This window comes from Xanthomonas sp. WHRI 1810A (assembly GCF_040202885.1).
Taxonomy (GTDB): Bacteria; Pseudomonadota; Gammaproteobacteria; order Pseudomonadales; family Pseudomonadaceae; genus Aquipseudomonas.
This window is the reverse complement of sequence record NZ_JBEGED010000001.1, coordinates 27,727-85,397: the sequence shown is the minus strand read 5'-3', so window position 1 is coordinate 85,397 and position 57,671 is coordinate 27,727. Positions and strand designations below refer to the sequence as shown.

At 61.1% G+C, this 57,671-nt stretch carries 38 protein-coding genes and 2 tRNA genes (1 of these 40 running past the window's edge); 21 read left to right on the top strand and 19 right to left on the bottom strand.

From position 1 onward, the window contains the following. On the top strand, positions 1-30 hold the end of the coding sequence (locus ABQX22_RS00315; RefSeq protein ID WP_349795356.1) for a DMT family transporter. It extends 825 nt beyond the left edge of the window; the window shows 30 of its 855 coding nt (coding positions 826-855); the start codon falls outside the window, past its left edge; it ends in the stop codon at positions 28-30. Between the two features lie 286 nt (positions 31-316). Here the strand turns inward: ABQX22_RS00315 and ABQX22_RS00310 are convergent, their stop codons facing one another. After that, positions 317-3,796, bottom strand: coding sequence for a hybrid sensor histidine kinase/response regulator (locus ABQX22_RS00310; RefSeq protein ID WP_349795354.1), 3,480 nt, complete (start codon positions 3,794-3,796; stop codon positions 317-319). 334 nt (positions 3,797-4,130) lie between these two features. Here ABQX22_RS00310 and ABQX22_RS00305 point away from each other — a divergent pair, with 334 nt between their 5' ends. The 3 genes from ABQX22_RS00305 (at position 4,131) to ABQX22_RS00295 (ending at position 6,974) form a co-directional block, all read left to right on the top strand. Beyond that, positions 4,131-6,002: an MFS transporter gene (locus ABQX22_RS00305; RefSeq protein ID WP_349795352.1), complete on the top strand. Its 1,872-nt coding sequence runs from the start codon at positions 4,131-4,133 to the stop codon at positions 6,000-6,002. Between the two features lie 152 nt (positions 6,003-6,154). Further along, positions 6,155-6,544 carry a polymorphic toxin type 44 domain-containing protein gene (locus ABQX22_RS00300; protein WP_349795350.1) on the top strand — a complete coding sequence of 130 codons (390 nt, stop codon included), beginning with the start codon at positions 6,155-6,157 and terminating at the stop codon, positions 6,542-6,544. Further along, on the top strand, positions 6,522-6,974 hold the full coding sequence (locus ABQX22_RS00295; protein ID WP_349795348.1) for a hypothetical protein: 453 nt from the start codon (positions 6,522-6,524) through the stop codon (positions 6,972-6,974). The genes ABQX22_RS00300 and ABQX22_RS00295 overlap by 23 nt, the downstream gene beginning before the upstream one ends. A 103-nt stretch (positions 6,975-7,077) precedes the next feature. Here the strand turns inward: ABQX22_RS00295 and ABQX22_RS00290 are convergent, their stop codons facing one another. Next, positions 7,078-8,040, bottom strand: coding sequence for a bile acid:sodium symporter family protein (locus tag ABQX22_RS00290; RefSeq protein WP_349795346.1), 963 nt, complete (start codon positions 8,038-8,040; stop codon positions 7,078-7,080). Between the two features lie 148 nt (positions 8,041-8,188). Then, positions 8,189-9,109 carry a recombination-associated protein RdgC gene (gene rdgC / locus ABQX22_RS00285; RefSeq protein WP_349795344.1) on the bottom strand — a complete coding sequence of 307 codons (921 nt, stop codon included), beginning with the start codon at positions 9,107-9,109 and terminating at the stop codon, positions 8,189-8,191. 160 nt (positions 9,110-9,269) lie between these two features. Here rdgC and ABQX22_RS00280 point away from each other — a divergent pair. Continuing rightward, positions 9,270-9,345: transfer RNA gene (locus ABQX22_RS00280), tRNA-Val, on the top strand. A gap of 19 nt (positions 9,346-9,364) precedes the next feature. Further along, a tRNA-Asp gene (locus tag ABQX22_RS00275) sits at positions 9,365-9,441 on the top strand. A gap of 329 nt (positions 9,442-9,770) precedes the next feature. Here ABQX22_RS00275 and nirD read toward each other — a convergent pair. Both nirD and nirB read right to left on the bottom strand, forming a co-directional pair. Next, a complete protein-coding gene (gene nirD, locus ABQX22_RS00270) occupies positions 9,771-10,148 on the bottom strand; it encodes a nitrite reductase small subunit NirD (protein WP_349795342.1) in 378 nt (125 codons plus the stop codon). Next, complete coding sequence (gene nirB / locus ABQX22_RS00265; RefSeq protein ID WP_349795341.1) at positions 10,145-12,706, bottom strand: nitrite reductase large subunit NirB; 2,562 nt, start codon at positions 12,704-12,706, stop codon at positions 10,145-10,147. The genes nirD and nirB overlap by 4 nt, the downstream gene beginning before the upstream one ends. Before the next feature lie 753 nt (positions 12,707-13,459). Here nirB and ABQX22_RS00260 point away from each other — a divergent pair. Then, entirely contained in the window at positions 13,460-17,263 is a 3,804-nt protein-coding gene (locus tag ABQX22_RS00260) for a bifunctional nitrate reductase/sulfite reductase flavoprotein subunit alpha (RefSeq protein WP_349795339.1), read from the top strand. A gap of 26 nt (positions 17,264-17,289) precedes the next feature. Here ABQX22_RS00260 and ABQX22_RS00255 read toward each other — a convergent pair whose 3' ends face one another. Next, the gene (locus ABQX22_RS00255; protein ID WP_349795337.1) at positions 17,290-18,216 is read right to left on the bottom strand and encodes a 2-hydroxyacid dehydrogenase; all 927 of its coding nucleotides are present in this window, start codon (positions 18,214-18,216) and stop codon (positions 17,290-17,292) included. Between the two features lie 575 nt (positions 18,217-18,791). Here ABQX22_RS00255 and ABQX22_RS00250 point away from each other — a divergent pair. Together ABQX22_RS00250 and ABQX22_RS00245 are read left to right on the top strand one after the other, a co-directional pair. Next, positions 18,792-19,829 (top strand): ABC transporter substrate-binding protein, encoded by a 1,038-nt coding sequence (locus ABQX22_RS00250; RefSeq protein ID WP_349795335.1) that lies wholly within the window; start codon positions 18,792-18,794, stop codon positions 19,827-19,829. Positions 19,830-19,844: 15 nt separating this feature from the next. Further along, complete coding sequence (locus ABQX22_RS00245; RefSeq protein ID WP_349795334.1) at positions 19,845-21,536, top strand: GMC family oxidoreductase; 1,692 nt, start codon at positions 19,845-19,847, stop codon at positions 21,534-21,536. Here the strand turns inward: ABQX22_RS00245 and ABQX22_RS00240 are convergent, their stop codons facing one another. Next, positions 21,537-22,964: an aldehyde dehydrogenase family protein gene (locus tag ABQX22_RS00240; protein ID WP_349795332.1), complete on the bottom strand. Its 1,428-nt coding sequence runs from the start codon at positions 22,962-22,964 to the stop codon at positions 21,537-21,539. It lies immediately after the preceding gene. Between the two features lie 155 nt (positions 22,965-23,119). On the opposite strand from ABQX22_RS00240, the gene ABQX22_RS00235 reads away from it, so the two are divergent. The 4 genes from ABQX22_RS00235 to ABQX22_RS00220 all read left to right on the top strand — a co-directional run bounded on the left by ABQX22_RS00235 (position 23,120) and on the right by ABQX22_RS00220 (position 26,983). After that, positions 23,120-24,067, top strand: a complete 948-nt coding sequence (locus ABQX22_RS00235; RefSeq protein WP_349795330.1) for a LysR family transcriptional regulator — start codon at positions 23,120-23,122, stop codon at positions 24,065-24,067. A 142-nt stretch (positions 24,068-24,209) separates the two neighbouring features. Next, positions 24,210-24,914 carry an HAD-IA family hydrolase gene (locus ABQX22_RS00230; protein WP_349795328.1) on the top strand — a complete coding sequence of 235 codons (705 nt, stop codon included), beginning with the start codon at positions 24,210-24,212 and terminating at the stop codon, positions 24,912-24,914. 60 nt (positions 24,915-24,974) lie between these two features. Beyond that, entirely contained in the window at positions 24,975-26,258 is a 1,284-nt protein-coding gene (locus tag ABQX22_RS00225) for an NAD(P)/FAD-dependent oxidoreductase (RefSeq protein ID WP_349795326.1), read from the top strand. A gap of 14 nt (positions 26,259-26,272) precedes the next feature. Further along, positions 26,273-26,983, top strand: a complete 711-nt coding sequence (locus ABQX22_RS00220) for a cupin domain-containing protein (RefSeq protein WP_349795324.1) — start codon at positions 26,273-26,275, stop codon at positions 26,981-26,983. A gap of 111 nt (positions 26,984-27,094) precedes the next feature. Here the strand turns inward: ABQX22_RS00220 and ABQX22_RS00215 are convergent, their stop codons facing one another. From ABQX22_RS00215 to ABQX22_RS00180, 8 genes are all read right to left on the bottom strand, one after another. Beyond that, positions 27,095-27,586, bottom strand: a complete 492-nt coding sequence (locus tag ABQX22_RS00215) for an Lrp/AsnC family transcriptional regulator (RefSeq protein ID WP_020289696.1) — start codon at positions 27,584-27,586, stop codon at positions 27,095-27,097. A 39-nt stretch (positions 27,587-27,625) separates the two neighbouring features. Next, a complete protein-coding gene (locus tag ABQX22_RS00210; protein ID WP_349795322.1) occupies positions 27,626-28,312 on the bottom strand; it encodes a hypothetical protein in 687 nt (228 codons plus the stop codon). Between the two features lie 111 nt (positions 28,313-28,423). Continuing rightward, the gene (gabT, locus tag ABQX22_RS00205) at positions 28,424-29,713 is read right to left on the bottom strand and encodes a 4-aminobutyrate--2-oxoglutarate transaminase (RefSeq protein WP_349795320.1); all 1,290 of its coding nucleotides are present in this window, start codon (positions 29,711-29,713) and stop codon (positions 28,424-28,426) included. 266 nt (positions 29,714-29,979) lie between these two features. Further along, a complete protein-coding gene (locus ABQX22_RS00200; RefSeq protein WP_349795318.1) occupies positions 29,980-31,065 on the bottom strand; it encodes an ABC transporter ATP-binding protein in 1,086 nt (361 codons plus the stop codon). Between the two features lie 166 nt (positions 31,066-31,231). Next, positions 31,232-32,692 (bottom strand): NAD-dependent succinate-semialdehyde dehydrogenase, encoded by a 1,461-nt coding sequence (locus tag ABQX22_RS00195; protein WP_349795316.1) that lies wholly within the window; start codon positions 32,690-32,692, stop codon positions 31,232-31,234. A 222-nt stretch (positions 32,693-32,914) separates the two neighbouring features. Next, a complete protein-coding gene (locus ABQX22_RS00190; protein WP_349795314.1) occupies positions 32,915-33,712 on the bottom strand; it encodes an ABC transporter permease in 798 nt (265 codons plus the stop codon). After that, a complete protein-coding gene (locus tag ABQX22_RS00185; protein WP_349795312.1) occupies positions 33,713-34,642 on the bottom strand; it encodes an ABC transporter permease in 930 nt (309 codons plus the stop codon). Between the two features lie 338 nt (positions 34,643-34,980). Continuing rightward, on the bottom strand, positions 34,981-36,027 hold the full coding sequence (locus ABQX22_RS00180) for an ABC transporter substrate-binding protein (RefSeq protein WP_349795310.1): 1,047 nt from the start codon (positions 36,025-36,027) through the stop codon (positions 34,981-34,983). Between the two features lie 388 nt (positions 36,028-36,415). Here ABQX22_RS00180 and ABQX22_RS00175 point away from each other — a divergent pair, with 388 nt between their 5' ends. The 4 genes from ABQX22_RS00175 to ABQX22_RS00160 all read left to right on the top strand — a co-directional run bounded on the left by ABQX22_RS00175 (position 36,416) and on the right by ABQX22_RS00160 (position 38,850). Then, a complete protein-coding gene (locus ABQX22_RS00175; protein WP_349795308.1) occupies positions 36,416-37,201 on the top strand; it encodes an FKBP-type peptidyl-prolyl cis-trans isomerase in 786 nt (261 codons plus the stop codon). Between the two features lie 397 nt (positions 37,202-37,598). Next, positions 37,599-38,051, top strand: a complete 453-nt coding sequence (locus ABQX22_RS00170) for a YkvA family protein (RefSeq protein WP_349795307.1) — start codon at positions 37,599-37,601, stop codon at positions 38,049-38,051. A gap of 92 nt (positions 38,052-38,143) precedes the next feature. Then, positions 38,144-38,488, top strand: coding sequence for a helix-turn-helix domain-containing protein (locus tag ABQX22_RS00165; RefSeq protein ID WP_349795305.1), 345 nt, complete (start codon positions 38,144-38,146; stop codon positions 38,486-38,488). After that, on the top strand, positions 38,485-38,850 hold the full coding sequence (locus ABQX22_RS00160) for a hypothetical protein (protein ID WP_349795303.1): 366 nt from the start codon (positions 38,485-38,487) through the stop codon (positions 38,848-38,850). The genes ABQX22_RS00165 and ABQX22_RS00160 overlap by 4 nt, the downstream gene beginning before the upstream one ends. Before the next feature lie 96 nt (positions 38,851-38,946). Here ABQX22_RS00160 and ABQX22_RS00155 read toward each other — a convergent pair whose 3' ends face one another. Continuing rightward, a complete protein-coding gene (locus tag ABQX22_RS00155) occupies positions 38,947-40,713 on the bottom strand; it encodes a bifunctional diguanylate cyclase/phosphodiesterase (RefSeq protein WP_349795301.1) in 1,767 nt (588 codons plus the stop codon). 144 nt (positions 40,714-40,857) lie between these two features. After that, the gene (locus tag ABQX22_RS00150) at positions 40,858-42,936 is read right to left on the bottom strand and encodes a carboxy terminal-processing peptidase (protein ID WP_349795299.1); all 2,079 of its coding nucleotides are present in this window, start codon (positions 42,934-42,936) and stop codon (positions 40,858-40,860) included. 180 nt (positions 42,937-43,116) lie between these two features. Between ABQX22_RS00150 and ABQX22_RS00145 the strand changes: the two genes are divergently transcribed. The 4 genes from ABQX22_RS00145 (at position 43,117) to ABQX22_RS00130 (ending at position 50,940) form a co-directional block, all read left to right on the top strand. Continuing rightward, a complete protein-coding gene (locus tag ABQX22_RS00145; RefSeq protein WP_349795297.1) occupies positions 43,117-44,079 on the top strand; it encodes an NAD(P)H-quinone oxidoreductase in 963 nt (320 codons plus the stop codon). A gap of 178 nt (positions 44,080-44,257) precedes the next feature. Continuing rightward, positions 44,258-45,589 carry a hypothetical protein gene (locus tag ABQX22_RS00140; RefSeq protein WP_349795295.1) on the top strand — a complete coding sequence of 444 codons (1,332 nt, stop codon included), beginning with the start codon at positions 44,258-44,260 and terminating at the stop codon, positions 45,587-45,589. Positions 45,590-45,651: 62 nt separating this feature from the next. Then, on the top strand, positions 45,652-47,673 hold the full coding sequence (locus ABQX22_RS00135; protein WP_349795293.1) for a hypothetical protein: 2,022 nt from the start codon (positions 45,652-45,654) through the stop codon (positions 47,671-47,673). Positions 47,674-47,934: 261 nt separating this feature from the next. Further along, the gene (locus ABQX22_RS00130) at positions 47,935-50,940 is read left to right on the top strand and encodes an autotransporter outer membrane beta-barrel domain-containing protein (RefSeq protein ID WP_349795291.1); all 3,006 of its coding nucleotides are present in this window, start codon (positions 47,935-47,937) and stop codon (positions 50,938-50,940) included. Between the two features lie 53 nt (positions 50,941-50,993). Here ABQX22_RS00130 and ABQX22_RS00125 read toward each other — a convergent pair whose 3' ends face one another. Both ABQX22_RS00125 and ABQX22_RS00120 read right to left on the bottom strand, forming a co-directional pair. Then, positions 50,994-56,639, bottom strand: coding sequence for a hypothetical protein (locus tag ABQX22_RS00125; protein WP_349795289.1), 5,646 nt, complete (start codon positions 56,637-56,639; stop codon positions 50,994-50,996). Positions 56,640-56,897: 258 nt separating this feature from the next. Further along, positions 56,898-57,671: hypothetical protein (locus ABQX22_RS00120; RefSeq protein WP_349795287.1), on the bottom strand; the 774-nt coding region annotated here is incomplete at its 5' end.

The following is a 57,671-nucleotide window of genomic DNA, read 5'->3' as shown; positions in this document are numbered from 1 at the left end:
CTGGTGTTTGTGTTTCGTAAGGTGAAGTGATTCATTGCCTTATGCGGTATCTGTGGGAGGGAGCTTGCTCGCGAAAAGTCGGTACAGACGATAATGCTTCGTCAGGTTAACGACCGAATCGCGAGCAAGCTCCCTCCCACATCCACATCCACATCCACATCCACATCCACATCCACATGATTGTTCCCACGCTCTGCGTGGGAATGCCTCTCCCGACGCTCCGCGTCGCCTTGGCGCTGACGCAGAGCGTCAAGGTGCAAGTTCCCACGCAGAGCGTGGGAACCATCATTCCACATCCCGGCGACATCGGCGCCACTCAAACAAACACCACATGCCGACTCAACAACGCCCGCAACGCGGCGGGTTTGACCGGTTTGGCGAGGTAATCCAGGCCCGCTGCGTGCACCTGCGCCACCAGTTCGGGACGCACGTCGGCGCTGATCAACACCCCCGGCACCGGTTCGCCCAGACGGGTGCGCAGCCAGGCCATCAACTGGGTGCCGGTTTCGCCGTCGTCCAGGTGATAGTCCACCAGCGCCAGTTGCGGGCGAATGCCTTGATCCAGCAGTGCCTGGCATTCCTGACGATTGCGCGCGGTCCAGACCTGACAGCCCCAGCGGCTCAACAGGCTGTTCATGCCGATCAGGATGCTGTCTTCGTTATCGACACACAGCACCTGCGTGCCACTGAGCGCCGAGCGCGTCGGGTCTTTGGCTGGCGCGATTGTCGGCAGGGGCAAGGGTTGGCGCGCCAACGGCACGGTCACGCTGAACACGCTGCCGCGACCGGGCCACGAACGCACCGCCAACGTATGCCCCAGCACCCGGCACAGGCCGTCGGCAATCGCCAGCCCCAGGCCCAGGCCTTTTTCGGCACGGGTCTGGTGGCTGTCCAGGCGTTTGAATTCCTCGAAAATCACCTGGCGTTTGTCTTCCGGAATCCCCGGGCCACGGTCCCAGACTTCCAGGCTCAGTTGCCCGTTCCTGCGCCGTACGCCCAGCAACACCGGCCCTTTGGCGTAACGAAAGGCATTGGTCAGGAAATTCTGCAGCACCCGGCGCAACAGCTTCACGTCACTGTCGATGCGCAAGCGGCTGCTGCGCACGCGAAACCGCAGGCCCTGTTCCTGAGCCAGCGCCGTGAACTCGGCGCCCAGCGTATCGAACAGCGAATCCAGGGCAAACGGCTGACAGTTGGGCGTGAACATTCCGTTCTCCAGCCGCGAAATATCCAGCAGATCGCTGATCAGGTCTTCGGCCGAACGCAGCGAGCTGTCCAGGTGTTGAATCAGCTGTTGCGCTTCGTTGGGGATGTTAGCCCCGGCGTGGGACAGCGCCGCCGAGAACAGCCGTGCGGCATTCAACGGCTGCATCAAGTCGTGGCTGACGGCCGCCAGAAAACGGGTTTTCGACTGGTTGGCCGCTTCGGCATTGCCCTTGGCTTCGGTCAGCGCCACGTTCAGCTGCGACAGCTCGTGGGTGCGTTCGGCCACGCGCTGTTCCAGCCGTTCATTGACGCCCTTGAGCGCATGCTCGGCTTCGCGGAACGCGGTGATGTCCGAGAAACTCATGACAAATCCACCGCCCGGCATCGGATTGCCGATCAACTCGATCACCTGGCCGTTGGGGAACAGGCGTTCGGAGGTGTGCGCCCGGCCCTGGCGCATCCAGTGCAGGCGCCGGGCCACGTGGACCTCCGCTTCGCCTTCGCCCAGCAGCCCGCGTTCGGCGTTGTAGCGGATGATATCGGCAATCGGCCGGCCGACGCTGATCAGGCCTTCGGGGTAGTTGAACAGTTCCAGATAACGATGATTCCACGCCACCAGTCGCAGCGACTGGTCCACCACGCTGATGCCCTGGGTGATGTTCTCGATGGCCCCTTGCAGCAGGGCACGGTTGAACTGCAACACTTCGGAGGCTTCGTCGGCGATGCGCACCACGTCTTCGAGCTGCATGTCGCGGCCTTCGATGGCCGCCTTGACCACGGCGCGGGTCGAGGAGGTGCCCAGCACGCCCGCCAGCAAGCGCTCGGTGTGAGCGATCCATTCACCGTTGGCGTTCTGGTTCGGGTTGAAGCCCTTGCCCTGGCGATAGGCAAAGCGGTTGAAGCTCTGCTGCGCACGTTCTTCACCGACAAAGCGCGCCGACAGCTTGAGCAAATCATCGATCTGCACCGCCAACAACGAGCGGTTGCTGGGCCGCGCTTGCAATTCCTGACCGATAAAGCGGCCCGCTTGCCAGTGCTCTGACACCCGCGTGCGCGACAGCACCGAGACCCAGGCGAACAGAATGAAGTTGCCCGCCGTGGACAGCACCACGCCCTGAGTCAGGGAGCTGATCGGCAGGTTCAGCGGATTGCCGTGCAGCCATGCCAGCAGCGGAAAACTGCTCAACGCCCAGCCCATGCTGTGGGCGGCAATCGGCAGCACCAGCGTGTAGAACCACAGAAATATCCCGGCGGCCAACCCGGCGAAGACACCGCGCCGGTTGGCCTGTTTCCAGTACAGCGCGCCGATCAGCGCCGGGGTCAGCTGGGTGATGGCGGCGAAGGCGATCTGGCCGATGGTGGCCAGGCTGGCAGTGGAACCCAGCAACCGGTAGCTGACGTAGGCCAACAGCAGAATGACCACGATGCTGACCCTGCGCACCGACAGCATCCAGTGGCGGAACACCTCGAACGGACGCTCGGCGGTTTTGCGCCGCAACAGCCACGGCAGCAGCATGTCGTTGGAGACCATGGTCGACAGCGCGACGCTCGCCACAATCACCATGCCGGTGGCCGCCGAAGCACCGCCGATGAACGCCAGCATCGCCAGCGCCGGGTGTGAATGCGCCAACGGCACGCTGATCACGAACGAGTCGGGCAGCACCGAGCTGGGCAGCATCATCTGCCCGGCCAGCGCAATCGGTACCACGAACAACGCAGCGAGAATCAAGTAGGCCGGGAACACCCAGCGCGCCAGACGCAGGTCCTGGGGATCGATGTTCTCCACCACCGTCACGTGAAACTGCCGGGGCAGGCAGATGATCGCCATCATCGCGACGCCGGTCTGCACCACCATCGAGGGCCAGTTGACGGTTTCCTTCCAGTATTCCTCCAGGCGCGGCGCGAGTCTTGCCTGGCTGAACAGGTCGTCGAAGCCGTCGTACAGGCCGTAGGTCACGAACGCGCCGACGGCCATGAAGGCGAACAGTTTGACGATGGCTTCGAAGGCAATCGCCAGCACCATGCCCCGGTGGTGCTCGGTGGCGTCCAGGTGGCGGGTGCCGAAGACGATGGTGAACAGCGCCAGCACCAGCGAGACGATCAGGGCCGTGTCCTGCGCCCGGGTGCCGGCGGCGTCGGCACCGGCGCCGATCAGAATGTTCACGCCCAGCACGATGCCTTTGAGCTGCAACGCGATGTAGGGCAGCACGCCCACCAGACAGATGAGGGCGACCACCACCGCCAGGGATTGCGATTTGCCGTAGCGGGCGGCGATGAAGTCGGCGATGGAGGTGATGTTTTCCTGCTTGCTGATCAGCACCATCTTCTGCAGCACCCACGGCGCCAGCACCATCATCAGCACCGGCCCGAGGTAAATCGGCAGGAAGGACCACAGCTGTTCGGCCGCCTGGCCGACGGCGCCGAAGAAGGTCCAGCTGGTGCAATAGACCGCCAGCGACAGGCTGTAGACCCAGGCCCGCAGCCTTGGCGGCAACGCGGCGCTGCGACGGTCGCCGTAGAAGGCGATGGCGAACATGATGGCCATATAGGCCAGAGCGACGGCAGCGATGAGCCCGCTGGACAGCGACATGGGAACTCCAAATCAATCAGGCCGAACCGGATCGTGTCTCGCGCCGGCCAGACAGTCTCGCACGCCGGATCGGCTTCGTCTGTTTCGACCAAGGTCGCAGCGGCGGGGGTGCACAGGTAAATGAGGCTTGTTGGAGCGAGGCTTGCCCGCGAAGCTTTTGTGCCAGTCCGGACGTTGAGCTATGCACCCGGCCCCTTCGCGGGCAAGCCTCGCTCCAACAGGCTGTTTTTTGCCATCTCTCGACAACCTGCCACACAACGTCTTCAATGTGCTCGCATTCGAAGGTGATCTTCGCACCCCGCCAGTACCCGGCGCCATTCAGGGACCCAGGACGATGAGTCAGTCGCAGTTCAGTTTGTTGGGTAAGCGGCGCTTTTTGCCGTTTTTCATCACCCAGTCCCTCGGGGCGTTCAACGACAACGTCTTCAAGCAGTCCCTGATCCTCGCCATCCTCTACAAGCTCACCGTCGACGGCGACCGCTCGATCTACGTCAACCTGTGCGCGATGCTGTTTATCCTGCCGTTCTTCCTGTTCTCGGCCCTGGCCGGGCAGTTCGGCGAGAAGTACCCCAAGGACAAACTGATCCGCATGATCAAGCTACTGGAAATCGCGATCATGGTCGTCGGCGCAGTGGGCTTTCTGTTCGATCACCTGTCGCTGATGCTGGTATCGCTGTTTGCCATGGGCACGCACTCGGCGCTGTTCGGGCCGGTGAAGTACTCGATCTTGCCTCAGCACCTGCACGAAAACGAGCTGGTGGGCGGCAACGGTCTGGTGGAAATGGGCACCTTTCTCGCCATCCTGGCCGGCACCATCGGCGCCGGGATCATGATGTCCGCCACCCATTACGCACCCATCGTGGCTACGGCGATGGTGTTGATCGCCTGCCTGGGGTACCTCGCCAGTCGCAGCATTCCGCCGGCCGCAGCGGCGACGCCGGGCCTTAAGATCAACTGGAACATCTTGAGCCAGTCCTGGGCCACGCTGAAACTGGGGCTCGGGCAGACCAAGGCCGTGTCGCGCTCCATCGTCGGCAACTCGTGGTTCTGGTTTGTCGGTGCGATTTACCTGACGCAGATTCCCGCCTACGCCAAGGACTGGATGTACGGCGACGAGACCGTGGTCACCCTGATTCTCACGGTGTTCTCCATCGGTATCGCCGCCGGCTCAATGCTGTGCGAGCGCATGTCGGGGCACAAGGTCGAGATCGGCCTCGTGCCGTTCGGCTCGATGGGTCTGACCGTGTTCGGTCTGCTGCTCTGGTGGCATTCGGGCGGTTTCCCACAGAACGTGCAGGCCAATGACTGGCTGGCCGTGCTCTCAATCGGACAAGCGTGGTGGGTGCTGTTCGACATCCTCGGCATCGGCGTCTTTGGCGGGTTCTACATCGTGCCGCTTTACGCGCTGATCCAGTCCAGAACGGCGGAGAAAGAGCGCTCCCGGGTCATCGCCTCCAACAACATCCTCAACGCCTTGTTCATGGTGGTGTCGGCCATTGTCTCGATCATCTTCCTGAGCGTGGCGAAGCTCTCGATACCCCAGCTGTTCCTGGTGGTCTCGCTGATGAACATCGCGGTCAACGCCTACATCTTCAAGATTGTCCCGGAATTCACCATGCGCTTCATGATCTGGCTGCTCAGCCACTCCATGTACCGCGTGGAGCACCGCGACCTGCAGCAGATTCCCGACGAAGGCGCTGCCTTGCTGGTCTGCAACCACGTGTCGTTCGTCGATGCGCTGCTGATCGCAGGTTCGGTGCGCCGCCCGATTCGCTTCGTCATGTACTACAAGATCTATAACCTGCCGGTGCTCAACTTCATCTTCCGCACCGCAGGCGCCATCCCCATCGCCGGCAGGAGCGAGGACCTGGCGACTTACGACAACGCATTCAAACGCATCGCCGAGTACCTGAAAGACGGTGAGCTGGTGTGCCTTTTCCCCGAAGGAAAACTCACCACCAGCGGCGAGATCGACGAGTTCAAGGGCGGCATGAAACGCATCCTCGAAGACACCAACGTGCCGGTGATCCCGCTGGCGCTGCAAGGTCTGTGGGGCAGCTTCTTCAGCCGCGACCCGGACAAAGGCGTGTTCCGCAGGTTGTGGTCGCGGGTGACCCTGGTGGCGGGTGTCCCGATCTCCGGCGAAGACTCGGCCCCGGCGTTGGTGCGGGAGCGGGTGATGGCGTTGCGTGGGGCGATTCGGTGAATGTCCATCCTTCACCGTACTGAAACTCTGAAAGGCATAGCCATCGGGCGTTGTAAGGCGCTTCTGAATTTTTTATCGGGCCGGGTTCCGGCTTAATTTCCGTTCCGATTGCCCATAGATTCATCCGACTCCCATTGAGTTGGATGTTTGACATGCAGATTCCAAAAGCTCCGGAAGGCGTTTCTCTTGAGTTGAATATGTCCACTGCACGCCATTACAAAGCGCGCTACAAATATGGCCGGGGTGCACTTCTCTGGTTTTGGTTCTACGAGCAGGTCAGGAATGGCGGGCCATGGGATTACAAGAAGGGACGGCCGGAGTTTGAGGACTTCGGAAACTTTCATTACGGGGCGGTAGGGACAGCGGCGGGGTTTTCGAGCTTTGTTCTTCATCGTGCAGCGGGGGCGGCTCAATTCAGGGCAGGGACAACCAAGAATGGTGTGACTTGGCCGGACTGGTTTACTCCTCCCTATGGTGATGACACTAACGATCAGATTCAGATAGCGGAGGGCATCAAATATGCGATTTGCCACCCGCGTTAAACCCAAAACCGTAATTCGTTGTTTAATCCTGCTGTGTGCTATCCAAGGAACCCTGTTATTCCTCAATCAAGAGCGTACGCCAGTGCTTTCGGAAATCATCGGGCGCTACCCGCTGGGGGAGAAAGGAATGGTTTATGTAGTTCTGACGGATGCCGGGGGAGCGACCGTTCCCTACTACTACAACTACTTTGTCCATCGCCGCATAGACGATGACGAGCAGGCCCTGGAAACGCTTCGGCAGGATGGCAAGGCTTTTTTGGTCACTCGTGATTGGGACGCGAAGATCGCGGTCAACGGCTATCAGGTGAAGGTTTCAGTTCGACGTCAGGTTAATCGGTTTCACACGCCCGCAGACTTGACGGTGGATGGTGAGTACACGCCTGTCGATATCTGGCTTGATGCGCAAGTCGACTACAGCAAATACCGCTAACGGCAAACAGTAGGAGCGCGCTTGCCCGCGATGGGGATTTGTCAGATTCATCTTTAATGACTGACAGGATGTCATTCGCCGGCAAGCGCGCTCCTACAAGCGATCAGCCTATGACTGGCTTGTCTTCGGTGACCACGACGTCCGGGGTCATTTTCCGGAAGTACGTCGACAGCAATGCTCCGGAGATGTTGTGCCACACGCTGAACAGCGCGCTGGGCACCGCCGCCAGTGGCGAGAAGTGGGCGCTGGCCAGGGCGGCGCCGAGGCCGGAGTTCTGCATGCCGACTTCCAGCGACAGCGATTTACGCTGTGCCAATGGCAGCTTGAAGACCTTGCCGGTGAAGTAACCCAGTAAAAAGCCGAATGTGTTGTGCAGGATGACCACGGCCATGATCAGCAGCCCGGATTCCGCGATTTTCGCCTGGCTGGCGGACACTACCGCGCACACGATCAGCACGATGCTGACCACCGACACCAGCGGCAACACTTCGACCGCGAAGCCGACGCGCTTGCCCAGCAGCCGTTGCGCCAGCACGCCCAGCACGATCGGCAGCATCACCAATTGCAGGATTGACCAGAACATTTCCATGAAGGACACCGGCAACCACGCCGACGCCAGCAACCAGATCAGGGCGGGGGTCAACAGTGGGGCGAGGAGAGTTGTGACGGCGGCGATGGCCACCGACAGCGCCAGGTCGCCTTTGGCCAGCCAGGTCATGACATTGGACGACGTGCCGCTTGGGCAGCAACCGACCAGAATCACACCGACGGCAATTTCTGGCGGCAGGTGAAACACCTGGCACAGCAGCCAGGCCACGCCAGGCATGATCACGAAATGTGCGACCACGCCAAGGGCCACGCGCCAGGGATGGCGCACGACCTCGGAAAAATCGTCGAGCCTGAGGGTCAGCCCCATGCCGAACATGACCAGACCCAGCAGCGGGACGATCAGGGGCTTCAACCCGATGAACCAGGTGGGAAACAGGAACGACAACACGGCAAACAGCAGCACCCAGTAAGCAAACGTGTTACCGACAAAACGACTCAATGCAGCCAGCGCACGCATGGCGGGGGTCCTTTCTTTCTTGTTGGTTGAATAAATGCACAGCTCTGTAGGAGCGCGCTTGCCCGCGATGGCGGTGTGTCAGTCATTGCATTCGTATCTGGCGGAATGCAATCGCGGGCAAGCGCGCTCCTACAAATGGCGGCGTAGGTTAGATCCCCTGCGGAATCTCTTCACCGCCCAACGCGTCCAGCAATTGCGGCAGGAATTCGCCGAAGGTCAGCATCATCAGGGTGAAGCTGGCGTCCTGCTGGCCCAGCGCATCGTCGCCGCCGTTTTGCTCGGCTTCATCTTGCAGCAGGTCTTCGAACTTCAGGCGTTTGACCGTCAGTTTGTCGTCCAGCACGAAGGACAGCTTGTCCTGCCAGGCCAGGGACAGCTGAGTGACGACTTTGCCGGTGCTCAGGTGCAGCTGGATTTCGTCGCTGGTCAGGTCCTGGCGCTTGCACTTCACGATGCCGCCGTCTTCGTGGGTGTCGCGCAGCTCGCATTCGTCGAGCACGAAGAAGTGTTCAGCGGTCTGGCCGGTCTTGACCCATTCGGTCATGACAGCCGTCGGCGCCGTCTTCACCGTGACGGGACGCACGGGCAGCGAACCGATCACTTCACGCAGGGTGGACAGCAAGTCTTCGGCGCGTTTCGGGCTGGCCGAGTTGACCAGAATCACGCCTTGTTTCGGGGCAATGGCCGCGAACGCCACCGAGCGACGAATGAACGCGCGGGGCAGGAAGGCCTGGATGATTTCATCCTTGAGCTGGTCGCGCTCTTTCTTGTAGACCTTGCGCATCTGTTCGGCTTCGATCTCTTCGATCTTTTCCTTGAGCGCGTCGTTGACGACGCTGCCGGGCAGGATGCGTTCTTCTTTACGCGCCGCGATCAGCAGGAAGTCGCCGCTGACATGAACCAGTGGCGCATCTTCACCTTTGCCGAACGGGGCAACGAAACCGTAGGTGGTCAACTCCTGGCTGGCGCAAGGACGGGCAGGTTTTGTCGCCAGCGCGGTTTCCAGCGCCTCGGCGTCAAAGGGCAGGTCTTGGGTCAGGCGATACACAAGCAGGTTTTTGAACCACATGGGGTGAATCTCTCCTTTATACAAAGGGGGGCATTATTCGCTGCTAAAACCCTGCGGCCAACCCTGCTCTAAGCCTTTGGTACGATTATAAAAATTATTTAAAAAATCGCTTGCCAGAGGTAGGGTCGCTCCGTAGAATGCGCGCCACACCGAGAGTGAAGGGTGATTAGCTCAGCTGGGAGAGCAGCTGCCTTACAAGCAGCGGGTCGGCGGTTCGATCCCGTCATCACCCACCAATCCTTCTCAGTGTTACGCGCAGCGGTAGTTCAGTCGGTTAGAATACCGGCCTGTCACGCCGGGGGTCGCGGGTTCGAGTCCCGTCCGCTGCGCCATATTTAGCTTCAAGGCCCTTGAACTCCTTGAAGCAACGAAGAAAGCGACCTTAGGGTCGCTTTTTTTATGCCTGTGATTTGTTGATCGGGATTGATGCGCGTGAAAAGTGGGAGCGGACCGGGCGGCGTTCCGTATGTTCGCGAAGAGGCCGGTTCAGTTACTGCATCTGCATCGATCCTCTACCTCATTTGCCCACCTCAAGCGCGACGCGAGTGGCAAGGTGGTGATTGAGGTACTGAGGTATCCGTAGGAGCCAACTTGTTGGCAAAGCGCTTGACCTGGTTTGCCTGATAAAACGCTTCGCGAACAAGTTCGCTCCTACAGATTTTCAAGCGAAATCAATCTCCACCACATCGCCTTCCAACCGCACCGCCCACGTACGCAAGTGCATTGCCGGATTTTCAAGGCAAGTGCCGTCTTTCAAACGGTAATGCTGCTTATAAAGCGGCGAGGCAATCACCAGATCCCCCGCCAGGCTGCCGATGATGCCGCGCCCGATCACGTTGATCCCGGTCACGGGGTCGCGATTGTCGACGGCGAACAGTTGCGTCGCGCCATTGGCGTCAATCACTTGAAACAGCGCCACCTGCGTGGTGCCCACCAACGCCACCACCCCGGAGTTGGGCACCAGGTCTTCGCGCCCGCACACCGGCTGCCAGCTTTGCACGGGGACGTTGTCGATCATCAGCGGCTCGGCCAGGTTCATGGAGCGATCTCCTCGACGGCAATCAGGTTGAGTTCATTGGCCCGTGCCGGCCGGCGCTGGCTGCGTTCCTTGACGAAATGGATGTCCGGGTCGCCGCCCTTGTCGTTGACGAAGGTGCGGAAGCGCTTGAGCTTGTCCGGGTCCTTCAGGGCGTTGGCCCATTCGCACTCGTAGCGGTCGACCACCAGTTGCATCTGTGCTTCGAGCTCGGCGGCCAGCCCCAGGCTGTCGTCGATGACCACCGCCTTGAGGAAATCCAGCCCGCCTTCCAGCCCTTCGCGCCAGACCGAGGTGCGCTGCAGTTTGTCGGCGGTGCGGATGTAGAACATCAGCACCCGGTCGATGTAGCGGATCAGCGTTTCATCGTCCAGGTCAGTGGCGAACAGCTCGGCGTGGCGCGGACGCATGCCGCCGTTGCCCGCTACGTACAGGTTCCAGCCGTTTTCGGTGGCGATCACGCCGATGTCCTTGCTCTGGGCTTCGGCGCATTCGCGGGTGCAGCCGGACACGGCGAATTTGAGTTTGTGCGGCGAGCGCAGGCCTTTGTAGCGGTCCTCGATGTTCAGGGCCATTTGCACGCTGTCCTGCACGCCGTAGCGGCACCATGTGCTGCCGACGCAGGATTTCACCGTGCGGGTGGATTTGCCGTACGCGTGACCAGTCTCGAAGCCGGCCGCGATCAGCTCGCTCCAGATGTCCGGCAACTCGTGCAATTGCGCGCCGAACAGGTCGATGCGCTGGCCGCCGGTGATCTTGGTGTAAAGGTCGTATTTCTTGGCCACGGCGCCGATGGCAATCAGGCGGTCGGGGGTGATTTCGCCGGCCGGGATACGCGGCACCACCGAATAGGTGCCGTTCTTCTGCATGTTGGCCATGAACGTGTCGTTGGTGTCCTGCAGCGGTACCAGCGAGGGGTCAAGGATCGGCCGGTTCCAGCACGACGCGAGGATCGAGCCGATCGCCGGTTTGCAGATATCGCAGCCCACATGCCCTTTGCCGTGGCGCGACAGCATGGCGTCGAAGGTTTCGATGCCTTCCACGCGGACCATGGCGTACAGCTCTTGGCGGGTGAAAGCGAAGTGCTCGCACAGGCTTTTGTCCACGGCGACGCCACGGGCGATCAGTTCGTGCTCGAAGACCTGTTTGAGCAGCCCGGCGCAACCGCCGCAACCGGTGCCGGCCTTGGTGTGGGCCTTTACGCCGGCGAGGTCGGTGCAACCGCCGTCGATCGCCGAGCAGATCGAGCCCTTGCTGACGTTATGGCAGGAACAGAGGGTCGCGGTGGCGGGGAGCGCGTCGGCGCCCAGGGTTGGAACGCCTTCACTTTGCGGCATGATCAGGCTCGACGGATCGGCCGGCAGCTTGATGCCGTTCTGCGCGTATTGCAGGAGCGTGTCGTAATAGCTGTTGTCGCCCACCAGCACGGCGCCGACCACGTGTTTGCCATCGGCCGATACCACCAGTCGGCGGTAGCTGCCGGCGGCTTCGTCGATGAAGCGATAACTGCGAGTGCCGGCCAGCGCCCCATGGGCATCGCCGATGGAGCCAACGTCCACCCCCAGCAACTTGAGCTTGGTCGACATGTCGGCGCCGATGAAGGGAGCGGCGTCCAAACCGCACAGCTGCGCGGCGACGTTGCGCGCCATCTGATAGCCCGGCGCAACCAGGCCGAACACGCTGCCGTTCCAGGACGCGCATTCGCCGATGGCAAAAATGTCGGCGTCGCTGGTGCGGCAGTGCTCGTCAATCGCAATACCGCCACGCGGGCCCAGTTCCAGTGCGCACTGGCGGGCGAGGGCGTCCTGCGGGCGGATCCCGGCGGAGAACACCACTAGATCGGTTTCAAGAAATTCATCACCGGCGAAATTCATCCGGTAGCGGTAGTCTTCGCCGGGCGTGATCGACTGCGTGGCGCGGGACAGGTGCACGCCCACGCCCAGGGCTTCGATGCGGGACTTGAGTGCCGCGCCGCCGAAATCGTCCAGTTGCACCGGCATCAAGCGCGGGGCGAATTCCACCACGTGGGCTTCCAGCCCCAGGGATTTGAGCGCGTTGGCCGCCTCCAGCCCCAGCAGACCGCCGCCCACCACCACGCCGCGTCGGGCGTTGTTGGCCGCCAGCCGGATGGTGTCGAGGTCGTCGAGGGTGCGGTAGACCAGCCGGGAATCACCGGCCGCGCCTTCAATCGGCGGCACGAACGGATAAGAGCCGGTGGCCAGCACCAGCTTGTCGAAGCGGTAGCGGCCGTTGACCGTGATGACTTCCCGACGGTCGCGGTCGATTTCCAGCACCGGCACGCCCAGATGCAGGGCCAGCCCGGTTTGCTGGTAATGGCCGGCTTCGCACATGGCCAGGGACTCGGCGTCGCGGCCGCCGAAGTATTCGGACAGGTGCACGCGGTCGTAGGCGCGCTGGCGCTCTTGGCCGAACACGTGAATGCGGTAGCGCTCCAGCGCGCCATCCGCGATCAATTGCGCGACGCATTGGTGGCCGACCATGCCGTTGCCGATGACGATCAGGGTGGGCGCGTCTTCCAGAGGGGCGACTGTCGTGTTCATAGCAAGTCCCGGGCAAAGCCAATTCAGGTTCTCGGAAAGCAAAAAAAAGGCGCCCGGAACCTTTCGGTTCCAGGCGCCTTTGCCTGTTCTTTATGGGGTGCCGCCTGACTCGCTTATGTGCAGAGAGGGCGGTGCAACCTGCTGAGCCCGATGCCCGTCCGGGCTGACAATCGCCGTTGATCGTCAGGGCTGCCAACCGCGCATTCAGGCTGGACTTGGAAGGGGACGAAGCAAGGGGTGTGCCACTGGGGTTTGGCAAGGGCCGTCCAGGGGATTTGCCAGGTTGCCAAACGCCGTAAATGCGGGGGCTGGACCCGATCGCGCGCGCAACTCGGCTGAACGGAACGCTGTTTGACCTGCAAGCAAACGGCCCAAAAAAAGTGCGTGAACAGCCATTGGCGCTTCATTGTGAGGCCTCACCGGCTTGCGCAAGCCCTCAAACTTCCGGGCGGACGGATGCTTCTGCCGCAGGCGTAGGAGCGTGGCTTGTCCCGCGATGGGCGAAGCATTCGCCCCAAATCCGCTATGAAGGTCTTGCTGTCACACCTCATTAACAAGATTGCTGCCGGTTCCCGGCAGATCGCGGGACAAGCCACGCTCCTACAGGCTTGCAGCTGAACCTCTGGCCCATCCCTTGCAGTGCCTCCCTGTATAGGCGATCACCACAGATCGCCCTGTTCACGACAAAGGCGCCGTGTGCTCCCCGTTTCTGACGGAGGAGAACCGGCGTCTTTTTTGGTTTCGGGAAGGGATATGGCGAGTCGAAGCGTTTCCAGCGTGTGTCCTTATTGCGGTGTGGGCTGCGGCATCCTCCTGCAGGTCGAGGACAACCGGGTCGTCAAAGTGACCGGCGATAAAACCCACCCGACCAACCGAGGGCGGCTGTGTACCAAGGGCACCACCTGCGCCCAGCCGCTGACCGAATCCGGACGCATGGATTGCGCCTACGTGCGCGAGGTCCGTAGCCAAACGCCGGTGCGCGCCGACATTCAGCACGCCATCCGCGAAACCGCTCGGCGCCTGCGCGGGATCATCGACACCCACGGCCCGGACGCCGTGGCGTTTTACGTCTCAGGGCAAATGTCGCTGGAGGCGCAGTACCTGGCCAGCAAACTGGCCAAGGGTTTTGTGCGCACCGCTCACATCGAGTCCAACTCACGGCTGTGCATGGCCAGCGCTGGCAGCGGCTACAAATTGTCACTGGGCGCCGACGGGCCGCCGGGCTCGTACGACGATTTCGACCAGGCCGACGTGTTCTTCGTCATCGGCGCGAACATGGCCGACTGTCACCCGATTCTCTTCCTGCGCATGATGGATCGGGTCAAGGCCGGCGCGCAGTTGATCGTCGTCGACCCACGGCGCACGGCCACGGCGGACAAGGCCGATCTGTTCATGCACATCAAGCCCGGCACCGACCTGGCACTGCTCAATGGCCTGCTTTATCTGCTGATGGAAAACGGCCACACCGATCCCGCGTTTATCGCCTCGTTCACCGAGGGCTGGGACGCGCTGCCGGCGTTTCTTGCTGATTACACGCCGGACAAGGTTGCGCAGATCACCGGCATTCCCGAGCAGGACATCCGCCAGGCCGCGCACATGATCGGCACGGCCAAAGACTGGATGAGCTGCTGGACCATGGGCCTGAACCAGAGCACCCACGGGACCTGGAATACCAACGCGCTGTGCAATCTGCACCTGGCCACCGGCGCTATTTGCCGCCCCGGCAGCGGACCGTTCTCACTCACCGGCCAGCCCAATGCAATGGGCGGCAGGGAAATGGGCTACATGGGTCCCGGACTTCCCGGACAGCGATCAGCGCTGGTGGCGAAGGACCGGCAATTCATCGAAGCCCTGTGGGGCCTGCCGGCGAACACCCTGCGCACCGAATCCGGCCGCGGCACGGTGGCGATGTTCGAAGGCCTGCGCGACGGCGAGATCAAGGCCTGCTGGATCATCTGCACCAACCCGGTGGCCTCGGTGCCCAACCGCCAGACCGTGATCGACGGCCTGCGCGCAGCTGAACTGGTCATCACTCAGGACGCGTTCCTCGACACCGAGACCAACCATTACGCCGACATTCTGTTGCCCGGCGCGCTGTGGGCTGAAGGCGAGGGCGTGATGATCAACTCCGAACGCAACCTGACGCTCACGCAACAGGCGGCGGACGCGCCGGGGGACAGCCTGCCGGACTGGCAACTCATCGCCCTTGTGGCCTGCGAAATGGGTTACGCCGAGGCCTTCACCTATGGCTCGGCCGCCGAGGTGTTCGACGAGATCAAGGGCGCGTGGAATCCCGCGACCGGCTACGACATCCGCGGCGCCAGCCATGGGCGTCTGCGCGACGGCCCGTTGCAGTGGCCCATCACGTCCGAAAGCGCCAACGCGCGCAACCCGGTCCGCTACTTGAATGACGGCGTCAGCCAGGTCTTGCGCGTTGAGCCCGATGGCCGACGTCCAGCGATTATCTTCCCCACCGCGAGTGGCAAGGCGGCGTTCCTGGCACGGCCGCATGTGCCGCCGGCGGAGATGCCCAGCGAAGACTTTCCCTTCGTGCTCAACACCGGTCGGCTACAGCACCAATGGCACACGCTGACCAAGACAGGGAAGGTGCCGACGCTGAACACGCTCAATCCGAGCCCGTTCATTGAGCTGAATCCGGAAGATGCTGCGCTGTTCGGGATCAAGGACCGCGACGCCGTGGAGGTGCGTTCGGTGCGTGGTCGGGCGGTGTTGCCCGCGCTGGTCACCGATCGGGTACGGCCGGGCAACTGCTTTGCGCCGTTTCACTGGAACGACGTGTTCGGTGAGCACCTGGCAATCAACGCCGTGACCAGCGACGCCGTGGACCCGATCTCGTTTCAGCCTGGGTTCAAATACTGCGCCGTGGCGTTGCGACGGGTCGAACTGATCGCCCATCGTTTCTTTGAAACGGCGAAAGCGGTGGAACTGCCGGTGCCAGCGTTTGGCAAGACCGCGCTGACCTTGCTCTGGGCCTCGCAGACCGGCAACGCCGAAGCCCTGGCCCAACGCTTCGGCCGCCGGTTGCGCAGCGCCGGCATTGCCATCGATGTGCGTGCGATGGACAGCTTTCCGGCGGCGCAACTGGCCGAAGTGAACAACCTGATCCTGATCAGCAGCACCTTCGGCGACGGTGAGTCACCGGATAACGGTCAGGCTTTCTGGCAGTCACTGAGCGAGCGTGAAGCCCGCCTCGATAGGCTGAACTACGCAGTGCTGGCGCTGGGCGACCCGAGCTATGAGCGTTTCTGTCAGCACGGCAAGCATCTGGAGCAGCGTCTGGAATCCCTCGGCGCCGCGTCGTTATTACCCCGCGTCGATTGCGATCCCGAATTCGACGCGCCCGCCGATGCCTGGTTCAAGGCGCTGCAACAAGCGCTGGGGCTGGATATTCCGGACTCGATTGCGGACGAAAGTGCGCCGTCGGTGGCGTTGCACACGCGTTCGAGCCCTTTGCTGTCGGGTCTGTCACTCAACCGACGCCTGAACGCCCATGGCGCGCAGAAGGACACACGCCAGTTCGCGCTGAGCCTGGGGGACTCCGGGTTTCGCTACGAAGCGGGCGATGCGCTGGGGGTGTGGCCCCGCAATTGCCCCGAGCTGGTGGACGAGGTGCTCCACCACACAGGCCTCGACCCTGATCAAACCGTGATCCTGGAAAAACACGGTGATGTGCCGCTGCGCGAAGCCCTCGCTCGGCACGTCGAGATCGCGAGACCGCACGTCGACACGCTGCAGTTCATCGCCGAACGCAGCGCGAGTCCGGAGCTGAAGCGGTTGCTGGACGACACTTATAAAGCAGCGCTGAAAGACTGGCTGTGGGGACGGCAACTGGCGGACGTGCTCCAGGCCTTCCCGGTGCAGTGCAGCGCGGAGGATCTGATCGGCGCGCTCAAACCGATGCAACCGCGCTCGTACTCCATCGCTTCGAGTGCCAAGGCGCACCCGGACGAGGTGCATTTGACGGTGTCGACCGTGCGCTACGGCAAGCGCAAGGGCGTGTCGTCGACCTTTCTTGCTGATCGCGCCGAACAGGACCAGGTGCCGATTTTCCTCCAGCCGTCGAAGCATTTTCGCGTGCCCGACGACGGTGAGGTGCCCATGATCATGATCGGCCCTGGCACCGGGGTGGCGCCGTTTCGCGGGTTCCTGCAGGAGCGGCAGGTGCGGGGTGACCGGGGCCGGAACTGGCTGTTCTTCGGCGAGCAGCATCAGGCCACCGATTTCTACTACCGCGACGAGCTGCAGGGCATGCATAGCGATGGCCTGCTGACCCGGTTAAGCCTGGCGTTCTCGCGGGATCAGGGCGAGAAGATCTACGTCCAGCACCGTATCGAACAGCAGGGGGCCGAGTTGTGGCGCTGGTTGCAGGAGGGCGCGCGGCTGTACGTTTGCGGCGACGCCACGCACATGGCCAAGGATGTCGACGTCGCCCTGCGGCACGCCATCGCATTGCACGGCGGGATGAGTGAGGAGCGCGCGGCGGAGCAATTGCGTCAGCTGGCCGAGCAGAAGCGCTATGTGCGGGATGTGTATTGAGCGGCGTCTAGCCAGGCCTGCATCGCTCAGTAGCCTTTATTCCGCGCAATGGCCCCGTGCATCGCTTCGCCGCGTTGGTGACGTCGGATGTTGCTCAGGAGCACGTCAAAGGCGGTGTCCGGAGAGGTCATGGCGCCGATGTGCGGGGTCAGCCAGATACGTGGATGCTGCCAATACGGGTGGTCGGCGGCGGGCGGCTCATCGTTGAGCACGTCCAGAATGGCATGCCCGATCTGCCCAGAGGCCAGGGCTTCCAGCAAGTCCGCTTCCACCAGATGACCGCCGCGTCCGAGGTTGATCAGGCGGGCCCCCTGGGGCAAGGCGGCGAAGGTCCGGGCATTGAGAATGCCACGGGTGTCGTCAGTGAGTGGCAGCAGACAGATCAGCAGGTCGCATTGACTCAGGAATGGCAGCAACTGCGCCTGGCCGGCAAAACACTGCACGCCGTCGATATGCTTTTGCGAGCGTGCCCAGCCGCTCAGGCTGAACCCGAACGGGCGCAAGGCTTGCAGCGCCGCAACGCCAAGGTTACCCAGCCCCAGTACGCCGACCCGCCGTTGCCCGGCAGACAGCAGAGGGCGGGTTTGCCACTGGTTCTGCCGTTGCTGCTCCAGGTAGACCGGTATTTCTCGATGCAGGCTCAGCACCGCGAAGCACACGTACTCGACGATACCCTGGGCGATGCCCGGATCGAGCATGCGCACCACGTCAATGGCGTGCGGGAGCGTGCTCAGGTTGAACTGATCGACCCCTGCCGAGGTGGCGAACACCACTTCAAGGTTGGGAAACCGCAGGTGCAGATCCTCGGGCGGCTGCCAGCTCGCGAAGTAACGGATCTGCTCGGGATCGCCGACGTCCGGCCACAGGCGCACCTCGATCTCAGGCGCATGGGTTTCGAATAGCGACTTCCAGGCCAAGCCGCGCTTGTCCTCGACTTTGAACAGCAGGGTCATGATCGCTCTCGTCGGCCGGGATGGGAGTTCCACGATGCCTGATTGCAGCAACACAATCTCCTGAATGCACGGCCATAAACGGAAGATTGCGCTCGATTCGGCGGGATGAACAAGCGACCACACTGGTTTTTACCTGCCAATCGATGTTGTCCGCAGCGCCGGTGTCGGTATTCATTCAGTACATGGATCAGGCGCTGGCCAGGCGGGTGCCGTCTGCCGCGCCAGTGAGAGCCTCACGAACCCAGGCGAGATTGCAAGGCACTGTGCAGGTCAATGAATTCGCAGGTTGTAGGCGCGCACATGCCCTGCGATAGCGTTTGATCGGTTCATTGTTGGTGGATGATACAACCCCATCATGGGCAGACGCGCTTCGACAGAATGGCGAATAATTCATAACCTCAAGTCATGTTGGACCTGACTAATCGTTGTTTGTCGAGTCAGGGGGCGGTCTTGTAACGTCCAGCGGACCCGCTCGGTAAAACAAAAAATCAGACCTGAGCATGCGCTGGTTTGCAGGGTGTTCAGACGAGGGTTTTTGAAGCTGCCGAACTACTCTACGTCCAGGATGATTTGCCATGAAGACCCGTTTCCTTGGTTCAGCGTTATCCCTGTTGTGTGTGTCGGTGTCCTGCGCGATGCCGGTGATGGCAGAAGAAATCACCTTCGTTTCCCAAGGCGGCGTTTATCAGGAAGCCCAGACCAAGGCGATCCTCGATCCTGCGGCCAAGCGCCTGAACATCACCATCAGGCAGGACAGCGTTCCCGACGCCCTGCCCATGGTCAAAGCCCAAGGGGCTGCCGGAAAACCGGTGTGGGACGTCATCGATACCCCGCCCTCCAACTGCATCCGTGGCGGCAACGAAGGCCTGATCGAAAAACTCGACCTGAGCAAAATGCCCAATGTCCAGGCCATGCCCGAGGCCTATCGCACGCCGTATTCGGTGGCTTATGAGTTCTATTCCTCGGTGCTCGCGTACAACAAGAAATCCCTGAAGAAAGTGCCGCAGAGCTGGGCCGAATTCTGGGATGTGAAGAATTTCCCCGGCACCCGCTCGCTGCGCAACGACCCGATGGGTACGCTGGAAGCAGCGCTGTTGTCGGACGGTGTGCCGCGCGACAAGCTTTACCCGTTGGACGTCGATCGCGCCTACAAGCGTTTGCAACAGATCAAACCGGACATTGCCGTCTGGTGGAGTTCGGGTGGGCAATCGGCACAGTTGCTCAATGACGGCGAGGTCGACATGTTGATGATCTGGAATGGCCGCGCCAGTGCTGTGCGCAAGGACAACAAAGACATCGACTTCACTTACAACGACGGCCTGCTGCAGAACACCCAGCTGTGCATTCTGAAAAACGCCCCGAACTACGCCACGGCGGTGAAATTCGTCAACGAGGCGGTGTCGCCGGATCTGCAAGCCAATCTGCCGTTGTACATCGATTACGGTCCAGGTAACCCGGCCGCGTTCGACACCGGCAAGCTGACCGCTGAACGTGCCAGGGAATTGCCAAGCTCGCCGGAAAACGCGGCCAAACAAGCGCTGCTTTCCGAACAATGGTGGTCCTCGCCGGCCGGTATCGCCGCCAAGGACAGATGGCTTCAGTTTGTGCAGTGATTCAGGGTTGCGAGCATGATCGATTACCTCATTCTCGGCGGCGGTTCGGCAGGCTGTGTGCTCGCCGCGCGACTGTCGGAGGACCCCGAAAGACAGGTATGCCTGATCGAAGCCGGTCGGGATATCTGCGCCCGCAGCATGCCGGCCGAGATTCGCAGCCGGTATCCGGGCCGTGCTTATCTGGACGCCGGCAATCTGTGGCGCCGATTGACGGCGCTGATGGGCAAGCATTCCAGCGAACGGCGTTATGAGCAGGCACGGCTTCTCGGTGGCGGTTCGGCGATCAATGCCTTGATGACCAACCGCGGCGCACCGGACGACTACGACGAATGGCAACGCCTGGGTGCCGACGGCTGGAACTGGAACAACTGCCTGCCGTACTTTCGCAAGCTGGAAACCGATACCGATTTCAGCGGCCCGCTGCATGGCGACCAAGGGCCGGTGAGCGTTCGGCGCACAGCGGACAGGTTTCTTTCGCCGTTCGTCAAGGCGGTCATGACGGTGCTCGGCGAGCGAGGTTTGCCGCGCCGGCCTGACCAGAACGGCCAGTGGGAGCCGGGCGTTTTCGTCGGCGCCATCGGTGTGAGCGAGCAGGGGGAGCGGATTCCCACCTCGGTGTGCTACCTGACCGAGGCCGTGCGTCAGCGCAGCAATTTTGCCTTGCACACCGATTGTCTGGTGGACAAGGTGCTGGTCGAATCCGGGCGTGCGGTGGGCGCGCGGGTTGTGCATCAGGACGGTACGACAAGGGACCTATTCGCCCGGGAAGTCATCCTTTGCTCGGGTGCGATTCACAGTCCGGCGGTGCTGTTGCGCAGCGGCATCGGGCCCGCCCGGGATCTCGCCGCTCTGGGCATTGCGCTGGTCGCGGACCGTCCTGGCGTGGGGCGCAACCTCATGGAGCATCCTTCCATCGCGGTGTCTGCGCTGCTCACCTCAAAGGGGCGGACGCCGTTCCCCGAAGAGCATCATGAACAAGCCATCGTGCGCTTTTCATCAGGCCTGCCTGGCACCGTGCCCTGCGACATGCATGGCGCGATTCTTTCGCGGTCCGGCTGGCATTCCATCGGCTACCGACTGGGCACGATGTTTTTCTGGGTCAATAAATCCTACTCGCGGGGGCACCTGCGCCTGGCGTCGGTTGATCCGCAGCAGGAGCCGGATGTGCATTTTGACATGCTCTCCGATGTGCGGGATCTTCAGCGTCTCAAGCAGGCGCTGGTGTTCGGCGCCGATACGTTGTCGGCACCTGAAATGGCGGGCGAGCGCAGCGTGGTGTTTGCTTCCAGTTACTCGCCACGGGTGGCGAAAGTGGCGATGCCTGGGACGATCAACGGTGTGTTGCGCGGCATATTGAGCCTGTTGCTGGACATCGCCGGGCCGCTGAAAGCGACGTTGATTCACGGGCTGGTGACTCAGGGCGTGACGTTGAAAAAGCTGCTGGCGGACGACGCAGCGCTGACTGATTTCGTGCGCCGGAATGTCGGTGGGACCTGGCACCCGTCCGGCACTTGCCGCATGGGCCGAGACGATGACCCCGAGGCGGTGACCTCAAGCGACGGGCGAGTGATCGGCGTGGAAAATCTGCGGGTCTGCGATGCGTCGCTGATGCCCTCCATTCCGTGCGCCAACACCAATGTGCCGACCATCATGATTGCCGAGCGCATGGCGGATCTGATCAAGCAGGCGCGGATGGAAAACCGCTGATCAGCACTCGTAACCGACAATCCCCTTGGTTTCCAGAAACGCGTCCAGACCCCACTCCGCGTACTCGCGACCGTTGCCGGATTGCTTGTAGCCGCCAAAAGGCGCGCCTGCATCCCAGGCCGGGTAGTTGATGTACACGCTGCCGGCACGCAACTGGAACGCTACGGCCCGCGCGCGTTCCAGACTTGCCGATTGCACGTAGCCGGCCAGGCCGAAGACGCTGTCATTGGCCATGCTCACGGCCTCCTGGTCATCGCCATAAGCCTGGATGACCAGCACCGGGCCAAAGATCTCTTCACGGGAGATGGTCATGTCCGGGGTCACGCCTGCAAATACCGTGGGCCGCACGTAATAACCCGTGTCCAGGCCCTCCGGTCTGCCCAGTCCGCCGCACACCAGTTGCGCGCCTTCCTCGATGCCGATGGCGATCAAACGCTGGATCGCCAGGTACTGACGCTCGCTGATCACGGGCCCCATGGTGGTTTGCGGGTCAGTGGGTGAGCCGACGCGATGGGCAAGAGCGGCACGGCCGGCGATTTCAGCGGCCTGATCGTGCAGGCCGGCCGGTACCAGCATGCGTGTCGGCGCGTTGCAGGATTGTCCGCTGTTGCCGAAACAGCCGTTTACGCCGGCGGTGACGGCCGATTCCAGGTCCACGTCGTCCAGCAGAATGTTCGCCGATTTGCCGCCCAGTTCCTGATGCACCCGCTTGACCGTGGGTGCAGCCAGTCGCGCCACTTCAATGCCCGCGCGGGTCGAGCCGGTGAACGAGACCATGTCCACATCGGGGTGGGCAGCCAGTGCCGCGCCAACAGTAGGTCCCTCACCGTTGATGAGGTTGAAGACGCCGGGTGGAACGCCGGCTTCGTGCATCACTTCGGCGAACAACAAGGCGTTGATGGGTGCAATTTCACTGGGCTTGAGCACCAGGGTGCAGCCCGCGGCCAGGGCCGGCGCGACCTTGCAGACGATCTGGTTGATGGGCCAGTTCCACGGGGTGATCAGTGCGACTACACCGACCGGTTCCAGATTGACCAGGGTTTTGCCCCTGGCTTTCTGGAACTCGAAGGTGTCCAGCGTGGCGAGCAACTGCTCCAGATGGAATTTGCCGATCCCGGCCTGCCAGTCCCGCGAAAGGGCCCGGGGGGCGCCCACTTCATTGAGTATGGCCTCGGCAATCTCGTCGTAGCGTTTCAGAAATACCTCGAGCACCCGCGCCAGTAGCGCCTTGCGCGCCTGCGGCGAGGTGCGCGCGAATGCCGGGAACGCGCGCCTGGCGGCCATGACGGCGGCGTCGACATCTGCCTGATTGCCCAGTGCTATGTCGGCAAAGGCTTGCTCGGTCGCAGGGTTGATGACAGGCAGGCGTTCTGTCCCGAAGGGCTCGACCCACTGGCCATCGATATAAAACTTCAGGGCATTGTTCATAAGGGATGTTCTCTGAGGGCACGCGGATGTGGCGGAGTGCGTAGGTGGAGCGTTCATTCCAGCGTGGAAAATTGCACGCGGTCGCTCGCAAGAATAGGCGCGCTATTTTGTATCCGGCAATTTACTAATAGTTGTGTCAGGCATAAGCTCAAGTCATGTCCAATCTGCGCAGAAAACTCCCCAGCTCCAGTTCCCTGTTCGTCTTCGAAGCCGCTGCGCGTTGTGGCAGCTTCACCCGGGCAGCGGATGAACTGTGCGTCAGTCAACCGGCCGTCAGCCGCATGCTCTCGCGTCTTGAAGAGCACCTTGGCGTGCAGCTCTTCGAGCGGGTACGCGGTGGTGCCCGGCTGACCGAAAGCGGCAGCATTCTGTACCGCCGGGTGCAGGAGGGTTTCAGCACCATCGAGTCTGCAATCAGTGAAATCGAGTCCCGGGCGACAGGTATTGAAACGGTGACGCTGTCGGTTTCAACGGCCTTCACCACCCATTGGCTGATGCCGCGCATGAGCCGTTTCAGTGAACGTTTTCCCACCGTCGATATGCGTTACCAACTGATGTCCGGGCGGATCGGCGGGCCCTTGGTTGACGTCGATCTGGGCATGCGTTATGTCGAGTCAGCCAGCCTTAAGCCCACGGATACACTGGTTCTTCCCGAAATAACCCTGCCCGTGTGCACCCCACGCTACCTGGAGCAGACCCTTCGCGATCCAGCCAGAAAGCACCCGCCGACGCTGATCAGCATGGACAACCAGGATCGCGGTTGGGCAGATGACGTACTCGGGTCAGGGCGGGCGGAAAACACCTTGGTGTTCACCGATTATGCCGTGGTCGTGCAGGCCGCGTTGCTCGGTCAGGGCATGGCGCTGGGCTGGTTGAACGTGGTCTCCAACTGCTTGAAAAAAGGCGAACTGGTGCCCGCGACCGAGCGCGTGAAAATGACATTGCGCCGCTGCTGCCTGGTGTCGCCGGGCAGTCGTCCGATGCGTCCGGTGGTGGAAAACGTACGCGACTGGATCATCGAGGAGATGCTGGCGGACATCGCTGAAGTCGATGCGCTGTACCCGCATTTGGGCCTGGCGGCCCGCATTGAATCGGCCCGTTGAGCACGGTGTGTCGTGACGAGTAAAAAAACAGTAGGTTATGCCCCGACGCGCTGCTAAAACAGAATATTGCACGAGGACACGGGAAGATAATGGGGTCAGACCCAGATTGCTTCACCCTCATGACTATCTTGCGGAGCGCCCTATGTCATTCAAGCAGTTCAAAGCCCTGACGTTCGACGTCGTCGGGACCCTGATCGATTTCGAAGCGGGCATTCTCGCCCATGTGCGTGAAGTGGCGGGTGACGCGGGTAAAGCCTGCAGCGATGACGACATCCTCAAAGCCTACCGTGAGGCACGGGCGCAGACCGATTCGGGCTGGTGGCCGGACGATCTGGAGCGTTGCTATCACGTCATCGCCGCCAAACTGGGTCTGCCTGACAGCGACGAAAACGCCAAGGGCCTGGCGCAGGCAGTGAAGAACTTCCCGGCATTTCCTGATTCCATCGAGGCGCTCAAGCGCCTGCACAAGCACTTCAAGCTGGTGGCCACCACCAACTCGCAGATCTGGGCGTTGAACCACATGGCCAAGACCCTGGACGAGCCGTTCGACGTGCGTGTCACGGTGGACGATGTGCGCTTCGAGAAGCCTGATCCACAGTTTTTTGCCTACGCCCGTGGCGTATTGGCGACGCAAGGCATCCTCTTCGAGGACATCCTTCACGTTGCCCAGAGCCAGTATCACGACATCGGCGTGGCCATGCGCCTTGGCTACCAGACCTGCTGGATCGAACGTCGTCACGCGCAAAAGGGCACCGGCGGCACGTTGGAATCCGAGCGCACCGAGCCGCATTATCACTTCACTTCGCTGGCGCAGCTGGCCGACGCAGTCGAAAAAGAGCTGGGTTGATGACCTTGGCGCCCGGTACTTGCCGCGAGCGCCGTTCTTCTTTTTAGCCGGAAGCTGTCCATGACTGTTCAGAGCTTGTGGGCGGCGACCGCCCAACCTTCACCGGCGCTGCAACCTCTTCAAGGAGAGCGGCAGTGTGATGTGGTGATCATTGGCGCCGGTTACACGGGGCTGACGGCGGCACATCACATTGCGCTGAGCGGTCGTGAGCCGCTGATTGTCGAGGCCAACACGCTCGCCTGGGGCGCCAGCGGCCGTAACGGCGGTGTGGTGTCGCCCAAGTTCCGCGTGGGGTTTGCCACCCTGATGGCGCGCTTCGGACGCGACACCGCCTTGCAGATGTACCGCACCGGATACGCGGCGGTCGACAGCCTGGTGGAGATGGTCGATACCCTGGGTCTGAGCGAAGCGCGCCTGCATATGGGTGGACATATTGCGGCGGCGCACAACCCGCATGCGCTGAGCGGGCTGGTCTCGACGGCGAACTGGATCAAGCGCGAAACCGGTGGCGCCTCTTCAGTGATGATCAGTGCTGAACAGGTGCGCGAAATGACCGGTTCGACTCTCTTTCACGGCGGGCTGCTGACGCCCCGGGCCGGCGGTATTCACCCGTTGAATTACGCCCGCGGCATTGCCCGGAGCCTGCATGACCGTGGCGTGAAGATGTACATCAACAGCCCGGCCGAACAGGTTCGCCACGACGGCCAGCGGGTCATCGTGCAAACGCCCCAGGGACGGGTCAGTGCGCGGCAGGTGATCTACGCCACCAATGGCTATTCGGATCAGACGCGAGCCACCGACACCTTGCACCGCCGGCTGATTCCGTTTCGCAGCGCCATCATTGCCACTCAATCCCTGCCGGCCCACGTACTGGCGGGGCTGATGCCGGGGGGGCAAGTGTGTGGCGATACCAAACGCATGTTGCGCTGGTTCCGGGTGGTGGGGGATCGCTTGATCTTCGGGGGGCGCGGCGCCTTTGGCACGAACGATTCCGAGAGCGCCTTCCGCACCCTGCAACGCAGCATGGGCGAGGTGTTCCCGGTGCTGCGTGATTACACCGTCGAGTTTCGCTGGTCGGGCCTGGTGGCCATGACCCTCGATTACCTGCCCCATGCCGGACAGCTTGATGAGCGCAGCTTCTACGCCATCGGGTACAACGGAGGCGGTGTGGCGATGTCGACCTGGATGGGCCGGCAGCTGTCGGCGATGACCGCTGGCCAGAAAGTCGAGCTGGCACTGATGTCCGGCGAAAAATTCAAACCCATTCCACTGCATGCGTTCCGCGCGCCGGGCGTTCGTCTGGCGGCGGGATGGCAGCAGTTTCTGGATGTCATTGGCCGATAAGCGAGCGTCAACCCATGCCTGCGATCCTGCATTACGTACACCCCCACACTGACCGACAGATGCCCGGCGACGCCTTCGCCTTGCAAGGTGATCCCCTGGCTGCCGGCAGGGTCGTGCACTTTCATGACGCCGCCAAAGGCTATGCCGTGGGCAGCAGTGTCAGTGCTGATGCAAACCTCTTGATCGAGGACTTTCCCTGGGTCGAATTGGGCGTCGTCGAAGCGGGCGAGCTGACGTTGCAGGGAGAGGGCTTTCATCTGGAACTCAAGGCGGGGGATTGTTTCGTGGTGCCACGCGGTGTGAATGTCCGCTGGCACCATCGCGGGCAATTGCGCAGGGTGTTCATGGCCTTTCCCGGGCTGGCAGAAGACGGGCAGATGCCGTTGCAACCGCTGAAGATCGATCTGTCGCTGACGTTGCCGCCGAGCAATCCGCCGGCGGCCGAGGTGCTGCTGACCACAACGCCACGCGCCTGGAGCCAGACGCTGTTCGCCACTGCCAATCTGCGGATCGGACTGTGGGCGTGTGAGGGTTATGCGCGCAAACAGGTCGAGCCTGGGTATAGCGAGCTGATGTTTATTCTGGAAGGCGCAGTCACGCTGACTGCCGAGCGCGGCGAGGCCTGTCGGGTGCAGGCGGGCGAAGTGGTGATAGTGCCATCGGGTGCGACCAATGCCTGGGTCAGTGATGAAACCGTGCGCAAAGTGTTTTGCATCCTGAGCTAGTGTCACGCCTGCAGCGCAGCCGATTGCGGCCCCGCGCTGCTCGTGCGCTCCCACGGCATGGGGGCGGAATCAAAAAAAGGGCCTACAGCGAGGCCCATTTTCAGGTGTCGTTCACACGGCTCGAACCAGACTGCGCAATGGCACGGTGCTTTTGATGACCGGTGATTTGATGACGATGTAGCTGAAGTACTTCTCGATGCCGATGTTCTTGTCCAGGATCGACTCCATCAGCTCCTGATAGTGCTGGATGCTGCTGCACAGAAAGCGCACCAGGTAATCGTAACCACCACTGATCAAATGGCATTCGAGCACTTCATCGATGTTGCGGATGCTCGATTCGAATTTCACGAAATCCGACCGCTTGTGGTCAGACAGCGTGACCTCGGTGAATACGGTCACCGAATTGGCGAACTTGGCCAGGTTGACGTGGGCTTCGTAGCCACTGATGTAGCCCGCCGACTCCAGGCGCTTGACCCGTTGCAGGCAAGGGCTTGGCGACAGGCCGACGGCCTCGGCGAGGCTGACATTGGTCATGCGCCCGTCTTTCTGCAGTTGGACGAGAATGTTGATATCGATACGATCCAGCTTCGTTGCAGCGTCCATCGTTCAATCCTCGCAATGTCTAATCCAGAACCGGCACGGTCAGGCGTGCAGCGCCTTTTGATGAGCGTGGGCGAGGTCAGCCAGGCTGGCATATTCACAGCGCTTGCCGTCCATGGCCTGCGGTGAGTGATTCCAGGGCTGGCTGTGACCTCGGCGCAACGTACACACCGGGAAGTCCACCCGCAGGTTCCACGGATCATCGGTTTCGGTACTGCGTACCGGTAACAGTTCTGATCGCTCCAGTCCCAGGCCCTTGAGCGCGATCTCTAGGCTCGTGTGCCAATCATGGCTGCTGGGTTCGATAATCGCGTCGAATGCCACTGGCAGACGGTTGGTCAACGAACGCGCGTCGGTGCCATGGGGCGGGGCAATCAGTATCAAACGGTAGAACTTGCTCAGGTACTGCAAGGCACCTGGCGCGTCTTCAAATATGGGCCATTGGGACGATGAGCTACTGAACGCCACACTGTCATCCCAGCCAGGGGTGATATGCAATTGATAAGCCAGACGCTGATACAACTCGCCGTGAAATGCTGCAGGACTGACCTGTGATCCAGCACCTGCAAGCTCCATGGCCATCTGTCGGTAGGCAATGAGTAAATGCTCGTCACTGATGACCGATTCTCGCTGCACTGCCAACGGTCGCAGGCCTTCGAGAATGCCCCGTTCCCGATCAACCAGGGTGCCGAAGGAAAACCCCAACGCCTTGTACTGGGTGACTTTCATGATTGCTCCTGAGCGATGCGTTTGGGTTCCGTCATGATTGGCCCGAAGCCCGGCGCTGCCTGCAGGTCGGGCTCGGCAACGCCGCCCGGCGGTGGCAGGCCGGGCGCGACGTCAGCAGGCGGCGGTCAGTGCTTTTTCAAGCATCTGCAAGGCCTCGGCCACTTGCTCGGGTGTCGTGACCAGGGGTGCCAAAAACCGCACGACGTTGCGGTGCACGCCGCACTTGATCACCAGCAGCCCGGCGTTGCGTGCCTCATCGATCACCTTCTGCGCCAACGCGGCATCCGGGCTTTTTTTGCCGTCGTCGGCGATCATCTCAATGGCCAGCATGAAGCCCAGGCCGCGCACGTCACCGATGCGCGGGAAGCGTGTCTGCAAGGCCAGCAAGCCCTCACGCAACTGCGCCGCCAGTTTCTCGCTTTGGCTCAGCAGATCCTGCTCTTCAAACACGTCCATCACCGCCAGCGCTGCAGCACACGCCACCGCATTGCCGCCATAGGTGCCGCCCAGACCGCCCGGTGTCGGCGCGTCCATGATCTCGGCGCGCCCTACCACGGCCGACAATGGCATGCCGCCCGCCAGGCTCTTGGCGACGGTCACCAGATCCGGTTTGATGTCCGCATGCTGGAAGCCAAACAGGGTGCCGGTGCGGCCGAAACCCGCCTGGATTTCATCGAGTATCAGCACAATCCCGTGTTGGGTGCAGCGTTCGCGCAGTGCCTGCAGAAAAGCCTTCGGCGCCGGCAGGAAGCCGCCGTCACCCTGCACCGGCTCGATGATGATCGCGGCCACCCGATCAGGGGCTACGTCGGTGGCGAACAATTCGTCGAGGTCGGCCAGCGCATCGTCGCTGCTGATCCCGCGATACGCATTAGGGTAGGTCGCGTGGTAGATCTCGGCCGGGAACGGACCGAAATTCTGCTTGTACGGCTGGCTCATGCCAGTGAGGGTCACGCCCAGCAGGGTGCGTCCGTGAAATCCTCCACGAAAGGAAATCACCCCCGTACGGTTGGTGTGGCCGCGGGCAATCTTGATCGCGTTTTCCACAGCCTCCGCGCCGGAAGTGAACAGCACGCTTTTGTAGTGTTCATCGCCGCCGATCATCCTGTTGAGGCGCGCCGCGACTTCGATGTAGTTCTCGTAAGCCACCACCTGGAAGCTGGCGTGGGAAATTTCCCCGACCTGCCGACGTACCGCCTCAACCACACGCGGGTGACTGTGGCCGACGTTGAGCACGCCGATGCCACCGACGAAATCCAGGTAACGCTTGCCGTCCACATCCCACAATTGCGCGCCCTCGGCACGTGCGGCCACCACCGGATGGGCCGTGGCGATGCCGCGCGGTACGTGTTGGTCGCGCAGGGCGAGCAGGCGCTGGTTTTCAGTCAATGCAGAATTCATCTCGATCTCCGTAATGCCGGGCTGGCGGGTGATGTGATCAGGATAAGGACTGGCTGGAACCACAAGCGCTGAAGTTGCCGGGGGCAGCGCTGTGATCGACTGTTTTGCAGGGGGGTGACGACATAATCGACTGCGGCGGGCTGGCTGTACGTGGAGGGTCTGTGGGCGGGCGCTGTTCGCGATGGGCCGGGGCGATCCGGAACCTGCTCCGCCTTCATCGCGAGCAAGCGCCCTCGCACCGGATGTGACGGTGTGAACCGTTGCGATCAAGCCCCGGCGCGCGGTACGACGATGGTGTCTTCCGGGTGCAGGCGCATCAGCATCGGCGAGCCGATCGGCGGTAGGCTGAGGTTGCCTTCGTGATGGCTGGGCTGACGCAGGCTCACGGTGGGGCCGCCCTCCAGATCAACGAACACTTTCAGGCTTTCACCCTGGAAGACGATGTCCGATACCCGGCCGCGCAGGCGATTCCATTCAGGCCCGGACGTCTCGTTGTCGATCAGAAGTTTTTCCGACTGCAGCGCCAAAAATACATCCCCGGACGGCGGCACGGGGCGGGTGGTGCGCAGGGCGGTGCTGCCGAGCGTCAGGCCAGTGTCGCTGCGCTGCAGCGGCACCAGCGTGCTTTCGCCTATAAAGCTGGCGACGAAATCGTCGGAGGGGTGATCGTGCAGGCGACGCGGCGTGTCCACTTGCACCAGCTGCCCGCCGCGCATGATTGCGATCCGGTCACTCATGGTCAGGGCTTCGCGCTGATCGTGGGTCACGTAGATCATCGTAGCGCCCAGGCGCTTGTGCAGGGCGCGCAGTTCGATCTGCATGGTTTCACGCAGTTGCTTGTCCAGCGCCGATAACGGTTCGTCCATCAGAATCAGCTTGGGTTCGAAGACAATCGCCCGTGCCAGCGCTACCCGCTGGCGTTGGCCACCCGACAGCGCAGCGATTGAGCGATTCTCGTAGCCCGTCAGTTCCACCGTGGCCAGCGCCTGTTTGACCCGGTCGCGGCTCTTGGCTGCATTCTCGCCGCGAGCGCGCAGCGGGAACGCCACGTTTTCGCCGACTGTCATGTGCGGGAACAGCGCATAGTTCTGAAACACCACGCCGATTTCACGCTTGTGCGGCGGCATCAGCGTGACGTCACGCTCGCCAAAATGAATGCTTCCGGAACTGACCCGGATAAACCCGCCCAGAATGCTCAGCAGCGTGGTCTTGCCGGAGCCTGAAGGCCCCAGCAGCGACATGAATTCCCCCGCTTCGACCTTGAGGTTCACATTATTCAACGCCTTGAGGCTGCCGTACTGCTTGCACACCTGATTGACGCTGACTGATTCAAAACCTTCAGTGAAATTCATGAAGCGTCCTCCTTTGCAGAACGGGGGATTGCCCGAAGTGTCTGCATCCATCTGAACACAGGCAATGGCTGTGTTCGTGCCGTTTTTGGCCGCCAGGAAAACATGATGTGCTGCCCGGCGGTGTCGGTGCCACAGACTCTGCGCGATGCTCGCACCGCGTCGTGTGTCAGCTCAGGCCGCCGATGTGCCAGGCCTTGATTTCCAGGAACTCGTCCAGGCCGTACTTGGAGCCCTCGCGGCCGGTGCCCGATTGCTTCATGCCGCCGAACGGCGCGACTTCCATGGAGATGATGCCGGTGTTCAGGCCGACCATGCCGAACTCCAGGCGCTCGCCGACACGCCAGGCGCGGCGCATGTCCTGGGTGAAGTAATAGGCGCCCAGGCCATAGGGTGTGGCATTGGCCAGGGCCAGCGCCTGGGCTTCATCCTTGAAGCGGAACAGCGGGGCGACCGGGCCGAAGGTTTCCTCGCTGGCCAGCAGCATGTCGGCGCCGGCATCGCGCAGTACGGTGGGCTGCACATACAGACCGTTGCCCTCGGGCGCGCCGCCGATGACCACACTGGCCCCTTTTTCCAGCGCGTCGCCGATGTGTCGCGCGACTTTCTCCACCGCTGCGGCGTTGATCAACGGGCCAATGGTCACGCCCTCCAGCAGGCCGTCGCCGACTTTAAGTTGCGCCACTGCCGCGCTCAGGCGCTCGACGAAACGCTCGTAAATCCCGTCCTGCACCAGAATCCGGTTGGCGCAGACGCAGGTCTGCCCGGCGTTGCGGAACTTGCTCTGCATGACCCCGGCAATGGCCAGGTCCAGGTCGGCGTCGTCGAACACGATGAACGGGGCATTGCCACCCAGCTCAAGGCTCAGGCGTTTGATGGTCGAGGCGCACTGGCTCATCAGCAACTGTCCGACCTTGGTCGAGCCCGTGAAGGACAACTTGCGCACGGCCGGGTTGCTGGTCATTTCGCCACCGACCCCCGCCGGCAGGCCGGTGAGGACATTGAACACGCCGGCTGGAATCCCGGCGCGCTCGGCCAGCACGGCCAGGGCCAGGGCTGACAGCGGGGTCATTTCCGAAGGCTTGACCAACACCGGGCAACCCGCCGCCAGGGCCGGCGCGCATTTGCGGGTGATCATCGCGTTGGGGAAGTTCCACGGCGTGATCGCCGCCACCACGCCAATCGGCTGCTTGAGCACCAGAATGCGTCGGTCGGCAGCCGGGGAGGGGATGGTGTCGCCATAAACGCGACGGGCTTCTTCGGCGAACCATTTGACGAAGCTGGCGCCGTAGGCAATCTCGCCCCGTGATTCGCTCAGCGGCTTGCCCTGCTCGGCGGTCATGATCAACGCCAGGTCTTCCTGGTTTTCCATGATCAGGCCAAACCAGGCTTCCAGCAGACGCGCACGCTCTGCCGCCGGGACCTCTCGCCAGGTGGCGAAACACGCCTCGGCCGCCGTGATGGCGCGGCGCGTTTCGGCGGCCTGCAGCGCTGGCACTCGGGCAATCACGCTGCCATCTGCCGGGTTGGTCACCTCAAGGGTCGCGCCGTCGTCGGCTTCGATCCAGGCGCCGTTGACGTAGGCACGCTCGACGAAAAGAGAAGGGTCACGCAGTGTGGATTTCAACATGATCAGGGTGCCTTGAAAGTTCGAGGGAGGTCCAGACGATGGATCCATTGTAAAAACCTGCGCTCAGCCACCGATGCCGAGATGACCTGTCGGACGCTTGATAGATGCTGAATTGCGGCAAATGGCGGCAGGCTGTGCTGGGCCGGTGCGCAGGTGCATGCAGGAGCGCGCGCTATGAATCAATGGCGTCAGGCCCCGGTCGCTGCCATGTAGGCAGCGGACTCAACGCGGCTTGTTACGCCCTGCAATCACCACCAGCAGCAGCGACGCCAGAATCAGGATCGAACTGATCGCAGCGATCGTCGGGTCGATTTCGTCGCGCAATGCCGTGAACATGCGCTTGGTCAGGGTCTGGTTGTCGCCACCGGAGATGAACAGCGCCACCACCGTTTCATCCAGCGAGGTGATGAAGGCGAACAGTGTCGCCGACACCAGGCTGGGCTTGATCTGCGGCAGGGTCACGGCCATGAAGGCGCGGAAGCGATTCATGCCCAGACTGCGGGCGACCATCTCCTGAGACATGTCGAAGTTTCGCAAGCCCGCCAGCAAGGCAATGATCACGTAGGGCAGGGCCAGCATGATGTGCGCCAGAATCAGCCCCGTCATTGTGCTGATCAGCCCGACCCGGGCGTACACGAAGAACACCCCGGCCGCGATCAGGATGATCGGCACCATCATCGGCAGCAGCAAAATGATCTGCAGCGTGCGCACCACTTTCAGGCTGGAACTATTGATCGCATAAGCGGCAGCCATGCCGATGGGCAGGCTGACGAGGGTGGTGACAAATGCCGTGATCAGACTGACCCGGGCCGCAGACATCCATTCGGCGCTGTTGAACAATGCTTCATACCAGCGCAGGGAAAATGCCTTGGGCGGAAACTGCAGGAAGCGCGCTTCGGAGAATGACATTGGCACCACGATCAGCACCGGCAGGATCAGGTACAGCAGAATCGCCGCCACCACCAGGGTGAACAGCATGTGTGTGAAGCGGACATGGCGCAGGTTGGCAAGCAGTTTCATTCAGCGTGCTCCCAGAATGCGTTCGATAGGGATGAACTTGTTGATGCCCCAGAAAATCAGGAACACCACCAGCAGCAACACCAGGCCCACGGCGCTCGCAGCCCCCCAGGCGTGATACAACTCGACGTTGCGTTGCACCAGCATCGACACCAGGATCGTGCGGCCGCCTCCCAGTAATTCCGGGGTGATGAAAAAGCCCAGGCAGATCACGAACACCAGGATGGAACCGGCCATGATGCCGGGCGCGGCCATCGGCAGGAACACTCTGCGGAAGGTATAGAACGGCTTGGCGCCGAGGCTTTCTGAAGCCTGCATCAAGTCCTGGGGGATCTTTTTCATCACCGAATAAAGCGGCAGCACCATGAACGGCAGCATCACGTGCAAGGTGCCGATCACGGTGCCGGTGGTGTTGTGCATCAGGTTCAGCGGCTGGTCGATGATCCCCAGATCGATGAGTGTCTGGTTGACCAGTCCTCGGCGCTGCAGCAAGACCAGCCAGGCGTAGGAGCGCACCAGCACGCTGGTCCAGAAAGGAATGATCACGCAGATCAGAATCAGATTGGCCCAGAAGCCATGCAGGCGCGAGGCGGCATAGGCGATCGGAAACCCCATGAAGATCGACAGCACCGTGACAATGAGGCTGATCTTGAAGGTCAGGACAAACGTGTCCAGGTAAATGCGTTCCTGGAAGATGCGTGCGTAGTTGGCCAGGGAAAACCCTTCCTCGGTTTGCACCGACTGAAACGCCAGCCAGCACATCGGCAGGATCAGCAGCACCACCACCATGATCAGCGCCGGGGTCAGCAGCAACAGCATCGAGGTGTTTTCCCTGCGCTCTTCCCGGGCCAGCGCCTGGCTGTTGGTGAGCGGCGGCTGAAGCGGGTCGTTGCCGGATTCAGGCAGGGCTTTGGCGGGGTATGCGTTGGACATGTCGAGCCTCCGTCACTGCTGTTGGCTGGACGTTGGCCAGCCGCTGCTGACGCCGCCGGTCTTGCCAAAAAGCATCGCCAGGCTCGCGGAATGAAAAGCGCGTGGTGTGCGTGTTGTCATGTAAGGACTCCCGAGGAAGGGGCAGATTCTGCAAGCGAGCAGGGCAAGCGGCTCTGTGGCGGCCTATGCGTCCCAATGTAGCGAGTTGTCGAAAATGAAGCGGTCATAAATGCCCCGCCGGGGAGTGGTTTATTGCGTAATCGACCCGGCTGACGGCATGTCCTGCGTTGAGGTCGCTGGGGCGGGCCTGACGGGGCTCGCCGGGCCTGGACCGCTGGTTACTTTTTCTGCACGAACGACAGCCAGCGCTCTTCGGCCTTCACGCCGTCCTGAGACGCCCACCATTTGGCCGAAAGCAGCGCCTGACGGGAGATATTTTCCGGCGCCGAGGGCAGTTTGGAGACGCGCTCCTGGGGGATGATGCCGGTCTTGAACGCTTCAGGATTGAGCGGGCCATAATCGATGGCCAGGGGCAGGGCGGCCTGCAGTTTCGCGTCGATGGCCTCGTTGACGAATTTCATCGCTGCAGCCTTGTGCGTGGAGCCCTTGAGCACGCACAACGAATTGGTTTCCAGCACGCCCTGGTTGTAGTCGAACGCCACGGGGGCGCCGTCTGCCTGTACCGCCGTGATGCGTCCGTTCCAGGCCTGGATCATGTCCACTTCGCCATCGCTGATCAGCTGCGCCGATTGCCCGCCCGAGGTCCACCAGGTGGCGATGTGGGGTTTGATTTCTTCCAGTTTCCTGAAAGCCCGGTCCACGTCCAGCGGGTACAACTTGTCAGCGGGCACGCCGTCCGCCATCAAGGCAATTTCCAGGGTTGGACGCGGCAGATTGCGCAGCGAACGCTGGCCCGGAAAATTGCGTGTGTCCCAGAAATCCGCCCAAGTCTTCGGCGCCGCCTTGTTCTTGAAGGCATCGGTACGGTAAGCCAGCACCGTGGAATAACTGATATAGCCGACGCTGTAATCGTCCTTGAGATCGGCGGGCATTTGCGCGGCGTTGGGGATCAGCGACAGGTCGAGTTTTTCGAACAGGCCTTCTCCTTCGCCGCGAATGCAGTCGCCGGTCGGCAGGTCGACCACGTCCCAGGTCACTTTGCCGCTTTCAACCTGTGTTTTGATGATCGGGTACGCCTTGGGCGAGCTGTCCTGCTTGAGCGTCAGCCCGAGCTTCTTTGCAGCGGGTTCCAGGATTGCCTTGCTCTGGGCCTCCTGATACGCCCCGCCCTGGGAGACGAAGGTAATGTCTTCAGCGAAGGCAGCACCGGCACCGCCGGCCAACAGGGCCAGGCTCGTTAATTGGAAGGTGCGGATGACATTCATAAAAGGGACTCCCGTGGGTTGGCAGCTTTGAATAATGGAGCCTAGGTTTCGGTCGCCGTCTTGACGCTGGCTTTGAATGATCAATGTACGTGCAACGGCCCGGACGAAGCGGACACAAATCGTCCCGGCGAAAGCGTTTTATTGCGCAAACGACAATCTGCGCGGCATGTCCTGCGCCAGAGGGCTATCACTCAGCTGAGCGCGGCGTGGATTTTCCTTTGCGCCTGAACCCCAACTGAACGAATTTCTCGATCAAACCAGAAAACCTTTGGATACCTGAACTTATCTACCTTTTCTCCCTCTCATGCCGGTAGCCATTGATCGCGGCAGCCTGATAAGCTCGCGGCTTTACTCGTTTGCCCTATTGGCGCATGAACAAGGAATTAGCATGAAACAGCATCGGTTGGCAGCGGCGATAGCCCTGGTCGGTCTGGTACTCGCAGGTTGCGACAAGCAAGCCAGCACCGTCGAGTTGAAGACTCCGGCGCAAAAAGCTTCCTACGGTATCGGTCTGAACATGGGCAAGAGCCTGGCTCAGGAAGGTATGGACGATCTGGATTCCAAAGCGGTAGCGCTGGGTATCGAAGACGCCGTCGGCAAGAAAGAACAGAAACTCAAAGACGACGAGCTGGTAGCAGCGTTCGGCGATCTGCAAAAACGTGCTGAAGAGCGCATGGCCAAGATGAGCGAAGAGTCGGCCACCGCCGGCAAGAAGTTCCTCGAAGACAACGCCAAGCGCAAGGAAGTCACCACCACAGCTTCCGGCCTGCAATACGAAATCATCAAGAAGGGCGACGGCCCTCAGCCCAAGCCAACCGACGTCGTGACTGTTCACTACGAAGGCAAGCTGACTGACGGCAAAGTGTTCGACAGCTCGGTAGAGCGCGGCAGCCCGATCGATTTGCCAGTCAGCGGTGTCATCCCGGGTTGGGTTGAAGGCCTGCAACTGATGCACGTCGGCGAGAAGGTCAAGCTGTACATTCCTAGCGATCTGGCTTACGGCGCTCAGAGCCCGAGCCCGATGATCCCGGCCAACTCGGTGCTGGTATTCGATCTGGAACTGCTGGGCATCAAAGACCCTGCAGCCGTCGCCAACGATGCCGCCGCAGGTGCGGCAGCCACTGACGACGAAGAGCAAGAGACTGCACCGGCCGAACCGGCCGCCAAGAAGTAATCGATTCGTCGATTGTCGCTTGAACAAAATGCCCCGTTTTCGGGGCATTTTTGTGTGCGCGCCAAACAGAGCGAACGCAGGCCGATGGACACAGTCCCAATAGCGTTGGGGCATTCATCATTCGTTTGGATTGTCCGACGATTTCGGCAGTGCATCGATTCAGCCTCCGGCTAGTCTCGGCAGGGGTCCAAGTCAATGCATTTCTGCGTTTATTTTATGTGAGTAAAAAACGCGCGATTTAAGCCCAAGCCCGGTAGGACGGGGGTTTCAGCGTTGAAACACGGCTCTGTTCACAAGGTTATCCACAACTTGTGTGGATAACATTTTCGAAGCCGTTGCGGGTGTAAAGTGGCGCAACTTTTATCATCGGTTTGGTTGAAGGCAACCTGGAGTGAGCATGAAAGCACCTTGGCATTTACTGCGTTACCTGCCGATGGCCCGGCGACTCATGGCAGCAGGCCGGCTGCCGGCGCTGCTGTTTGCCGTGGCGCGCAAAGGCGCGGGCGAGGGCAACCGGCTCGGCAAAATCAAGGACGACCTCAAGTTGCTGCAAGCGTTGTGTCTGGCCTACTGGCGAGGCGAGTACCGCGCGATCAGCCCCAAGGCGATCCTGTCGGTGGTGGCGGGGTTGATGTATTTCATCAGCCCGCTGGACGCGATCCCGGACTGGATTCCCGGCCTGGGCATGCTGGACGACATCGCGGTGCTGGCGTGGGTCATGAAGAGCCTGAACACCGAGCTAGATGCGTTCCGCGCGTGGCGTGCTAAGCAAAGCCCGGAAAAACTGGCGGTGGTGGAGCGTCTGCCGGCCAATCCCAAGGTGCTGGAGCAGGAAAAGGCCAAGTCCTGACGAGAATGAATATAAGCTTGGCATCCCCTGTTAAGATGCGGCCATAGAGAAAAAGCCTACGTGCAATACGTTGCCGTCCTACAGGGGGTTATATGGATCTTCAGGTCATATCGCGTGATGGAGAGCCAGAATACGCGGTCCTGCCATGGGCCCAGTATCAGGCGTTGATCCAGGCGGCAGGGCTGTCCGGGCCGCCCATCACCAGGGTTGTCGAGCCTGTCGCCACTGCAGTAGCGGACGATGAATTACCAGGGCTGGACCAACTGGGGCCGTTGCGTCAGGCCAAGGGCCTGGAAGTGGCTCAACTGGCGCGCACCGTCGGCATCAGCCCTTCCTACCTTGAGCTCATCGAAAACGGCACGCGCCTGCCGGACGCCGCGATTCGTCGCAGCCTGGCATGGGAATTGGGTCTGGCGGGCTGGCGAGGTGAGTCATGAGTGTGCGCATCAGCCGACAACACTGGGAAGCGTTGCTGGCTGAACTGGACCTGGCCCGGCGTCAGCGTCATCTGGTCACCTATCGCGCGTTGCTCGAACGCCTGCAACTGCCTACACCGGCGATGCTGACCCTGACCGCCGCGCTGGAACACCTGGCGGCCATGGACGCCAAATCCGACCAGCCGATGCGCAGCTCACTGGTCATCAGTCAGGGCGCCAGTCGCCTGCCGCGTACCGGTTTTTTCGAGTGCGCCGAACGGCTGGGGCGTTTCTCCGGTCCCTCTGACGGCATTGCCGCTGCGTCGTGGCATGCGTCGGAAGTGGTCAGGGTGTTTGAGTTCGAGTATGCGCAGGACGAGTAATCGCAAACGCCTTGTAGGAGCGCGCTTGCCCGCGATGGCGGTGGGGCAGTTCATCAACGTGGGCCTGACACACCGCCATCGCGGGCAAGCGCGCTCCTACACAGGCAACGCCGCCTTAGCTGTATCGATCACATGAATACTCGCCCCAATCACTTCCTTGGCGTAGTGCTTGGCCTGTGACGCCAGCTCGGCCAGTTGGCTGGCGCTCAGCACTTCACACGCCTCCGGGCGCAGATGCACCACGCCAATGGACAGCGACAACAGGGCGAATTCCTGGCGTTGGCCCTGACGATTCAGCGCCATGAAGCAACCGGCTTCCAGGTGCTCGGCGCGGTAGAAGCGCCGGCACTGGTTCTGGAAATCCTCCAGCAGCAGGTTCAGGCGCCTGCGCCAGTCCTCCGACCCCAACACCATCAGAAAGTCATCGCCGCCAATGTGCCCGACGAAATCGCGACTGGGGTCGATGCGGTCGTTCAGGCACTGCGCCAGGCACAGCAAGACCTCGTCGCCTCGGCCGTAGCCGTAGATGTCGTTGAAGGGCTTGAAGCTGTCGATGTCGACGTAGCAGATCATCGACTCACGGCCCTGCTGCAACAGCCGGGTCAGGCATTGCTGGATCGGCACGTTGCCCGGCAGCAGCGTTAGCGGGTTGGCGTAGCGGGCCTGCTGGATCTTCAGTTCGGTGATCAATTTCAATACGTCGATCACCCGGCCCAGGCCCAGGTACGCGCCGTTCTGCATGATGATGAAATCTTCTTCGATCCGCTGCCGCGCCCGGCTGGTGATCAGGCGGCTGACCTGCTGCAGCGACTGCGTCAGCTCCACGGCCAGAAAGTCATCGCTCATCAGCCGGCTGATGGGTTTGCGCGCGTAGATCTCGGTGGCGAACGGTTGCAGCAGCACGTCCGACAGCGAATGCCGGTGAACGATGCCGATGGGCTGCAGTTGCTCATCGAGCACCGCCAGGGAGTTGAGATTGGCCTGCTTGCGGAAGGCTTCCAGGACGCTTGCGGTCGGGGTCGATTGCAGCACCGCCGGTTGCTCGTTGAGCAGGGCAATCAGATCACTGATTTCTTCGCCCGTCGCCGTGGTGGCGGGGTCGGCCTTGGGCAGCATCGCGCGGGCGTCGCGGGGCGGGTGTTCCTGCGGACGGCACAGCAAATAGCCCTGCACCAGGTCGATGCCCATGTCGATCAGCACTTCCAGCTCTTCCTGCAGCTCGATGCCTTCGGCGATCACCAGCGCCCGCGAGGCCCTGGCCATTTGCAGCATGGAGCCCACGAATTCGCGCTTGACCGCGTCCTGGTGAATGCCGTCGATGAAGTGCCGGTCGATCTTCACGTAATCGGGGCGCAATTCGGACCACAGGCGCAGGCTCGAATAGCCCGCGCCCAGGTCATCCAGCGCGATGGAAAAACCCATGTCGCGATAATGGTGTAGCGCGTTGTACAGCAGGCCGAAGTCGTCGGTGGGGGTCTGTTCGGTCAGCTCGATGACCACGCGGCTGGGCGGGATGCCGTAGCTGTCCAGCAACTCCAGCGTGCGCCCCGGCGGGTGGGAGGGTTCGAGCAGTGATTCGGGGGAGATGTTCAAGAACAGCTTGCCCTCAAGCCCCTGCTGGCTGAAGCGCCGACAGGCCGAGTCGCGGCAAGCCATTTCCAGTTCACTCAGGCGACCGGCCTGGCGTGCTACTGCGAACAGGCTGACGGGGGAGTGCAACGCACTGTTGGACGGGCCACGCGTCAGGGCTTCGTACCCCAGGATGCGTCGGTCAGACAGCGACACAATCGGTTGAAACAGGCTGTGCAAGTCGCCCTGAGCCAGAATCGAACTCAGGGCGCTCAGCTGTTCAGTGACGGTCATGGCAATCTCGGGGCAAGAAAAAGGGGCTCGGCGTGTGCGCCGAGCCCCCGTATTTCACGACAGCTTCATGACTGCTTGATGACGATTGCTATTACATCGCCATCTTTTTCATCAAGTTTCACCTGATGCGGCATGACTACCGTCTTACTTCTTTGCAACGGTGCCGCTCAAGCCCAGATAGTCGATGAGGATACGCCCGGTTTCTGACAGATACGCGTCATCTTCGGGTTTGGTTTTGTCATCGTCGACCGGCAGCGCGTCTTCGTCTTCTTTCTTCAGTTCCTTGAGCGGGTCTTCACCCTTGGCCTTGCGGCGGATGTTTTCCATGCTCAATTGCTGGTTTTCAATGTCGGTGTGCTCGGTGCGACGCACGCTTTCATTGAGGCTGACGGTCTTCTCGGCCATCAGCTTCTTGGCCAGCGCCAGCTTGTCTTCGATGAACACGAACTCGGCGTCTTTGGCCGAGCGCACGTCATGGCGCGACTGCAACTGGGCCAGGAACGGCTTGAACGGGTCAACCGCAGGCTTGATCGCAGGCTTGATGGTGTCGTAGGTCATGGCCTCCGGCAGCGCGCTTTCACCGATCTCCTTGGTGTCGATGATCGACGGGTACGCGATGTCAGGCAGTACGCCCTGATGCTGGGTGCTCTGGCCGGACACCCGATAGAACTTGGCCAGCGTCAGTTTCAGCTCGCCGTGGTTCAGCGGCTGAATGGTCTGGACCGTGCCCTTGCCGAAGGTCTGGCCGCCGATGATCAACGCGCGGTGGTAGTCCTGCATGGCGCCGGCGAAGATCTCCGAGGCCGAGGCGGACAGACGGTTCACCAGCAAGGCCATCGGGCCTTTGTAGAACGCGCCTTTGTTTTCGTCTTCCAGCACGTCCACTTTGCCGTCTGCGTTACGCACCAGCACGGTCGGGCCCTTGTCGATGAACAGGCTGGTCAGTTCGGTGGCTTCCTGCAACGAGCCGCCGCCGTTGTTGCGCAGGTCGATGACCACGCCGTCAACCTTGTCGCCTTGCAGCTCGGTCAGCAGCTTTTTGACGTCGCGGGTGGTGGACTTGTATTCCGGATCGCCTGCGCGGTACGCCTTGAAGTCCAGGTAGAAAGCCGGGATTTCGATCACGCCCAGCTTGTAGTCCTTGCCGTCCTGGTTGAGGTGCAGGATCGACTTCTTGGCCGCCTGCTCTTCAAGCTTCACCGCTTCGCGGGTGATGGACACGATTTTGCTGGTCTGATCGTTCGGGCCGTTGCTGGCCGGAATCACTTCCAGGCGCACCACCGAACCTTTCGGACCGCGAATCAGTTTGACCACTTCATCCAGACGCCAGCCGATCACGTCGACCATCTCTTTGTCGCCCTGGGCCACACCGACGATCTTGTCGGCCGGCGCGACCTGCTTGGTCTTGGCCGCCGGACCTGCCGGGACCAGGCGCACGATCTTGACGTTGTCGTTATCGCTCTGCAGCACAGCGCCGATACCTTCCAGCGACAGGCTCATGTTGATGTCGAAGTTTTCCGCGCTGTCAGGCGACAGGTAGTTGGTGTGCGGGTCGTAGGACATGGCGAAGTTGTTGGTGTACGCCTGGAAGATATCTTCGCTGCGGGTCTGGGCCAGGCGCGACAATTGATTCTTATAGCGCTTGGTCAGGGTTTCCTGAATCTTCGCGGGCTCTTTGCCGGCGATCTTCAGGCGCAGGACTTCATCCTTGACGCGTTTGCGCCACAGGTCGTCCAGTTCGGCTTCGTTCTTGGGCCAGGCGGCGTCCTTGCGATCCACCAGCAAGGTTTCTCTGGACGTCAGGTCGATCTTGTCGACGCCTTTGTCCAGTTCGGCCAGCGCAAAGTCCAGACGCGACTTGATGCGGTCCAGGTAACGCTTGTAGATGACGAAGCCCGGTTGCAGATCGCCGCTCTTGAGGAAGTCGTCGAATTGCGTGCGCCACTTGTCGAACTCAGCGATATCGCTGGCCAGGAAGTAGCTGCGGGAAGGGTCGAGCAGTTTCAGGTAGCTCTGGTAGATGATCTCAGAGCGCTTGTCGTCCAGAGGCGGCTTGCTGTAGTGGTGCCGCTTGAGCAGTTCCACCACATTGAGGCTGGCAATCACCTCGTCGCGATCGGGCTGAAGATTATCCCAGCTGTTGGCAGCAAAGGTGTTGGCTGACATTGGCAGGACACTGAGGCCAATGAGCAAAGCAAGCGTGCTGGGCAAAAATTGCTTCATGCTGATTCGACGCGGGGACAATTGATAACGCATATTAGGCCGTCTTTAAGGTCGCCGGTTCCGTCTCTACGCTCGTGACGTTTCACTCAGCCTGATGCGGAACCCGGTCGCATAATGCAAAAAGCCCGAATGCCTGTTAGAGCACATCGGACTCAGTCGAGAACTCACTATGGAGGCACCGTGAAGGCATTGCAAGGCGTTGAAGGTCAAGTGGAATGGGTCGAACAGCCGTCGCCGACGCTGGATGTCGGTCAGGTTCGCATCAAGGTGGCGGCGGCGGGGCTCAACCGCGCCGATTTGCTGCAGCGCGCCGGGCTGTACCCGCCGCCGCCGGGCGTCACGGAAACGCTCGGCATGGAGTGTTCCGGGGTCATTGCCGAAGTCGGTTCGGGCACGTCCTGGCAGGTGGGAGACCGGGTTTGCGCGCTGTTGGCGGGCGGGGCGATGGCCCAGGAAGCGGTGGTCGATGCGCGACATGTGTTGCCGGTGCCCGACGGCATGTCGTTGCAGGAAGCGGCCGGGATTCCGGAAGTCTACGCCACCGCCTGGCTGAACCTGTTCCAGCTGGCGGCGCTCAAGCCCGGGGAAAAAGTTTTGCTGCACGCCGGCGCAAGTGGAGTTGGTTCAGCTGCCATTCAGCTTTGCAAGGCGTTCGGCAATCCGTGCTGGGTGAGCGTTGGCTCCGCCAAACGGCTGGCGTACTGCGAGGCGTTGGGTGCGCAGGGCGGGGTCATCCGCGGCGACAGCCTGGACAGCCTGAGTGATTTCGCGCCGTTCAACGTGGTGCTCGATCCAGTGGGCGCCAACTACGCCGCCCTGAACCTGAAAGTGCTGGGTGTCGACGGTCGGCTGGTCCTGATCGGGCTGATGGGTGGGCGCAAGGCCGAGGTGGACATGGCGCTGGTGCTGGGCAAGCGCATTCAGATTCTGGGCTCGACCCTGCGCAGCCGCGACGATCAATTCAAGGCCGACCTGTTGACCGACCTGGGGCAGCACGTCTGGTCGCTGTTCACCGAAGGCCGCCTCAAGCCGCAACTGGCGCGCACTTTCCCGATCACCGATGCAGAAGCAGCGTTTGCCGAGCTGGCCAGCAATCAGGTGTCGGGCAAGGTAGTGCTGGTGATTGATGAGCATCTGGTCTGACGTTCTGCTTCCTGTTCGGGCGCTCTTGGCAACGCGGTCCTAACCGATAAACGGTGGCCAAAACTGTCATTTCTGACAGTAGCCAGACGGTCTGGATGGGTTCTCAATAAAGCCTTGTTGCGCGGTCCATGTCGGCGTTTGCCGGCTGGCTGCGCTTCATTGCCAAGGATGAGGACACATGACCAGGGATAGGAAAAAACAGTCACCCGGCTGGCAGGAAAGCATCGGTGCGAATGCCAATCTGGCGGCACCGACAGTGCCCGCGATCATCGACCAGAACGACCCTGATGGCCTCGTTTTCACCGGTACGCACCTGAGCGACCTTGAGGTGTTGGTGCCACTCTGGCCGAACACCGCTGATCCCGGAGAGACAGACATTCTGGCGCTTTACTGGAGCGGGGCCGCTGGCGCTCCGGTCGCCAGCCAGCGCTTCGACGGTCCAGTGGATCCCGCGCTGTTTCCGTATTTGTTGAGGCTGGACAAGAACCTGCTGCAGCCCGACGGACGCTACGAAGTCTGGTACACGGTCGAAGACGACACTGGCGCCGTCGCCGGTTCCGACCACCGCACGCTGACCATTGATACTCGCCCGCCCAGCTACAACCAGCAATTGCAGGCGTTGCTGTTGCCGGCTGATCTGACGGGCGGACTGATCAACGAGGCGTATCTGGCCACCCATAACGACGAAGTGGAATTTCGACTGCCCAGCCCGGTGTATCTGGACGCGGCAGAGGGGGATGTCGTCGACCTGTATTGGTCTCAGGACAACCCGCCCACCTCGGCTGCTGTCGCCACCACCACGGTGACTCAGGCGCAGATCGATGCCGATGACATCCGGATCCGGCTGCCTGGCAGTGTCATTCGCAGCCCCGACCGGGATGGCAATTTTTACGCGACGTACAAAGTACGTGATCGCGCGGGCAACGAGACCCCGACTTTTTCCCGTGAGACAGCGGCGACGTTGGCGCTCAAGCCCCTGCCGGGGGGTGACCTTCCAGAGCCCGGGTTTCCGGATGCCACGATCTATGGGTATATCCATTGTGAGCACGAACCCTGGAACGGCGTTCGGGTCAGGATTGGTTTCGTCAGTAACCTGTTCGAGTTTCAGGACCAGATCACCCTGTACTGGCAGGGGTACCGGACGCTGAATGGCAACGATCCCATTGCCGGCACCGAAGGTGTTTTTGCGAGGACCGTCAGCGTACAGAACGTGACAGAAGGTTATCTGGACATCCTCGTTGAACCCTACATCCCTCATATCGAGCCCATCACGGAAGGATCGGCGATTGCCACGTACCGCTTGACCAAGGTCAACGGGCAGTCGGGTGCTTCGTATGAAGGGTTGGTGAAGATCAACCGCATGCTGCCCAGCGGGGAGCTCTGTGGCCCAGTGCTGCCGGTCGGTACCTCTGCTGCCCGGGTGGAGGGCGGATGCAGCCTGTGTCAAAAAATCCGTCGCTTTCTCACGCACCTGTTTCGAGCACTGGGGCGTGGCGGTAGAGGGAACTGAAGCAAGCAACACCCAGGACGCGTCGGGCTCGATCGGCGCGCTTCAACTCAAGGAGAGACGAAATGAGTTACCCATCGACAAAGCGCCCCAACGTGCTCGCAAACGCGCTTGCTCGCACCGTCAACCAGCTCAAGAAGCAGAAAAGAAACCGTGCCGGTGTGCTGGCGCTAGATGCTCCAATCCCCCCGGATTGGTGGCCGGGTGAGCCGGAATTTGCAGGACTGGTGCCTAAGGAGGATCAGGAAAAGGACATGGAGATCCGGGTCAACATATGGCCAAACAGTGCCCAGCAGGGTGAAACGGATGTGCTGACCTTCCAATGGAAACCGTCAAGCTCAAGCAATTGGCAGAATGCGCAGGCACCGCAACCAATCCAGGGGCCGCTGAATCCGGCAGACTTCCCCATGGCGTTGCAGTTGGATAAGGTCAATTTTACACAAGAGGGCACGTTCGACTTGCGTTACCAGGTGACTATCGATGCCGGGACTACTACTGATTCTGAGATCACCCAGTTCATCATCGATAAAACCCCGCCAAACGCTAATCAATCAGCGGGCGCGCCGACGTTTGTTGATCCAGTGATCATCTCCGAGGGCGTCACCAATGACTATCTGGTCACCAACGGGGGGGTGAATATCTTCATCCCAACGTATAACGATCAACAGCTGGGCGACTCTGTTCAAATTTTTGTCCATAACCCCGGTAGCAGTCCAACCCAGCCCAACTACAGCGCCGAGTTCGACGCTAATCGCGAGATACAGATACCCGCCACTGCGTTTGCCGGCCTGCTGGACGGGGTCATTTACGTGGCTTTTCGCCTGGTGGACAAGGTCGGCAACCTCGGACCTGAGTCCCTGAATGCAACAACCGGTCTGTTCATCAATCCGCTACCCAATGCGCCCTTGGCGGCTCCCACCGTCCCCAGGATTGCTGATGACAGAATCCTGCATCTGGACGATGTGGCGTTGGGGGAGGACCTGGTTGAAATAGAACTGTATGACAACTGGCTGGAAGGCGATGTGCTGACCCTGACCTGGGGCCTGGGTGGCGCCCCTGTGGCCCACACGATGACATCTGCCGATGATCCGATCGTTCTGAACGTCTCGTACAGGTCGGTTTTGGCGCCGGCCTATGGTACTGCGACCGGTGTGTTACCCACATCGGTGAGTTACACCGTCAAACGCGGGAACAAGGTTTTTGACTCTGATGTGGCAACCATTGATGTCGACTTCTTCGTGCCCGGCCCCGTGAATCCCGACCGCCCGGACCCGGTCAACACCAATCTGCCGAGAGTCACTGTGCGGGGGACCGGTGTCTCGCCCGAAGATAACGTGTTGAACGCCGACGATGCCGGCCTGCCAGTGGAGGTAACGTTCGATCTTTATACCCCTATCGGAAATGGCGAAGAGCTGCTGCTCTATTGGTATGCATTAGGCGATATTAATAAAGTCGGTACGTTAAGTCCGGTGACCGGTACAGCTGGCGACCCGTACACATTCACCGTAATTTGGGACTCCATCAAGGATTTGCCAAGCGGCACGCAAGTGCCGGTGTTCTATACCGTTGGACGAGTGGGTAGTACTGACAATGTCGAGTCCTGTGTGCCGACGCTGGTGGATGTGAGCGCAGCCTTGCCCATCCAGCTTGCCGATCCCGAATTTCCTGATGCAGGGGTCGCCGGGGATGGCTCGCCTATCCTGAACTGCACATCCTTTATAGGACCTGATCAGCATGTGCTAGTCGTCATCCCGCCCAACGATCCCCTGCTGGCCGGTGGGGAAGTTGTGGACTTCACATGGCAGTGCTTCACTGACAAATTCGGGCAGGATGCGTCGGGTACGCCCCAGGAGTTCACAAAGACGCTGACCGTTGACGAAGCGACCAATGGTTTTGAGCTGGAACTTGAGCCATTCGACGATTACATTCTGCCCGTTGGCCGCAACGGGTCAATCACGCTGACATACGTGTCGCAAACCGCACCGCCCATGGAGGGCACCATGCTCATCAGGGCAGCGGCCATGGATGCTGCAGGGGTCTGCGAGCCGAACGCTCGCCGCAACGCGCGGGGGAGATGCGGCTGTTGAACACTCGATCTGAAGAGCGGCGCTTACCGTCCGCCTTGCACGTGTATTAAGGCCGCCCTGTGCGGCCTTTTTCTTTTATTTATAAATTCACGACGGCTAAGCGATAAAGGGTATTAGAGCCTTCATTGTAAGACGCTACGCTCAACACGTTAGGAAAAGTCCTACATAGATTAGGAATCGAAGAATGTAGTCTTCGCGCCTTTATTCCTACGGCATATTTCAGCAGTTCCGTGGGATGGCGTTACTTCCAGGGAGTTGGTCATGACTGAATCACGTTTTATATTCCCCCGATATTTCAAACCCGGCACCTTTATCAGCCTTGCACTGTGCGTAAGCGCTGCTGTCCAGGGACGTGTGTTGTTACCCGATGAGAGCGCGGTCGTGAGTCAAGGGGATATACCTGAGAGCTGGACCATGGCGTCCGGCTCTGTTCTGACCGTCAACAGCGGCGCACAGGCGCTGGGCATCTCCGTCGGTGGCCCCGGCGCTGTCCTCAATCTCAACGCCGGCAGTTCAACCCAGAGTATCGATCTGACCGCTAATGGCACGGTGGCCAACATCACCGGCGCCAGCATCATCGCAAGCAGCGGTTCCAACGCGCTGACGCTGGGCGGCAGTTCGGCCATCCTGACCGATGCCAGCGTGGTCAGTGCAAACGGCCTGGGGCTGTTCGGCTCGCAGGCTGCAACCGGTCCCGGCAGTTCATTCCTTATCAACGGCGGCAACATCAGCGGCGGGACCGGGGGCGCATCGCTGTCTTTTGGCAGCGTACTGGACGCTACCGGTGCAGTCATCACGGGCACGGGTGCCAACAGTTATGGCATTCGGGGTTTTGGGTCGGCTATCACGCTTCGAAACAGCACTGTCAGCGGCGGTCTGAACGGCATCCTCTACCGGGTGGACACAGCCAATGTGCGAGAAGGGACCGTCACCGTCGAGGGCACGCATGTCGAAGGGGGCAGCGGCGCGGCGATTCGCCTCAACGGCCAGGGCGGCGGGCTGGTCGCCAACCTCAACTTGCTCAATGGCACGACCCTGACCGGCGGCAATGGCAATGCGCTGGAGATCGACAGCGGCGCTGTTGCAAATGTATTGCTGCAAGCCAGTGCAGTGGAAGGTGATATCGCCATCCTGACCGGAAGCAATGCGAACCTGGCCTTCAACCAGGGCCAGTTGATCGGCAACATTTCCGCAGATGCGACCAGCAGCGGCACCCTGGGGATGATCAATGGATCGGTCCTCACCGGCGACGTCACGGGCATCGACTCCGTCCTCCTCGATGCGAGCGCGATCAATGGCAATGTCACCTCGGCGACCGGCGCCGGTCTTGTGGCGTTGAATAACGGTTCCACACTCAATGGCAACATCAGCAGCGACAACGTCAGCCTCGACGGCAGCGCCATGACTGGCGATATCACCTCGACCTCCGGCTTAGGGGTCGTGTCGTTGGCGAACCGTTCAACGCTCAATGGCAACATCAGCAGCGACAACGTCACCGTCGATGCCAGCGGTATGACCGGGACGATTACCTCGACCTCCGGCGCGGGTGTCGTGTCTTTGAATAACGGTTCAGCGCTCGATGGCAATATTGTCAGCAACACGGTCAGCCTTGTGGCGAGTCGCGTGACCGGCGATATCACCTCGACCTCCGGCGCGGGTGTCATGTCGTTGGCGAACGGTTCAACACTGACCGGGAACATCCTCGGCGACAACGTCAGCCTCGACGCCAGCGGGGTGACCGGTACGATCACCTCCGCGTCTGCAGCAGGGGTGGTGTCGTTCAACAATCGTTCGGTGGTTGAGGGCAATGTCAGCAGCAATAACCTCAGCCTCGACGCCAGCGCGATGACCGGCGACATCACCGCAATCGATGCCGCGAGTACGGTGTCGCTGGCCAACAACTCGGTGTTCACCGGCAACTTGGTCAACGTAGACAGCGCGACCATTGCCGGTTCATCGGTCTGGAACCTGGTAGGTAACAGCCGCGTCAACTCGCTGGCGATGAACGAGGGCGTAGTGAGTTTCGGCGAGGCCAGCCAGTTCTATCAGCTTGATGTCGCCAATCTGTCGGGCAACGGCACGTTCATCATGGACGTGGATTACCTCACCAACCAGCACGACACGCTCAATGTCACGGGGTCTGCGACGGGCAGCCATACCTTGCAGATTGCCGGTTCGGGCGTCGATCCTGCTTCTCCCCAGCCGCTGACAGTGGTGCACACCGATGGCGGTGACGCCACGTTCGCCCTGAGCGGTGCGGGCGTGGTGGATGTCGGCACCTACTCGTACGCGCTGAATTCAGCGGCAAACGGCGCCGGCACTGACTGGTTCCTCGATCCGGGCACCCGCACCGTCAGCCCCGGCACGCGTTCGGTGCTGGCGCTGTTCAACACCGCGCCGACGGTCTGGTATGGCGAGCTGACGTCGTTGCGCAGCCGCATGGGTGAGCTGCGCTTCAACGGCGGCAAGTCCGGCGGCTGGGTGCGCACCTATGGCAACAAATACAACGTGAATGAAGCCTCGGGCGTGGGTTACCAACAGAGCCAACAAGGGCTGTCCCTGGGCGCGGACGCGCCGCTGCCGATCGGCGACGGGCAGTGGCTGGTGGGTGTGCTGGCAGGCCACAGCACGTCCGATCTGGATCTGACCCGGGGCACGTCGGGCATGGTGAAGAGCTATTACGCCGGGGTCTATACCACCTGGCTGGATCAGGCCAGCGGTTACTATTTCGACGGCGTCCTCAAGTACAACCGCTTCCGTAATGATTCGAAAGTCAGCATGAGCGACGGCACGCGTTCCAAGGGCGACTATGACAACGGTGGCGTGGGCGGTTCGGTGGAGTTTGGTCGGCACATCAAGCTGGATGACGGCTACTTCGTCGAACCCTTCACGCAACTGTCCGCGGTCGTCATCGGTGGCAAGGACTACGATCTGGACAACGGCATGCAGGCCAAAGGCGACCGGACGCGCTCGTTGCTGGGCAAAGTGGGCGTGACGGCCGGGCGCAACTTCACCCTGGACAGCGGCAGTGTCGTGCAGCCCTATGTGCGTGTGGCCGGTGCCCATGAGTTCGCCAAAAACAACGAAGTGCAGGTCAACAACAACGTCTTCAACAACGACCTGTCCGGCTCCCGTGGCGAGCTGGGGGCCGGTGTAGCGGTGGCACTCTCGGACAGGCTGCAACTGCACGCCGATTTTGATTATTCCAACGGCGAGAACATTGAGCAGCCGTTCGGGGCGAATGTGGGGTTGCGGTATAGCTGGTGAGTTGGACCCATCACAACAGCCGACATCTTTGAATGATGTCGGCTGCTGATTTTTCAGCGTATACCCACGACCAGACACAACGAAAATGGAAACGCGGTAGCGACTGCGTAACCCTCTGCACCCGAGACGAGGTTCTTCACCCAGTTTTTATTCAAAAAATAGCCGTCACTTGACCAATAAAAGGCATTGCCTTGAGGCCAGCGCCCAACGTACTGGCCATGAATGGCTCGTAACTCTTCCATATTCGGGATCCTGTACCCGGCATTCTGCGCGTCAGTTCTGCCCCAGGGGTATCGATTACTGCCAAACCCTTGGCAAAGCACTACCCCGCTGACTTGAACGGTATATACGCCGGAGCGACCTTGCGCATCTCTCACGGTAATGGTCGAACTGCCGTTGGATCTGGCGACGACTTCCCCGGCGGTACTGACCGTCACGATACCTGTGTTACTGGATGAATAATTGTAGGGCGGTACGCCACTGCGAGGTGTACGGATCGCCGTTGTACCGGCGGGCCACGAGACGGGCAACACATCGGGTCGCCCCGTTGGAACATAAAGTCTGCCGCTCAGGCTGATGGTCGATGTATCTAGCACAAAATCCGGCACCGGCGACTCCACCGTAAAACTCCGGACGTTGGACTGCGGCTCATCCCCATACCTGGCAACCGCCTTGATCCCATGCCCGCCCAACGCCAGCCCGCTGATAGTCTGGGCCCATTCACCAGCCCCTGTGACCGACGCTCTGCCCTTGGAGGTGGAATTGTCGAACACTTCTACCTGCTGATTCGCGGCCGCATTGCCCTTGACCGTCACCGCTGTCTCGGTGGTTCTGCCTCCATTGGAAATCTCCTTCTGGGAATCCCGCACGCTCGTCACGGTCGGCACGGTTGCGGCAAGCACATTAACCGTCCAGGGCGATGAAACCGGGTTGCTGGAATAGAGCGCCTTGGCCGTGAGGCTGTGGCTACCACTGCCCAGGCCGCCGACCTGCCGCGACCAGTCGCCGTTCGCGTTCACGTCCGCAGTGCCTTTGGAGGTCGCTCCGTCGAATATTTCCACCGACTGATTGATCGACGCCTTGCCCGACAGGGTCAGGGTATTGGCGAATGTCGAACCATTGTTGGCCACCGGCGTGCCGGTGGGTTCCACCACCTGAGTGATCGTCGGGTTTACGACGGCCGTGACCGTGAACGTACGCACCGGTGATTCCGGGTTGTTTCCGTAATCGGCGCGGGCTTTCATGGCGTGCGCCGCCACGCTCAGACCGGTCAGGCTGAGGGTCCATTGTCCGCCCGCGTTGGCCCTGACCTTGCCTTGCGATGTCGCGCCATCGAAAATCTCCACCTCCAGATTCGCGTTGGCACTGCCCGTCAGCACCACGCTGGTGTCCACGGTGAACCCGTTGGGCGGGATTTCGACGTTTTTCGAGTCCTTGATGCTGGTGATCGTTGGGGCGACGGAGGCAATGATGGTGAAACTGCGCACCGCCGATTCCGCGCCCGCGCCGTACATGGCCTTGACCTTCATGGCATGGGACGCCACGCTCAAGCCAGTCAACAGCAATGACCAGGTTCCGTTGGCGTCCGCCGTGGCCGTGCCCTTGACGGTCGCGCCGTCAAGGACCTGGACATTCAGGCCCATACTCGCCCTACCGGTCAGAGTAACTTGAGTATCAGCGGTTGAGCCTTTGTCAGGAATTTCCTGGCCTTGAGAATCCTTGATGCTGGTGATCGTCGGTGCAACCGAGGCTACGACGGTAAAAGTCCGTACCAGCGATTCCTGTCCGCTGCCATACAGCGCTTTGGCCTTCACGGCATGCGCCGCCACGCTCAGACCGGTCAGGCTGAGCGTCCATTGTCCGCCTGCGTTGGCCCTGACTTTGCCTTGCGATAGTGTGCCATCGAAAATTTCCACCTCCAGGTTTTCGCTGGCACTGCCCGTCAGCACTACGTCGGTTTCCACGGTGAATCCGTTGGGCGGGATCTCGACGTTATTCGAGTCCTTGATGCTGGTGATCGTTGGGGCGACGGAGGCAATAATGGTGAAACTGCGTACCGCCGATTCCGCGCCCGCGCCGTACACTGCCTTGGCCTTCATGGCATGGGACGCCACGCTCAAGCCAGTCAACAGCAATGACCAGGTTCCATTGGCGTCCGCCGTGGCCGTGCCTTTGACGGTCGCGCCGTCAAGGACCTGGACATTCAGACCCTTACTCGCCGCACCGGTCAGGGTGACTTGAGTATCAGCGGTTGAGCCTTTGTCAGGAATTTCCTGGCCTTGAGAATCCTTGATGCTGGTGATCGTCGGTGCAACCGAGGCTGTGACGGTAAAAGTCCGTAACAGCGATTCCTGTCCGCTGCCATACAGCGCTTTGGCCTTAACGGCATGCGCCGCCACGCTCAGACCGGTCAGGCTGAGTGTCCATTGGCCACCGGCGTCAGTTTTTGCCGTGCCTTTGACGGTAGCGCCATCGAGTATCTGCACGTCGAGGTTCGCCGAAGCGGCGCCCCTCAGCGTGACACTGGTATCGACGGTGTAACCACGATCCGGTATATCTGCGTTATTTGAATCCTCCACGCTAGTAATGGTGGGTATCACGTCTTGTGCCACTGTAATTGTCCACACGGTGGATTCGGGCTGTGTGCCATACAGCGCTTTTGCCTTGAAGGGATGCGAAGCCACTGTCAGTCCCGAAGCGGTCAACGACCAGGTGCCCGCGCTGTTGGTGCGCGCTGTGCCTTTCGAGGCATTGCCGTCAAACAGTTCGATCTGCTGATCGGGACTGCCCTGGCCGGTTATCGTGACGCTGGTCTCGACGGTGGTGCCGCCGTTACTCACGAGTCCATTGGAGTCGACCACCTGAGTGATGGTCGGTGTCAGGTTGGCCACCACTTCAAACCGACGGGGCTGTGAAATCAGGCCGCTGCCGTCCAGGGCATGGGCAGTCACGCTGTAGTTTTTGACCTGCAATCCCGACAGGTTGGTGTTCCAGGCCCCGCTGCCATTTGCGCGGGCAGTGGTCAGGCGTGTATTGCCGTCGAGGATTTCAAGCTCAGCCTCCAGAGTGGACGTACCGGTTAGGGCGACCTGGGTGTCGAAGGTGATCCCGCCTTCAGCGACTTCGCCCTTGCTGTCTTTGACACTGATGATCTGCGGACTGACCCAGTCATGGTGCAGCTTGAAGGTGTAGACCGTTCGCGGAAACTGCACGGTAGCGCTCTCGCTGGCGACGCCGTCGAAGGCCACGTTGCAGACCACCGTCACGCGGGTGTCTTGCCCGAGCCGCTCCAGTTCAGTGCGCAAAACGCTTTGCGACAGGCCTGCAGTCGCCTGGGCACTGGTCAGTTCCACACCGTCGAGCAGCGTGATCGTGTGCAAACCGCCACTGCTCGTTTCCCCTTCGAGCCTGAACCACACTCGCTGCCCTGCGGCAATGAACGGCCATTTCGCCACGGTCGCGGTGCCATTGCCGGTGAAGGTCGCCAGGTTCAGCGTCAGGGTCTGGCCATCGGCCTGGGTGATGACGGGGTGGGGCAGGTCTTTGTCGGGCTCACCGAACGGCAGCACCTTCAGGCTCAAGATGTCCGACTGCTTTTCAGCCATGTAGCGCTTGACCCGATAGCTGACACTGACGTCTCGGCCAATGTTCGCGCCGATCACTGGTGCGGGCACGGTGTATTCAACTTGCCCGGTGCTGCTGCCCGGTTTTTCCTGATCGGCAGGGGACCCTGTCCCCGGAGTGCCCAGCCACAGGAGGGTAGCCAGATCCGGGGGCTCCATGCTGGCGTAGCTCACGCGTACGGTGACGCCATTCAATGCATCCATCGGATCGAGCACGCCATTGTTGGCCTTCAGCACGATGGGGGCGGGAAGGTCGCCAATCAGTTTGCCGATGATCAGATTCAGCGTCGCCGAGTACTGGTAAGAGGCCGGGGAGCCGCGCCTGAGTGTGTACAGCACCCGCACTTCGTTGTTGATGTTGGGCTCGACGATTGCGCGCGGGAGGGTGAAGTCCACCGGTTTGCCGGCAATGGGGGTGGTGATGGGAATAGAGTCACTGCCACTGCCCTCCAGCGGTTGACCAAGCCAGTACCAGGTCAGGGTGTCGCCGACCTGCGTGCCGGTGTAGCCGACCCGCAACGTGATGTTGCCCGGGTGCAGTTCGGGATCGAGTACGCCAGCCTCGGCTTCCAGGATGGAGGGGGCGGGCAGGGAAGCCGAATGTTGCCCGACGCGCACGTGCAGGTGCTCGGAAACGCGTACATCCAGCACCTGCCAGGCGTCGTTGGACACCCGATAACTGACATCCAGCGTGCCGTTTTCCAGCGGGGCAATGTGCTCGCCCATCACCGGGATATAGACCACATTTCCCGCCTCGTTGGCGGTGACGATGTGCTGGGCTTCGTACAGATAAGGCGTGCCATCCACCCGCGTTCCCAGCCAGATAAGGTCGATCAGGTCGCCGTTGGCCATGTACTCGTACACCGGGATTTCCACATGTGCACGTTCCTCCAGAGGGCCGAGCACATTGCCGATCAGCTCCAGAATGCTCGGGATCTTCAACGGCAGGGTGCCGGTGATGCGAGCGAGCGCGCGCTTGGAGGACTGCGTTGGATCACCGTTGGCTTTGGTCAGCACATAAGAGGCCTCGGCTTTCCCGTCGAGGAGCGCGCGCACCCGTGCATTGGGCACGGTGGTGTCGTAGATGGACGGAATATTGCTCAACACGACCGACTCGCTATACGTCTGGTCTTCACCTTGCGCCGTGGTCCCCAGCCAGGTCATGGTCAGCGTGTCGCCGCGTTCGAAAGGGGCCCCGGATACGGGGATCTGTACCGTGACATCGGCGCTGGCCAGGGTGCCCAGATCGATAACGCCATTCAAGGCTTGCGCGATGATAGGTGCGTCCAGTTTCCAGGCGCCGGCCTCCACGGGCACCTTGGTTTGCAGGGACCAGTCGGTGGAGAAATTCCAGACCTCGTCGTACACCTGATAGTGCACCAGCAGGCTCTCGGCATCGCCGGCCGCCAGCACCGTGGCCTGATCGACGGTGATGACAATCGGGTCACTGCCCGCGGCTTCTGCTTCGCTGATTTGTCGCCGCAGCGATACCGATCCCCATCGCAGTTCGAGCGTGTCGCGCGCGGCGCGGCCGGGGTAGGTGGCAATGCTGACCGGAATGCCTTTAGCGGCCCACTCGGCGTCCACGCCGTTGTCGATCACATCCTGTGGCAGTTGCGGCGCCGCCAGTTCTGAGTGACCAGGCAGGTGCGGGTCGCGGTCAATGCCCGCCGGCCGGTCGAGCTTGACCCTCAGACGCAACGGCACCGAGTCCTCAGTCGAGGTGGCGCCAGCACGGGTCAGGCGATACTTGACCTCTTCGGCCCACCCCGCAACGGCGGCACTGCCAGGCAGAAAGAAAATGAGGCGCTTGTCCAGGTCGGCAGCGACGACGTCGTGATCTGCGATCATTACACCGTCCCAGTACACCTCGATTCGATCGCCCTCCTGCATGCGCAGCCAAGGGTCAACGGCGCTCAACATGCCGCTGGGATTGTCTTCCACGATGGCGATGTTGAGCCCGCCGTCACCGTGTTCAACGGGCGTCACCATCCCACTGATCCATAGCGGCCGTAGCGCCATGACAGAGTAGTCACGTTCCAGCGGGGGAAAGAGCGTGGGTGTGTAGCGTTTCATGGTGAGCATCCTTGTTCATTACTGAAAGTTAGCGTGTCAATCGTCGAAGGCGCGGCGGATCGTGATCGGGTGATGATTGCTGCGTGGGTTAACCCCGCTTGGACGATCCATACACAGCCGGCGGGGCTGACGGATAATCAACCTGAATAGAAGGTTGGTTTCCACTAGCTTCGCAGTCGTCTTGGGCCCATGCCTGACGGGTGCGACTGCGAAGCCTTTGTAAGCAAAATGCTAAGTGCTCTGCTTCTGTCCGACGCGCTATATAAAAAATCTGAATTGTCTTAGCGCCGAGTGGGAGCCCCCACTCGTAAGCTTCACGAAATACTGCCCCTTTGTTGAAAGCGTCCGCGTGACTGACCATGCGCCACTGGCGCCGACTGTGACGGTAGCAAGCTGTTGCTGTACACCGTTCACGAGCGCAATAAGAACGCCCGTCTGATTAACGAATGAGACACCGGATATGGTCAGTATGGGATCGTAAGTTAAAGTGTTTTCAGGAATTTCTACCCCATTAGAGTCCCTGATGCTGATGATCGTCGGGAACGCATCAAAGACGCTAAAGCTACGTACTGCCGACTCGTCGCCGTTGCCATATAACGCCTTGGCTTTGATCGCATGAGCCCCATCCGCCAGACCGGTGATTGCGAAGGTCCATTGTCCGTTGGTGTTGGCCATGGCTTTGCCTTTAGAAGCACTGCCATCGAAGACTTCCACTTCGAGCCCGGCGCTTGCAGCACCCGTCACCGTCACACTCGTTTCGACCGTTATTCCGCCGGCCGGAATTTCAGCGCCGCTGGCGGCCTTGATGCTGGAGACAGTGGGTGCAACGACTGCGGCCACAGTAAACCCCCGCACTGCCGACTCAGCGCCACCGCCATATAAAGCCTTGGCTTTGATCGAATGAGCCGCAACCGCCAGACCGGTAATTGCGAAGGTCCATTGTCCGTTGGTGTTAGCCATGGCTTTGCCTTTAGAAGCACTGCCATCGAAGACTTCCACTTCGAGCCCGGCGCTTGCAGCACCCGTCACCGT

Excerpts from the sequence above, each read along its gene's own strand:
- ABQX22_RS00310 (WP_349795354.1), bottom strand. The coding sequence starts at position 3,796 with ATGTCGCTGTCCAGCGGGCTCATCGCTGCCGTCGCTCTGGCCTATATG.
- ABQX22_RS00305 (WP_349795352.1), top strand. The coding sequence starts at position 4,131 with ATGAGTCAGTCGCAGTTCAGTTTGTTGGGTAAGCGGCGCTTTTTGCCG.
- ABQX22_RS00300 (WP_349795350.1), top strand. The coding sequence starts at position 6,155 with ATGCAGATTCCAAAAGCTCCGGAAGGCGTTTCTCTTGAGTTGAATATG.
- ABQX22_RS00295 (WP_349795348.1), top strand. The coding sequence starts at position 6,522 with ATGCGATTTGCCACCCGCGTTAAACCCAAAACCGTAATTCGTTGTTTA.
- ABQX22_RS00290 (WP_349795346.1), bottom strand. The coding sequence starts at position 8,040 with ATGCGTGCGCTGGCTGCATTGAGTCGTTTTGTCGGTAACACGTTTGCT.
- rdgC (WP_349795344.1), bottom strand. The coding sequence starts at position 9,109 with ATGTGGTTCAAAAACCTGCTTGTGTATCGCCTGACCCAAGACCTGCCC.
- nirD (WP_349795342.1), bottom strand. The coding sequence starts at position 10,148 with ATGAACCTGGCCGAGCCGCTGATGATCGACAACGTCCCCGTGCAAAGC.
- nirB (WP_349795341.1), bottom strand. The coding sequence starts at position 12,706 with ATGAACACGACAGTCGCCCCTCTGGAAGACGCGCCCACCCTGATCGTC.
- ABQX22_RS00260 (WP_349795339.1), top strand. The coding sequence starts at position 13,460 with ATGGCGAGTCGAAGCGTTTCCAGCGTGTGTCCTTATTGCGGTGTGGGC.
- ABQX22_RS00255 (WP_349795337.1), bottom strand. The coding sequence starts at position 18,216 with ATGACCCTGCTGTTCAAAGTCGAGGACAAGCGCGGCTTGGCCTGGAAG.
- ABQX22_RS00250 (WP_349795335.1), top strand. The coding sequence starts at position 18,792 with ATGAAGACCCGTTTCCTTGGTTCAGCGTTATCCCTGTTGTGTGTGTCG.
- ABQX22_RS00245 (WP_349795334.1), top strand. The coding sequence starts at position 19,845 with ATGATCGATTACCTCATTCTCGGCGGCGGTTCGGCAGGCTGTGTGCTC.
- ABQX22_RS00240 (WP_349795332.1), bottom strand. The coding sequence starts at position 22,964 with ATGAACAATGCCCTGAAGTTTTATATCGATGGCCAGTGGGTCGAGCCC.
- ABQX22_RS00235 (WP_349795330.1), top strand. The coding sequence starts at position 23,120 with ATGTCCAATCTGCGCAGAAAACTCCCCAGCTCCAGTTCCCTGTTCGTC.
- ABQX22_RS00230 (WP_349795328.1), top strand. The coding sequence starts at position 24,210 with ATGTCATTCAAGCAGTTCAAAGCCCTGACGTTCGACGTCGTCGGGACC.
- ABQX22_RS00225 (WP_349795326.1), top strand. The coding sequence starts at position 24,975 with ATGACTGTTCAGAGCTTGTGGGCGGCGACCGCCCAACCTTCACCGGCG.
- ABQX22_RS00220 (WP_349795324.1), top strand. The coding sequence starts at position 26,273 with ATGCCTGCGATCCTGCATTACGTACACCCCCACACTGACCGACAGATG.
- ABQX22_RS00215 (WP_020289696.1), bottom strand. The coding sequence starts at position 27,586 with ATGGACGCTGCAACGAAGCTGGATCGTATCGATATCAACATTCTCGTC.
- ABQX22_RS00210 (WP_349795322.1), bottom strand. The coding sequence starts at position 28,312 with ATGAAAGTCACCCAGTACAAGGCGTTGGGGTTTTCCTTCGGCACCCTG.
- gabT (WP_349795320.1), bottom strand. The coding sequence starts at position 29,713 with ATGAATTCTGCATTGACTGAAAACCAGCGCCTGCTCGCCCTGCGCGAC.
- ABQX22_RS00200 (WP_349795318.1), bottom strand. The coding sequence starts at position 31,065 with ATGAATTTCACTGAAGGTTTTGAATCAGTCAGCGTCAATCAGGTGTGC.
- ABQX22_RS00195 (WP_349795316.1), bottom strand. The coding sequence starts at position 32,692 with ATGTTGAAATCCACACTGCGTGACCCTTCTCTTTTCGTCGAGCGTGCC.
- ABQX22_RS00190 (WP_349795314.1), bottom strand. The coding sequence starts at position 33,712 with ATGAAACTGCTTGCCAACCTGCGCCATGTCCGCTTCACACACATGCTG.
- ABQX22_RS00185 (WP_349795312.1), bottom strand. The coding sequence starts at position 34,642 with ATGTCCAACGCATACCCCGCCAAAGCCCTGCCTGAATCCGGCAACGAC.
- ABQX22_RS00180 (WP_349795310.1), bottom strand. The coding sequence starts at position 36,027 with ATGAATGTCATCCGCACCTTCCAATTAACGAGCCTGGCCCTGTTGGCC.
- ABQX22_RS00175 (WP_349795308.1), top strand. The coding sequence starts at position 36,416 with ATGAAACAGCATCGGTTGGCAGCGGCGATAGCCCTGGTCGGTCTGGTA.
- ABQX22_RS00170 (WP_349795307.1), top strand. The coding sequence starts at position 37,599 with ATGAAAGCACCTTGGCATTTACTGCGTTACCTGCCGATGGCCCGGCGA.
- ABQX22_RS00165 (WP_349795305.1), top strand. The coding sequence starts at position 38,144 with ATGGATCTTCAGGTCATATCGCGTGATGGAGAGCCAGAATACGCGGTC.
- ABQX22_RS00160 (WP_349795303.1), top strand. The coding sequence starts at position 38,485 with ATGAGTGTGCGCATCAGCCGACAACACTGGGAAGCGTTGCTGGCTGAA.
- ABQX22_RS00155 (WP_349795301.1), bottom strand. The coding sequence starts at position 40,713 with ATGACCGTCACTGAACAGCTGAGCGCCCTGAGTTCGATTCTGGCTCAG.
- ABQX22_RS00150 (WP_349795299.1), bottom strand. The coding sequence starts at position 42,936 with ATGAAGCAATTTTTGCCCAGCACGCTTGCTTTGCTCATTGGCCTCAGT.
- ABQX22_RS00140 (WP_349795295.1), top strand. The coding sequence starts at position 44,258 with ATGACCAGGGATAGGAAAAAACAGTCACCCGGCTGGCAGGAAAGCATC.
- ABQX22_RS00135 (WP_349795293.1), top strand. The coding sequence starts at position 45,652 with ATGAGTTACCCATCGACAAAGCGCCCCAACGTGCTCGCAAACGCGCTT.
- ABQX22_RS00130 (WP_349795291.1), top strand. The coding sequence starts at position 47,935 with ATGACTGAATCACGTTTTATATTCCCCCGATATTTCAAACCCGGCACC.
- ABQX22_RS00125 (WP_349795289.1), bottom strand. The coding sequence starts at position 56,639 with ATGAAACGCTACACACCCACGCTCTTTCCCCCGCTGGAACGTGACTAC.